Here is a 57,671-nt window from a genome sequence, read left to right as displayed (position 1 = left end):
TTAGTGTTGCTTCAAGTGCGGCAACCGGTAGAAGTTAAAAATGTTTGGCTTTTTTACTGGAATAATTAATGCTATTACCTATCCTTTTTTCTTGTTAGGATGATATCTTTTTGTTTATATTCCTCTGGCATTAATTGCATTTTTTAACTTAGTTTTTCAACAACTAGGTCTTGAAATTATTGTAAGAGTAATTTTTCAAAAAGGTAAATTTAGTTTCCAAGACTTGCCTGTTGGATTTTGAGTCTTTGTTTTTGTTGCTTTAGCAATGGGATTTGTCTTATTTGTTGCCAAATTTGTAAAATTTTTAGTTGCAAGAAAGGAAAATCCTGGCGAAGAAATCGTCTCCATGACTAGAGGAGTGTTTGTTTCTTTTGCTTTTGCCTTTTTATTTCCAATTTTACTTTTTGCAAGTTTAATTATTTTACAGATGTTACTCGATCTTGTAAATCAATATGTTAGAGGCAACTCTAGCTTAACATATTTAATTGTAAAATCATCTACCGACAAAATAAGCGAATCTGAAGTAGTAAGGATTTCTAAAGATTTTCGTCCTCCAGGTTACGACTCATACACCAGATTTCATAGTGGCGAGGCGATCCAGTTAGTTTTAACTTTAGGTATTGCTTCGCTAGTGATTAGCTTTATTTTAGGTATAAGTTTTATTTCTTGATTTGTAGCAGGTGCACAACTATTTATGAATTTTCTTACAATGCCGCTCTGAATTGCCAATAGTATTTGGGATAATGGCAAGCAAATTAAGCTATGAGTGAAGTCGTTTTTTGGGCAACTAGCCTCCTTAATTGTTTACCAAACAAGTTTTAATATTTTTCTAATTTGACTATCATCGACATTATTTATTGCTGATTCAATGAATTTTAGAGAAGCTGGCTCTAACGAATTTTTATACAAATTCTTTGTTAAACTAGCTTTTATAATAGGAGGTGGAATTGCTATTATAACCTTTACCAAGCAAATAGCATCACAATTTGGTCAAGGAAATCTTGTAGGTTATCAACAAAGATTGGCAAGCTCAGCCCTAAAAGTTGCAGGAGTTTCAGCGGGTGCCATAGGTGGTTTTATGTTGAAAATGAGAGGTAGAAGCGGAGATGGTAATAAAAAAGCAAATGGTATTTTTAGTGATAGCTCAAAAATACTACCTAGTGTAAATGGAATTTCAAGTAGTCAATCACAAGGTTTAAATTGACGCGGCTTGATGATGACAGGTTTAGCAGTGGGAAGCGGAATTGCTGCTGCTTCTCAAGGAACAAAAATGTGAAAAAGATCCAATAATGATGAGCAACTAAATATAAAACATAATAAAACAGCTAACCAAAACAAAGAACACTCTAAAACAAAACAAAATCCTAATTTTTTACTTATAGGAAATGTAGATGATACCATAAAATCGACATCTGTCAATGAAAAAAATGATAAATCAAAAACTGACTCACCTAAAGTCTCTGAACAAGCATGAAATCCTTCAAAAAACAAGCTAAAAACTGAAGAAAAACAAATAGAATCTACTCAAAATTATGATCCAATAATTAACGAGCAAGCTAAAACTTCAATTTCTAGTCCAAAAATAAAGAACAATTCACAAAAAGAGCAAGAAAAAACAAAAACTGAAAATGATGAAAATGATAAATCAAATTTGACAAAAAAAGAATAAAAATAAATTAGGAGTTATTGATGAAATTACAAAATAAACGTATAAAATCCGTGCAAATTCATATTTTTAGAAATATAACTTTGCTTGATTTACCAATAATTTTATTTTTATTTTTTGTTTCTGTTAGTATAGGTTTTACTGTTAATGACAATCTGTTTATTTTATGAAAAATTCTTATTTCATTTACTTTGTTTATGACAACATCTTTTCCTTTAGTAAAATACTATAAAAGTTGAGCACTTAAAGGTTATAAGATAGTCTGGTATTTTCTTCTCTACCAATCAAGACCTAAGCGTCACATTAGAAATTCAAAAACCAGTGCTAATACAGTAAATTTAGTCCCATATATTAAAGCTAAAAATAAAACTATTCAAATTAGTGGTGGTTTTTTTGCTGGGGTAGAAATCAAGGGTCAAGATATTTTTAGTATAGGTTCAGAAAAAATTGAACAAATTATGCATAAATTAACTATTGCACTAAATGCTATAAATAGTAAAATTACCATTGTAAAAATAGCACAAGAAAATGACTTAAGTAAAAATATGATTTTTTTTGAACAAAACAAACATCTTTGTCAACAAAAATTTGACCAAGATTTTTGTGCAAACTATCAAGAAGACATCAAAAATTTTGGCTCATATTTGCACCATAAATATTTTATTATTATTTATGAAAAATCAAACAATTCTCTTTTGCAACAACTAAATCTGTTACACTCCAACTTAATCAATTCTGGTTTTGCTAACAATATACTAAATTCTGAAGAGCTATTAAATGTTCATTTAAAAATCATTAATTTTAGTGATTTTTTAACTGATGAAGAAATAAATTATATCCATCAAGGTGATAATATAGCCAAATATGTTGCACAAAAAGAGATTAAATGAAAACCAGAATATTTTCAGATTAATGATCTATACTTTTCAATTCAAAGTATAAATGAATACCCATTTCAGTTGCCACTTGGTTGAGCCTCGCAATTATTTTCTTCAAATAGTAATGTGATTTGACACTTGACTAGATTAACCAGCCAACAAAAAGAAAGCAGTTTTAGCAAGGGAGCTAGAAATTTGGAATCAAATATGAATGAAAAATTTAATATTGTTCAAAAATCTAAATCAAAAATTGAAAGAATGGCTCTTGAACAAATTATAGATGTCGCTGGTAGTGCAAAAGAGGAAATTTTTTACTCAACTTTTCTCTTCTTAAGTGTCTCTAACACAATAAAAGGTTTGAAGGAACTCGAAATTGAAAATAAAAATAATTTAAAAAATATTGGGGCTACAATTAACCACCTAAAATATAGACAATTGCAAGCTTTTACGCAAATTTCTTTTAGATACAAAAATTTACTTGAAGAAGATATCGAAATGCCAGCGAGCAATATTTCTTTTGGCATTCCTTTTACTAACAGAAATTTTAATGATGAAAATTTTAATATCATAGGTACAACTAAAAATGAATATAGTCCTATATTTTTCGACATTTTTTTGCAAAACCAAGATAGAAAAAATTCTAATGCTTTTATTTTAGGAACTTCTGGAGCTGGAAAAACTACAATGACCAAAAAAATTATACTTTATAATCAAATGATAGATAATATCACAATCGTTTTAGATCCTCAAAACGAATATTGAAAACTTGCACAATTTAGTAAAGGACAAATTATCAACTTTGGTGGTGACAACACCACGCTGTTTAACCCCCTACAAATTCAAAAAGTATTTAATCCTAAGTTTAAAGAAATTAGCAAATATCATTTTAATAACTATGAAACTATAGCACTACACCTAAATACACTTGAGAGATTTTTTACAATCTTGTTTCCAAATTTAAGTCACAAAATGATTATTGCCATTGTCGATAGCGTGCAAAAAATCTATAAAAAAGAAGGTTTTTATTTAAAGGAAGTTGATATCACCAAGCTAAATAGTCATGACTACCCCACCATTAGTGATCTGATTAGGGAGGTAAAAGAAAGTGATTTTGATTATTTATTACCGCAAGAAAAAGCAACAATTTTAGCTTCTCTTAATTACGAATTTGGCGATCTTGGAAAATTAAACCATTTATTTAATGGTGTTGCTAGTGAAATAAATCTTCAAAATTTGCTAACTATTTTTAATGTATCTACTTTAATGCATTTAGAAAAACGGATTTATCAAGCTGGATTTTTCCTTATTTTATCATTTATTGAGGGTCAAATCGCTGCCAATATTCAAAATGATAAAAAAATTATTTTAGTTGTTGATGAAGCTCATAAATTTATTGATGAGTCCAATATGATTGCACTTGACTTTTTATTCAAAATTACAAAGACAATAAGAAAATACAATGGATCAATAGTAATTACAACACAAAATCCTGGTGATTTTGCCATTAGTGGTGAGTTTGCTAGAAAAAGTGAATCGATCATTGAAAATTGTCAATATGCCTTCTTTTTTAACTTAAAAAACAATGACATTGAAAAAGTCGACAAGTTGTTTTCGGCTTCTGGTGGACTAACAAATGAAGAAAAATATTTTATTTCTTATGCTCAGGTAGGTGATTTTATCTTTTTTGTAAACGCTAATGAAAGATATTTATGTTCAAGCTATTACAATAGTGGGGAAAAACATTTATTTTTTGACCAAGGTAATAGATTTCTAAAGATAACTAACGATTATGAAGTTCAAAATTATAGCAATTAATTTATCTATTATCACTCCACTTCTCATGTTTTCTCAAGCAAATAATATATCTATTGATCAAAAGCCAGAACATAAAAATCAAAAAGAACAAATTAAAATAAGTTATGCTTTTCCTGGAGTCAAATTTGATGCCAAAAGCTTTTATTTTGATTGAAAAAATAATGATAAAAATATTAAAATTAGTTTACAAGAATATCTCAATAATAGTGACAATATTAAGGGGAATTATGAGTTAGGAAAAAGAACAAAAAGTGTTCAAAAAAGAACACAAATATGTACTTATGGTCAACAATGTCCTAATTGATTTTATAGCACATTAGATACCCCTCATGCCAATCTAGAAAACCCTTTTAAAATTGAGGGCACAACTAATTTAGCTAAGCTAAAAGAAAATAAATTACTAGCCCAAGATGCAAAAGGAAATAAAATTGATATGAGTCAATATTTGCAATCAGATATTGATGAAAAATTTGCAAAATATAAGCTAAATAAAGATTTAATAGAAATATCTGATGTTGAATTCAAAGTTGGATTTGAAATTGATAATCAAGTTGTTAACCCTATTTTTCAGGTCGTTTTTAATTTTTATCCCTTGTTGATAAAACAAGAAAATCAAGAATTAGATCAATTATTTTCCAAACTACAAAGAGATTTTAACAACTCTGTATTAGATAATGGTAAATTTCGTCTTTGATGACCAAAAAGCCACAATGACTATTCCATTTCTGACCAATGAGAAGATCAGGAAAATTTTTTAAAGCAGATAAAAACTAAAATTGATAATTTTAGTAATAATTATGATTTAAAAAAGTTTGACTCTTATATTTATTATAAATTTCTAGATGATAGAAAGTTAGCTTTTTCACTTAAAGTTTTTGACAAACAAAGCAATAGTTATAGTGAATTACCAATAAATTCAAATGTTTTAATCCACTGAGATTATGACTCTCAATTATTAAAAGAAGCAACAAAAAACAGACTAAAAATATATCCTAGCAAAATATACAAAGATGGTACAGGCTTAGAAAATGATAAGGTAGTAGTTTGAAAAAATTCATCCACTCAACAAACAGAAAACCAAGCAAATAAAACATATGGCGGCAAATTAGAGTTCCATAATGATGTAGTAATAAAATTTATAACTAAACCAGATGAAAATGAAGTTTTGCTAGTAAATGGCAAGGTAGCAAGTGTTGTAGACAAGGTGTTTACTGCTAAACTTGCTGATGAGAGAATATTTGGAAATGGTAATGAATTTAAAGTTCAAATTATAGAATATTCACAGACAAAAGATAAAAGTCAAAATCAAAAAGAAATAAAATCTATTTATGAAATAGACATCATAATCAATCATATTCCACCAATTTTAAGCATCACATCTTTTGGTTGAAATATTGATGATAATTTAAAGGATAAACAGCTTATTAGTCCATTTTTATTAGATAATCAAGGACAAAATATCCTTGATAATCAAGGAAATTTTATCGAAAATAAAGATTTTAATCCTAAAATAAACCTTCAAACTGGAGTAGAAAAGGAAATAATTTGAGTTCCTAAGCAAATATTACCTAAAACATTTGCAAATTCTAGTTATCAAGGATTATTTAATATTTTTTTAAATAAAAATAATGTTGATGATGGCTTTATAATTGAGTTAAACATTTTAAAGCAAGCAGCCAATTTAGATCTAAATAATTTTGGGAATACAAATAATATTGAAAGCAAAATATTTGAAATAGACTTTGACCAAAACAATAATGTACAAATTAGAAAACTAGAAAACACCTTTGCAGACCAAAATTATAGCCGATTCTTTTCTTCAACTGGTAATTGATTAATCCAAACTCAAAATGAAAGTGGAATTAATAGTTTTAAAATACTTTCAATTGGTCAAGATGAAAACAACAAATTAGCAAACAACTTGTATGAAAATAAAGATGTTTTACTTTTTTGAAATTCAAAACCCGGAGTTGAATTATTTAAATTTTTAAAAAATAAAAATTTGTCTAAAAAACAAATTTTCCAACTAAATTACGAACAAATATTACAATATTGAAGAACGTTAGTAAATGAAGATATTACAAAACAAACCTTGAATAATAATTATATTTTCAATAAATTACCTAACTTTTCATTAGAGTGAATACTTGATAAAATTAGACTGGAAGGAAAAAAACAATTTTATTTAAACCCAAAAAACAATAAAAAAATATTAGATACTTTAATAGGTCCTGATTTATCAAGTAAATTTCAAATAACCTTTAAAAATATACAAGAAACAACAGACAATAGGTTCAATTTTGACATTATTATCAGGCCCTTAAATCAAAATTATATTCGCCTTTATAATGATAGAATCACTGCTCAAAATGCAAACATTTACCAATCAAATAGTCTGTTAAATAAAGAAAAAATAAAGGTAAATATACCTAAATTTAAAAACGATATAAATACTTTTGTAAAAGAATTAGAAAAAAATAATTCTATTTTAAATATTTTAAATACAAAATTTGTTGAAGAAAATAATTCTATTTTTTTAGCACTAAAATTAAAACCAGAGTTTACCAAAAATTACCAATTAACTGAAAACAAACATTTAATTAATCATCAAGAAAATCAATATATTGACATTTTTAAAAATCTCAAATTAGAGCAAATTAATTTATCTGGTATTGATAATTTAGAACAAGCAAAACAGTTTATTCATCAACAAATTTATGATAATTGAGAATCAAAAAATTGAAAATTTGAACAAGATTGAAACATTGAAAATTTCTATTCAATATTAGAAAAAGCGATAAATGGCTTAGAAAGTAGTAACACTAATCTTGATAAAATATTTAATTTGCGTTTGACAACAAATCCTGATTCAAACAATATGATTTTTGGAAGCAAAAATATCCAATTAATAAATGTGGTAGCTAACAAAGAAAATTCAAGTATTAATAATTTATCCTCGATAAATTTAGAAAAAATAGAAATAAAACCTAAAAATTCAGATAATATTGGAAAATTAATAAAAAAAGAACTAAAAGATTATTTTTTAAATCAGAAGGTAGATTTTGATAGCTATTTTCAAATTAGCCAACTAGACAAAATAGTTGAAAATTTTAAAAATAATCCGACTCTTAAGTCACAAGATATTGTTATAAAACCTCTTTCTCTTCAGGTGACAGGAACAAAAAATATTAAAGTTATAAATCTGTCTAATTCTGAAGAAAATGATGAAAATATTAAGACAAATTCGCTAATTAAAAAAAGTGATTATTACTCATTAATTCCAATAGGAGTGATTATAACTTTAGGGATAGCTTTATTGATTTTTTGATTATACAATAAATTTGTAGCTAAATTTAAAAAGTAGCAAAATTAATTTTCAAACTTTTCAACAACTTTATAGTCAAAAGAAGTAATTGCTTTTTTACCAAAAACATTATCTAGTTCAACATCAATAACTTTTCTATCATCACTGATAGCAACAACTCTACCGATATCACCATTAAAAGGGCCATCGATGATTTTTACTAAATCATCGATTTTTATTTTTAATGTAATACCTTTATATTGTTTAAAATCATTGATAATTTGTTCTCAATTATCCTTCATTTTCTTAAAGTGTCTATCAGAAATTGGTGTAGGTTTTGCTCCACGACCATGAGAACCTACTAAACCTGTAATATATTGTGTGTTTCTGACAATATATCAGGCTTGATCATTCATATCCATTTTTATGAAAAAATAACCTTTATAAAGATTTTGATATTTAATTTTTTTCTCTTGAGTATTTTCTTTTTCTGCATAATATGGAACATCAAATTTGATAATTTCCTTGAAATGCGCCTTCATTTCAGGGCCTTCATGTTCAATTCGATTTTTTAACAAAGTAATTGCTGTATCTTCTTTATTAGAGATTGTTGATATCATGTATCACTTAAAAAATGCTTTCATAAATATTCCTTAAAAACCTACACCTGTTCTATTTCATAAAAGAGTTGCTACCACTACAATAATGAAAAAAATCACCATTAAAACTATGTTAAATAAAATAACTTTTCCATAGCTTTTAAAAGTAAATGAACCACTTGGTCATTTTACTCTTTTCATTTCCTTCCAAAATAATCTAAAATAATATTTTTTCTTATTATTTTTAGTTTTCTTGGTTAACTTCATTTTTTTATCCACTATTTTTCTTCCTTGTGCATTGTTGATAAGTTGCATTTTTTACAAAACTTTTTAATAACTAGTCTAGCTAAATTTGACTTGTTAAGTGAGTAATTTTTATTACCACAAGATTGACAACTCATCGAAATTTTTTTCTTCATAACAAAATTTGTCTCTTTTAGTTTTATTTTCTTAAACTATATATTATAATATATAGCTCTCGATTTTCTCTTGAAATTTTTGAATTATTTTATTAATTTTCTGTGAAGTTATACCTGTTATATGTGATATTTCTTTGGTAGTTTTGTCTTCTAAAAAGTGACAGTGAAAAATTTTTCTTTCAATTTCATCCATACCACTTGTAATTCTTTGAAAAATATCTTTAATTTCAAATTCATCGTCAAAATCATTGCTAGAAAAATGCGGATTGTCATAAAGCTCATCAATTGAGACTGCATGATTAAGAATTTGACTATTTTTAGTCATAAATGAGTTGCAATACCACATCATATGTAATTTTAAATTATGTATCAAATAGTTGGAAATGGGAATTCCTAATTCAGGATTAAATTTTTTGTATAACTCAACTGTATAAGGCAAAGAATGATTATATAAATCTTCTCATGATAGTGGAATGTTTGGAAATTTATATATAACTTGCTTAGAACATGCGGTAATTAAATTAGAATATTCGGCAATAACTTTATTATAAAATCTTCTTATACTCTTTTCGGTTTTGTCTTTAGGTTTAGCTTTCATAATTTATCTCACTTTTTTTAATAAATTAAATAAAATTATACCTGTTGCAACAGAAACATTGAGTGATTGAACACTACCGAACATAGGGATATAAAAAATCTCATCTGCTTGTTTTAAAATAGTTTTGCTAACTCCTTTTGATTCAGAGCCAACTATTATGGCCGCCGGAGTGTTTAAATTTACAGAATCGATTTCTAAACTTGACTTATCAAGTGCTGATGCATAAACTCAAAAACCTCATTTTTTCAGCTTTTCTATCGCGGTTGACAAGGAATTTACTTCTATAAATTTAATACCCACGAAACCTCCAGATGAGACTTTTAAACTTACCTCAGTGATTTTTGATGCTCTTTTATTTGGCAATATGATGTGTTTTACTCCCATAGCATTGGCACTTCGAATAATTGCACCTAAATTGTAAGGATCTTGAATATGATCGAGTATTAAGAGGTAGTTTGGTTGCTCTTTTTGTAAAACTTCAAGCGGATAAAACCTAATAGGCTCGATTTGACCAACATATCCTTGATGATTGCTGGTAGTCAACTGATTCAAAAAACTCATTGGCACAATTTGATAATTTTGCTTTGCTAATAAAGCTTCAGTTGGTTTTTTAGTCAAATAAATAAATTTAAAAGGGATATTATTTTCTATTGCTTCAAGTAAGGAATGTTTTCCACATATAAATTTAACCATAGTATTGCTCTTTTCCAAGAATGATAGAAAAAATTAATAAAAAATATATTTTTTTCACAATTTTTCACGTATTTCATCAGCTTCTGACCATAATTTTGCAACTCTTTTCTGATTTCATAAATTATACATTGCTATATCTTCATCACTAGCTTTTAGACTTGCAAATTGAAAACGTAATGTTTGAAAAATAAGTGCTAGTGTACTATTTTGATTCGTTTTTAGCAATTGTGAAATTATCAAATTAGCTTGTGAAAAATTCTGACTTAAAAATAAATTTAAAACTTCGTCAACCTTGTTTTTGTCCACAGTTTGTGGATTAAATAAGTGATTAAAATAACTTTTTTTGTATGACAGTATTAAATTGGAATGATTAGTTAAAAGCTCAGAAGTTATATTGATAGGAGAACTAAGCGAAGATGTTAATAAAATATTTCGAAACACATCAGGGTGGTATTTTTGATAAAAATCTTTAGCTAAAATAACATTACCTAGCGATTTTGACATTTTTTGCCCATTAATATTGATTACACCAACACGAAGTCAATCTTTTGTAATATCTTCTTTATTAAGGGCAAAATGTTGGGCATTTTCATTTTCATGATGTGGAAAAATTAAATCATTTCCGCCACCATGAATATCTATTTGTGTATTAAAATAATCAAAAATCATAGCTGAACATTCTGTATGTCAACCTGGCCTTCCTAGGCCAAAACTAGAGTTATAAACAACACCTTTTTTTGTTTTTTTTCACAAAACAAAATCATTATTATTTGCCTTATTGTCTTTATTTTTATAGAGTTTTGATAAAATTTGACCTGACACTTTTCCATAATTTTCAATTTTTTTAGTATTGAAAATTAAATCACCATCTTGGTTATAATATGTAAAGCCAGCTTGTTCTAAATTAGAAATATAGTTAATAATTTTGTCTAAATGATCTGTTACCTTAATAATCATATTCGGAGGAAAAACATTGTAGATTTTTAGCATTTCTAAATAATGTAGATAGTAAAAATTGGCTATTTCAGACTCGCTTTTATTTTCAGCAAGAGCTCTATTGATGATTTTATCATCAATATCAGTTATATTATGCAAAAAGTCAACTTTCTTATTAAAATATCTTAAAATTGATATCAAAAAATCGAAGCTAATTATTGGTCTTAAGTTGCCAATGTGTATAAAATCATAGACAGTTGGCCCGCAAACATAAATTTTAAAGCTATCTTTATTTATATTCATTTTTATTCAATTTACTTTCCATTTCTTTATAATTTAAACAAAAATTGGCAACTTTTTCCCAAAATAATTTGTTATGTTGGCTTACAAAATGATGTGAAAGCTCGTGTATAATTACATAATCTAAAACATCTTGATCAAAGGGTATAAGAGCAGTTGAATAGTGAATTTTACTTTTATTATAATTTGTAGCTCAAGAAGTTTTTTTCTTGTTTATTTTTACAAGATAGGATTGCTCAATTCCCATTTTTGTAATTCAAAAATTTGTTCTTTTAATCATATATTGGCAAAATTTTTCAATAATAGCTTTGGAAATAGCTTTTTCAAGATCTCAGGAATTTTTGATATCAACAACAAAATTATTTGCATATAAAAAGTGAGTTTTTTTCATTTTTATAATTTTAAATGAATATTTTTTACCTATAAAATATAGCAAATTATTTTCTATATCTAATCATTTTATTGTATCCAAAATTGACAAATTATCTTGAGAAAAAGGTCTTTTTTGAACAAAATCTTTCGCTAAATTAATGATTATACTCTCAGGAATAGCATCAAAAATAGTAATTAAGATTTGATTTTGAGATAATCATTTAATTACATATTTTTTAACTTTAGTATAATTGACAAAAACTTCAATTTCCGATGTTTCAACTCAAATTTTAATTATCTTGTTCCACTTCAATTTTGGCAATTTTAACCTCCATTACTTTGTTAGATTTATTAAAAATCTTAAATTCAAGTTTATAGTTGTTAAAATTGCTTAAAACTGTGCTACCCTTGACAATTTTTGTTTTTGAATTAGCATTTAGTCAATCTTGAAGAGTACTAAAAGATGTTGATAATTCGATGTTTAAGGCTTTATTGATAGCAGAAATTGAGGTAGTACTATAAGCAATAATTTGGTTGGATGATAACTCATAAATTTCTAGATTATCACGGTAGTCATATTCATCATAGATAGGTCCAAAAAGACATTCGAGAATATCTTCAAATGTTAAAATTCCGATAATTTTTTTATTAGCTAATGAACTAGTGACAAAACCCATTTGTGATTTTGAACGCTTTAAAATTTCATAATTAGTTTTAATTAAACTAGTAGATGGCAGGAGAGGTACCTCAATAATATAGTCATCTATTGAAAATTCATTTAGATGTAAAATGTCTTTTGCTAGCAAAATACCTACAAAAGTGTCTTTTTTTCAAACAGGAATTCGTGAAAAATTACTATCAATTATCTTGTCACAAATATGTTCGAAACTATCTTCATAATCAACGTAGACCACATCACTTAATTTAGTAAAATATTTTTCAGTTTTAAATGAATCAAAATCAAGCGCACGAATAACTAGGTCGGATTCTTCTTTTTCTAAGACACCTTCACGTTGACCTTGTAAAATAATTTTTTTCAACTCATTTTCAGTATGTGTGATTTTACTAGTTTTAATAAATTTAGTAATCAAAATAGCAATTGGATAACTTAAATAGTAAAAAAATGTTAAAACTACTCAAAATATTTTTAAAAATAAAATTGGTTTATGCTTTCCTAAAATTTTAGGATACAGTTCACTAAAAAGGATTAAAGGAGGCGTTGTTGCTAAAATTGAAATCAGAATTTGCAAGGATTCATTAATTTGTAAGGTAGCAAAAAGGACAGAAATAATAATCGAAATTCCGATATTAAAAATATTATTTCATATTAAAATCACAGTAAGTGTGCGTTCATAATTATCATAATATTTTAAAATAAATTTCTTACCAATAAACAAATCTGGAAGATTGGTTTCAATTTTTGCCCGACTAGTAGCTGTAAAGACTGTCTCAGAAGCTGAAAAAAATGCCGATAATATAAATAAAATTAATAATATTATTATAAAAACTACTTACGACATTAACAACCATCCTTATTCATCGCTATCACCATTTCATTCTTGTTCGACAAAAAGTCCTTGACGAGGGATAAAAATAAAGTCAAGAATACCTGTTGGACCACTTCGATTTTTAGCAATTCGCAATTGTGTTGGCGAGTCATCGCTTATTTCTTCGCTACCTTTTTGTTTGTTGTAGTAATCAGCTCGATATAAAAAGGCGACAATATCGGCATCTTGTTCGATAGCTCCCGATTCACGTAAATCAGAGAGCATTGGCAATTTATCCTCACGTTTTTCAACACTTCTTGACAATTGTGAAAGTGCAATGATGGGCACGTTGACATCACGAGCTAGTTGTTTGAGCTTTCTAGAAATGATTGAAACTTCCACTTGTCTAGAATCGCTTCTTTGTTTTTGGCTTGAATTGATTAATTGTAGGTAGTCTAAAATAATTAAATCAAATTTTTCATTATTTTTAAAACGTTTTCAAACTTGTCAATAAATATCGTCGATATTTATTGAACCTGAATCATTGATGAGCATTTGATAATTAGCAATTTGGTGATTAATAGCACTTGTAATAATTTCAAATTGCTCCTCTTTTAAATATTTTGGTGTTTTAAATAAGGCAGAGTCGATGTTGGTCTCAAGCGATAAAATTCTTGTAACTAAATCTTTATCAGACATTTCCAATGAGAAAAATAAAACTGATTTTTTATTAGCACAAACATTTCTTGCAATGTTGAGGGCAAAAGCGGTTTTACCCACTGAAGGACGGGCAGCCAAAATTATTAATTCACCAGGCTGGAGCCCAGAAGTGGTATTGTCAATATTTGTATATCCGGTGGATAAACCTTTGAAAGAATCACGATTGCGATTTTGAACTAAATAATCTAGAATTTCGCTGGAAACACTTGAGACACTGGTGAAATTATCAGTCGTGTTGGCATAATTAATTTGGTTAATTTGTGACTGCAAATGGGAGCTCAAATCAGAACTCGAAAGTGTTGAATTATCTATATTTTTCAAGCTTTCTTCAAGTAATTTTTTCAAATTACGCAAAGCTGTCTTCTCAGTTACAATTTTGATATATTGCTCAATTGTATTATCAAAGACTAAAAAAGATTCTGATAAATTAGCAATTGTGGGAAGGCCGCCAATTAATTCTAATTTTCCATAGCTTCTAAGATGCTCAATTAAAAGTTCGACACTAAAAGAACCATTATTATTCATCAATTCCTTGATTGCAAGAAAGATAATTGATAATTGCTTATCACTAAAATCTTCTTCACTTAGCAAATTAATATAGCGGTGAACCTTATCTGGTCGACGCAAAAAATATGTAAGGATGACTCTTTCAATATCTGGAGCGGTATATCGGTGGTTACTCATCTTTAGTTATATTAATTTTTAATTTAGCAAAAACTTTTGCTGAAATTTTTATTTTAATATTTGTAGTTCCAAAATTGTGAAGATTGATATGTTCAAAGCTATGTTTTTCAAGGTGAATTCCTTGTTCTTCAAGTGCTTGGTGAATTCTTTTGGCTGAAATTGCACCATGTGCTACATCGTTTGTTCCTTTTAATTTAAACCAAAGAACTGTTTTTTCAATTTGTTCTTTTAACTTCAAATCTTGTTGGTATTTTTCTTCTTCATGAATAGCCACTTCTTGTAAATGAAGTTTTAGTTGTGCTTCGTTTTCCTTTGTGAAAGGAATTGCAAGTTTATTTTTGAACAAAAAGTTACTTGCATAACCTGGGGAGACATCCACTACAGTGTTTGCTTTACCGTCTTTGCTATCTTTAATTAGTATAACTTTCATAATCTCTCCTTTTAATTGCTAATTCAATGTTTTCAACAAACTCCTCAAAAGTTTCAGTTGTTGAAATTGCAGCTGATGAAGAAAAGTTTCCACCGCCGCCTAGCTGTTCTGCAATGTATTGCACATTAACATCAGATAAACTGCGAGCTGACATTTTATAGTATTTTTTGTTTGGAACTTTGGCAACAACAAAGGCTGCTTTGCGTCCTTTAACAGATAAAATTTGCTCACAAGCTATCGAAACTAAATCAACATCAATTTCTTGGTTGTCTACAGCTAAGAAAAATCCAGGTTTTACTTCAACAACTTTTGCTAATATATTATTAATTATATTAGATTCCGCTTCATTTAGCTTTAAAAATTCGGTAGTTTGAGCAATTTTAGCCCCTCATCGAACTAAAGCAGAGACGGCATTAAAAGTGGAAATTGAGGTAGTTTTTTTAAACTGAGCCGAATCAACATAAATACCGTTGAGTAAAATTTGAGCCACTTGCTGATCAATTTTAATTTGATAATTATATGTTAATAAAATTAAATTAGTAATAATTTCGCAAGTCGAAGAAGCGCTAGTGTCTATATAATCATTGATATATTCGAGCGTTTGTTGAGCATCAGCATTTACTAAGTGATGGTCAAAAATAAAAATATTTTGTGGACTGATGTTATTAAAGGCTTTTTTATTTTCAATTCTAGCAATCGAAGACACATCAACTAAAATTGCTATAACACTTTCATTTTTGGCACCTTTGGCACTTATTTTGGAAGCAAATTGTGGAGAAATAAAATAATCTTTGGTCACAAAATCACTTTGTGCCAAAAATCTCGAAGCAGTTGAGTCAAATGTTTTATTTTGAATATAAAAATTAATATTTTTTTTATATACCTCACTTGCATACTGTTTTAAAAAAGTACCCAGCCCAAAAGCTGCACCAAGGGCATCTAGATCAGAATTTAGATGTCCATAAACGATAATATTTTCAGCATTTTCTAGCTTGTCCAAAAGCAATCTTGAAATATTTTTTAGTGCAACTAACGAACTATCAATAACATTTTCACTATAAGATCCATAGGAAAAAAGTTTTTTACCATACTCGTAAATGGAGACTTGATTACCACCACGAATTTTTGAAAAAGATATAGCATCTTGTGCAAGACTTCTCAATTCAATGAGATTATCACTACCCAAACCAAAACCTACAGAAAGTCAAACCGTGCTATTATCATCAATTCGAGTTTTATCTTCACCAAAGACTCCAAAATGTGATTTTTGTCACAAGAGAAATGTTTCATATCTAAGAACTAAAAAAAACTTGCCATTTTCGTATTCTTTGTATAAAAAATGATGTTTTTTTGATAAATTTTCTAAAAATGTGTTAACAAATATTTTAATATTTGAAATATCTTGATTACTATTTTTGAATGTTGAAGAATTTAAGTTATCGATTTCTATTTCTGCTACTACTAATGAGTTATTTTTATAACCTGTGAGCAAAGATTCAAAAAGTGTAATATCGCGAATTGATATTCAATAATTGAAGCGATCAAAAACAATTAAATAAGATTTGTGACCTTTTTTAATTTTAAATTCATTAGGAATAGACTCAATTTTTTTGTATTGTGGAAATAGTTGAAAAATCGTCTTACCAATTAATTTTTCTTTATAAATATCACTGATATATTCAGAATATGAAGTGATCTGGTAGGTCGAAGATAGTGTGATAATTCCTGTATTATTTGCTTGCATTATTGAGTTAAAGTTTTGAAAATAAAAATGATTTTTTTTCAAAACTTTTGATCTTAAAATTATTAAGGATCAAACAAAAAAGATAGAAAAAAGAACAAACAATGATGTTTCGATTGCAATAAAAATTCTATGATCTCAATTAATTGCAACAGTTATTTTAATGATAAAAAATAAAAATATCAATAAAAATAAAATGGCTGGCAAAACAAGAATATAAAGGGGTTTTTTCATTTTTTAATTAATTTATTTTTTTTCTTTTGTAATAAAGTTTAACATCTTTTTAGCAACGTAAATTGTCTTAATAATTTCAGCATTTTCCAAATATTTAGATAAAGCAGGGTTATTTTTTGCAATTTTAATAATTTCTTCTTCAGTAGTTTTATTTTTTAAATTAATAACAGTGCGAGTTTTACCATTGATTGAAATTGGTAAGTTATAGTCTAAATCAATGGTTTTTTTCTTATCAAACTCTGGTCATTTTTGGTTAAAAAGATCATTTTCATCAAGCTTTTCTAACAATTCTTCAGCTAAATGAGGCGCAAATGTTGAAAAAATAATAATAAATGATGTTAAATATTTTTTATCTGGAAGCACACTTTGTTTACTTAAAAAATTGATATAAACCATTAATTTTGAAATTGCTACATTAAACTTTAAATCTTCAATACTTTGAGTAGTCTCAGCAATAAACTTATGATAAGTTTGTTCAAATGTGATATTTTTTAGCAATTTTGCATCATACTGATATGAGGTAGTTATAACTCGATAAACTCTTTCAAGTCACTGATACATGGACTTAATTCCACTATTTTTTCAATTTTTAACATCTGTCAAAGGTGACATAAACATCAAAAATAAACGAAGAGCATCTGCACCATAGAGCTCTAAAATTTCATCAGGATTGATAACATTACCTTTAGATTTCGACATTTTAGAACCGTCACTACCCAACAACATACCTTGATTGACAATTTTGAAAAAAGGTTCATGTGTGTTTACAATTCCGGCTTCGTAAAGAACTTTATGTCAAAATCTTGAATATATTAAGTGCCCAACAGCATGCTCTTGCCCACCTATGTATAAGTCAACAGGTAGTCATTTTTTAAATCTTTCCAAGGCTTGTGGTGAATCTAAATTGAGGTAGGAGCCATCACTGTTTTTTAAAATATAAGCTAAGTAATATCAAGAGCTTCCAGCTCATTGGGGCATTGTGTTGGTTTCACGACGGTATTTTTGGCCATCTTTACTAAAGGTGAGCCATTTTTTGTTGCTAGCTAAAGGTGATTGACCATCACCATTTGGTTTAATTTTGTCCATATATGGCAACTCGACAATTTTTTCCTCAAGAAAAATATTGTCATTTTCATCAAAATAAACTGGAAATGGCTCACCTCAATATCTTTGTCTTGAGAAAACTCAATCTTTAATTTTATAGCTAGTTTTCTGATTTATTAAGTTTTGAGTACTTAAATCTAAAAATATTTTTTCTCTAGCTTGCAAAATTGTCAAGCCATTATATTTATCAGAATTTATTAGTAGATTTTGATCATCAATTACTTTAACAACTTTTAAATCCATAACTTGTGCAAAATCTAAATCACGACTATCATGTGCAGGAACACCCATAATTGCCCCTGTTCCATAATTGTTAAGAACGTAGTTGCTAATAAATACTGGAATTTTAGTCTTTAAAATTGGATGAGTTAAATAAAGGTTAGTAAAAATTCCTGTTTTTTTATTAGTTTGCAGCTTGTTACTTGTGCTAAAGTTTTGATCAATAAATTTTTGAATCTCTGGATTTTGACTAGCTAATTTACTACTCAATTGATGATTAGTAGAAATTGCTACAAAAGAAACACCAAAAATTGTTTCTATCCTTGTTGTATAAACTTCGATGTAATCCTCTTGGTCTTCAAGGAAAAATTTTACCTCTCAACCCTTAGATTTTCCAATTCATTTTTCTTGCAATAGTTTTAATGAGTCTGGAAAATCAACATCTTTTAGTCCTTCAAGAAGCTTGTCGGCATAGTTAGTGATTTTCAAAACTCACTGTTTCATTTTCTTATTAGTAACAGGAAAGCCTCCCCTTTCACTAACTAGATTACCATTTTCATCTTGAACAATTTCTTCATTTGCTAAAACGGTTCCCAAATCCTGACATCAATTTACATCTGTTTCACGAATTTCAGCAAGATTTTGTTTATAAAGCAATTTAAAAATTCATTGTGTATGATAATAAAATGCAGGATCAGTTGTATCAATTTCTTTTTCTCAATCATAAGAAAAGCCAAAAGCTTTAATTTGACGACGGAAATTTTCAATGTTTTTAGCTGTAAAATCAGCTGGATGGTTACCAGTTTTTATGGCATATTGTTCTGCGGGCAAACCAAAAGCATCCCATCCCATTGGATGTAAAACATCATAACCTTGAAGCCTTTTTAGTCTAGATATTATATCTGTAGCTGTATAGCCTAACGGATGGCCTAGGTGTAGACCAGCCGCTGAAGGATAAGGAAACATATCCAATGCATAAAATTTTTTTAAACTTTTATCTTGAGTCTTAAAAACTTTGTTAAATTCTCAATGCTTTTGTCATTTTTTGTCAATTTCTTGATGCTTAAACATAATTTTATATATTATATTACATAAGAATCATATTTAAAAATATTTTGCAGGATTAGCAAAGATTTTTTATTATGATTATTATTAATTATTTCTTGTTTTATGTATAAATTTATACAAACATTTTATTAAGAAGTGTTGTTTTAATCATTTCAATTTTTTGCAATTTTAATTCATATAAATTTAGCAAATTGTCTATATTTTTAAACACTTTTGCTATTTTTTCTTGCTCTTTGATAGAAGGCACAAAATATTCAAATTGACCATAATTTTTGAAATAAATATGTTTGATCGTTGTCCCACTAATTATTGACTCTATTGGAAAATAAGAGGATAACAAACTATAAATAAAGTAAATATCAAAATTATTTTTACTGGTCAAAGCTGACATTGTCGAACAAAATGCTGTGTTTGTAGGTAAAAATCTCAAGCGACCAGCATCTCCATCTTTTATGATGGAAATGTAATTTTCCTTGATAACAAATTTATCAGTTTTGCCTATAATTTCTTTGGCATCATACAAAAAATATTTACCTTGTTTTTTAGCATCACTAAACGTTAAATTAGAAGTGTGATGCTCAACAATATCTTTTAATTGTGTTCATTTTCAAAGGTTTTTATAACTTGCAAAGCGAATTAGAGGTGTTGGTTGGTTGGTTGGTTGGTTGGTTGGTTGGTTGGTTGGTTGGTTGGTTGGTTGGTTGGTTGGTTGGTTGGTTGGTTGGTTGGTTGGTTGGTTGGTTGGTTGGTTGGTTGGACAAACATTTTGTTTAACAAAATATTTTTGATTGATTCAAGCTTAGTAATTTTTGCTTGAATAGAAAATATTATTTTATTTATGTAAAAAAACAGATTTTTTATTAAATTAGATTCTTCTAACATTGGAACACAAACTTTGTTATGTTGAACTAATGATATGTAATGACGCATATGACCTTGTTGTTTTTTAGGTTCTTTATTTAAAAGCAGATAACAAAAGAAAGGATCATATCTTTTTTTAGATGTTAATATTTTTAATGCTGTTGAATTAACTTTGAAAGCCACATCAACAAATTGAGATTCTAAAGTAAAATCATCAAACAAAAGACAAGCGCCCTTTTGATAGTATTTTTCTTCTTTTGTATAACCTAAAAGAAAGGATTTGTTAGCTGTTAAAACAGGAATTCCATAAGCTACATAATCGCTACTAATTGTGTATTTATCAGATCTTTCATAATCAAAAATATCACCAAAAGTTACTAACTCTCATTCATTTTTATGTCCTTGGAATCTAATATTAGGAACAAATTTTTTAAGCATATTCTAATTTCTTTATTCTTTTGTTAAATTATTTTAATAAAATGTTAAACAAATGGTAATTATCAGCTTTATAAATTACTATTAATTTTTTCTTGTAATAACTCATTTATAAGCTTAGGGTCAGCTGCACCTTTAACTTCTTTCATTAATTTGCCAATAAGATATTTAAAAATACGTTCTTTATTGTTGATATTTTTTTGTATTTGTTCATTTTCTTGAATAAAAATATTATCAATAATTTTAGACAATTCTTCTACATTTAGTTGTGGAACAACAACTTTTTTGATAACAGTGTGATAATCTAAATTTTCTTCCTTTTGCTTTAAATTTATAGCCTTTTTAGCATCAATAACTGTAATTTTTTTAAGATATAAATCTTTAACTAATAAATTAAAAAAACTAGTTTGAATATTTAAATTTTGTCAACCTAATTTATTTACGATCGGTAAAACTTCGGCAAAGAAAATTTTAACCCCCAAATCTCAATTAACTAATCTTGAATTATTTAAAAATGTTCATATTTCAATACTATTTAAAATTTGCAAAATATAAAAATCACTAACTTTGTTGTCAACTAAAAATTTTTGAATTAAATCAGGAGTTGGCTTAATTTGAATACTATTAACAAAATCTAAAGGTAATTCGATGATGGGTAAATTTGGTTCTGGAAAATATTTATAATCAATAGCACTAGTTTTTTCACGTAAGATTGTATTTTTTACTAGCTTGTCATCAAATTTTTTAGTTACTTGTTTTACAATTTGACCTTCTTCATAAGCTTGAATTTGCTCTTCTATTTCTAATTCAGTAGCTTTTTTAATATTAGAAATTGAATTAATATTTTTAATTTCAACCTTATTATTAAAATCTAATTGTCCTACTTTTCGAACAGAAATATTAACATCAGCACGTAGTGATCCATTTTCTAATTTAGCATCAGAGATGCCCAAAAATAAAGCGTATTTTCTTATATTATCAACATAGTTGGCAGCTTCTTGAGCTGATTTAATCACAGGTTTTGTCACAATTTCAATCAAAGGAGCTCCACAGCGATTATAGTCAAGATAAGTAAATTCGCCTTGATGAATTTGTTTTGCTGTATCTTCTTCAAGATGTATTCTTTCAATTTCAACTTCTCTTGTAAAACCTTCTGATTCAACACTAATTTTACCTTCTTTTCCTATTGGGTGAAATTGTTGAGTAATTTGAAATCCTTTTGGTAAATCTGGATAAAAATAGTTTTTTCGATCGAAAGCTAAAAAGGGAGCTATCTTCATTTTTAAAGCTTTTGCAAGCATGATAGATTTTTCTACTGCTTGTTTATTAATTTGTGGCAAGGTTCCCAAATATCCTAAATCATAAAGGTTAAAATTGGTGTTTGGTTCACCAATTTTGTTGCATGCATTAGAGAAAATTTTGCTTTTTGTATTTAATTCAAGGTGAATTTCAACACCTATAATTACTTCATATTTATTCATTTATTTCACCTATTTTTTCTTCAATATAAAGAGCAAAACTGAGTAATTTTTCATCTTCTTTTAAATTAGCATCAATTGTAATGTTAAAAGGTAAACCTTGATATTTACCAAGAGGGATTGAAAGTGAGGGATTACCTGTGAGATTGCTAATTGTTAAAATGTTGGAGGTAATTTTTGATTCATCATCTTCGTTTTTTCCTTGAATATCAGGTGCAATTGAATAATACGATGGAAAAATCACAATATCATAATTTTCTAAAAATTTCTTGTAATAATTTGCAATTATTCGACGTACTTTTTTTGCCTTTAATAAATATTTTTTTTGATTTTCTTCTTTTAAAAAGTAAGAACCTCAAATTAATCTTTTTTGTAAAACTAAACCAAAACCGCTACTGCGAGTATCAAACATAATCTGCTCTCATGACTGATTTTTTGGAGCATGCGCAAAACTAATCCCATTGATTGCTGAAAGATTTGAAGTAACTTCAGCATAAGAAACAATTTTATAAACTATGCTAATTGCTGAAAGAATTTTAGTATCTGGTTTAATTATTTCAACTTCAATTTCTTCATTTCTAAGTTTATCTATAAGTTTAAAAAGTTGTTCATTTACAAAGCTTTTTACTTCATTTTCAAAATTAAAAACCGCAATTTTTTTAGGTTTTTGTTTTGAAGCATTTGCAACACTAATTGCAATCGAAGTTAAATCTTTTTCATCTCTACCAAAGGCAACTTTAGCTACTTCAATGCTATCAGCAACATTGTGTGATAATCAACCAACGGTATCAAGTGAAGTAGCATAAGAAAAAAGACCATAACGAGAAACGGCACCATAAGTGGGTTTAAAACCAACTTTTCCTATAAAACTTGCAGGTCTTCTAATAGAATCGCCGGTGTCACTAGCTATTGCAAAGCTGACATAATTTAAAGTTGCAGCACTCCCTGAAGATGAACCACCAACTAATTTGCTTGCATCCAAAGGATTATAAATTTCTCCAAAAGCAGAAAATAGACCTTTTCCACCAAGACCTAATTCATCATTATGTGTTTTAAAAAGAGGTTTTGCACCGGCATTTACTAATTTTTCAAAAATTGTTGCATTATATGAAGGCTGAAAATTAATTAAGGACTTGGAAGAACCATGGCTTACTCCTTGTGAAGTGGCAAAATTTTCTTTAATCGAAAAGGTGGAATTTGTTAGACTTCCTGATTTTTCTTCAAAATCAGTAAATCAATAGCCAACACTATTGCTATTCTTAGCTAATTCTTGTTTTGCCTTTTGAGCATCATATTTGTACTTAATCATTAATTACCCTTTTAATTTTAATATTCTCATTTTCACTATGTACTGAGTTTTTAAATAAAACATCACGATAGTCTTCTACTTTAGCAACATCTTCTCTTAAAAGCGAGAGGCTAAAAGTATGCTCATGGACTTTATCCATTGGAAGCACATTACTAGTATCAAATTGATACAAATTGTAAATACTTTTTTTGATTAATTTATTTTCACTAAGAACGACATCAATGACATCTTGATTAGGGACAAACTTTAATTTTTTAGCTAAATCAATAACTGTTTCTTTTTTCATAATTACTCCCACCATCTTGGTTTATCTATAAATTGCTTGTTGTTTAAATATTGCAAATTACCTTCCAAATTATTTAACTGAAGAAAAAAACAGTGTAAAAACATAGGCATTAACTTGAAACTACTATATTTTTGATCACCATAAATTGGATAACCTAAATGTGATAATGTAAGCCGAATTTGATGTTTTTTACCCGTTTGTAATTGTGCGATTTTATTGTTCCCTATTAAAAATAAAGAAGTAATTGCTAACTGCGAGTTTTGAGTTTTTTCTTGACTGACTTCCATTTTTTTTAAATCATCATTTTTCTTTATTCAAAGCTTAACATCTACTTTTTCTTTTAAGTCAATATCCGATTTAAAAACATAGCGTTTGACAAAAAAGTGTTGTTTTTTGTTCATTTCCAAAGCGGTTTGATAATTTTTAGCATAAATTACAATCCCAGTGGTATCTTTGTCTAGTCTACCAATGTGTGCTGGTTTGAAAATGTCGGCCATCTTGATATTTAAATATTTGTGCACTTGATTATCTAAGCTAAATTTATGGCTATGCATTGCTGTTTGCCTTGGTTTGATAACAACTAGAATATTACTATCTTCGTATAAAATATCAAATTTTACTTTTATGTATGCCAAATTAATATCTGGTTTTACAATTTTTGCTTCTTTTGTATAAATTATAATCAAATCGTTTTTATAGACAATTTGATTTTTTTTCGCTTTTTTATTATTAATTTTAACCTTTTGTAGACGAAACAATTTTTCAATTTGATTATAACTATAATTTGGAAGTAATTTACTTACTAATTTCAGGATACTTCTTTGGTTTTGATTTTCAGGAACAGTGTATGAAATCATAGGTTTTATGCTTTATTTGCTGAACCAAATTCTTCAATTTTTTGTTCAACAATTTCTTGCATAGCTTTGTTACCTGGTGCTAAAAGTTTTCTTGGATCAAAGTTTTTTCCTTTTTTAGATTCACCACTTTCAATAAATTTTTCAATAGCTTGCGCATTTGCTTGTTGCAATTCAGTGTTAATGTTGATTTTAGCCACTCCAAGACTAATTGCTTTTTGAACTTGCTCAAGCGGAATACCGCTTCCGCCATGAAGCACTAATGGTAGCTGTGTTGTTTGAGCAATATCTTCTACAACTTGAAAATTAAGTGATTTTCAAGTTGAAGGATATGGGCCATGAATATTACCAATACCTGCAGCTAACATTGTAATGCCAGCTTCTTTCATTGCAAGCGCTTCCTTAACATCAGCGATTTCACCGTCACCTACTATTCCATCTTCTTCACCACCAATGGAGCCAACTTCAGCTTCAACGCTAATATCTTTAATTTTTGCTAATTTAACAATTTCTTTGGTATTTGCTAGATTAACTTCAAATTCTTCGTGTGAACCGTCATACATAACTGAGGTATAACCAACATCTATTGCATCTTTGCAAGTTTGAAAACTACCATGATCTAGGTGAAGTGCAACTGGTATACTAATTTCTAAATAATCCATCAAGTTAACAACTAGTGAATAAACAGTTTTGAGACCTCCCATATACTTGAGTGCACCTTCAGATGTTGCAAGGATTATCGGTGATTGTTTTGCTTGCGCTGCTAAAAGAGCAGACTTAGTTCATTCTAAATTGTTAATATTAATATGTGGAATAGCATATCCGTTTTTAAAGGCTTTTTCTAGCATTTCTTTAGCATTAACTAATTTCATATTTTTCTCCTTTTTAAACTAAATCACTTCGTAATGTTCAGACATTGTCGCCTAGGGGAATAAAGTTACCATCAATTGTAAGTAATTTATATAATTCTCCACGTTTGTAAATTAAAATTTGTTCTGCATTTTTATATTTGCCTTTTAATTCTTTTTCTCACTTAGACATTAGTCTAATTTGTACTTGTTTAAAAATTTCTTCAAAAGTTGCCTCAGATCTATTTGATAAAAATTCTTTAGCAACACTAATAATTGTGTCCATATTAAACTTTTTCCTTTCCTTGAATACCTAATAATTTTAACCCATTTCGAATGACAATATTAACAGCTTTTACAATTGCCATTAAACTATCTTTTCTTGGAGAATCCAAAATTTTGACATTTGAATAAAAAGAGTTAAAACTATTTGCCAAATCAAGAAGATATTTATTGAGTAAATTGATTTTGTAATTATGACTAATCTTAGCAATAATTACCTCAAACTCTTTTAATTCGTTAATTAATTTTATTTCAAAAGGGGTATTAAAACTAGAAATATTATTAAAATTATATTGGATTTTTTCTAACAATTGATAACTTCTTGCATAGGCATACTGAATGATAAATAGAGGGTTTTGTTCATTAATTTGATTTACTTTTTCAATATCAAATTCAATAATGCTATTTTCGCTACGTTCAACCATAAAATAACGAATAGAATCTTTGTCTGCTAATTTTAAAATATCTTTGATTGTAAAGGTTGATCCTTTACGTTTGGACATTTTAAACTCTTGACCATTTTTTAATAATTTTACTAATTGATATAGAAGAATATACAACTTATCTTGCTCGCCAACAAGGCTAAGTGCTGATTTAATACGATCTACATATCCAATGTGATCAGCACCTCAAATATTTATTAGTAAATCTGGGTGAAAACTTGAGTTAATTTTTTCTAAATGGTAGCAAATATCAGCTCCAAAATATGTATATTTGCCATCTTGTTTAATCAAAACTCGATCTTTATCATCACCATATTGACTTGTTTTTAGTCATAGAGCACCATCTTGTTCATAAGTTCCAGGTAATTTTTTGATATTTGTTTTAATTATAGAGTTCTTATGTAATTCAGCCTCTGATGAATATTTATCAAAAAAAATGTCTAAGTTAGTTAAATCTTTTTTAATTTCATCTAGATAAATTTGTAAACCTTTATTTCAAAAAAATTCTCTTTTGTCTTCATTTTTATAGTCTTTTTGAAACTTATCACCAATTTCTAAATAAATTTTATTAGCACCTCAAACAATATCTTCACCAACATAGGAGTCCTGTGGCATAACTACATTTTTATCAAATATTTGATCATATCTTGCAATTAGTGAACTAGTCAACCTATCAACTTGAACACCAAAATCATTAATATAATATTCTCTTAAAACTTGATTACCACTAAATTCTAAAACTCTTGCTAAAACATCACCTATAATTGCACTTCGAAGATGACCCAAATGCAAAAAACCTGTTGGATTAGCAGAGACAAATTCAATATTAATTTTTTTATTTTGTTTTTGAGAACCATAGCAATCATCCTCTTTGATAATTTTTTGAATAATTTCTACAAATCCTTGATTAGAAATAAAAAAATTAATAAATCCTGGTTTTGCAACCTCGACTTTAGCAATGTTGTTATTTGTCTTTATTTTCTGAGATATTTGCTCTGCTAATTCCATTGGTGATAACTTATTAATAGCAGCTAATATCAAAGCTATATTACTTGTAAAATCAGCGTGTTTACTAGATTGGGAAATGATAATTTTTGATTCATCAAAAATTAAATTCAATTCTTTAAGTACAGTTATTAACTCTTGTTTGATTATATTATTCATCTTCTTTACCTACAATTACAAGCGCAGGTTTTATAACACGATCATGTAGTCTATAACCAATAGATTTTACCTCTAAAATATGGTCTTTAGAACCTTTTTCCAAGTGATAAATTTCTTGTTCTTCAGGGTTAAAAATACTATTAATTTGTGGCTCAATTTTTGTTAAGCCAAAACTTTCAAAAACATTTTCTAATTGAGCCATCAACATCTCAAAACCTTTAACATAAGCACTGACAGCCAAATCATTGGAATTAGAACCAAAGTGAATGGCTTGCTTTAAGTTTAAAAAAGGTACTAAAAAATCTTCAAAAAATGGTTGAATACTGTATTTTTTTAAAGTTTGTTTTTCTAACTCTAATTTTTGATGCAAATCTGATTTGAGTGTTTTAACTTTTTCATTTGCTTTATCTTCAAAAGTTTTTATTTGCTCTTTAAAATCATTTTCTAATAATTTAATTTTATCTTTTAATTTTAAATTTTCCACTTCTAAGGTGATATTTCTATTTGATAAATCTTGATTTTTTTTCTCTAATTCAAGATTGATCTTTTTCAAATTTAGATTATCTTTTTTATTAAATTTGCTTGAATTTTCCTTTTGAGATTTTGGTGGTTGAGCTTCAAAATTAGTTTGCTCGTTTTTGTTTGTTTTGCTTTCTGATTTATTGTTTTCTGTTGGATTATTAGCTTGATTTTTTTTGAATTTCATCTTTTGCCTTTCCTTCCTTATCATTTTCTTTTTCTTTTTTAGATAAAAAATTTTCTAACAACTTTATACCTGTTCAAGCTGCCGAATAGTTTATTTTCTGAGTAGAGCCAACAAAACTTATTTCCTTGATGTTTGAAGACTTTGGAAACTGCTTAGAAATAAAGGAAGCTTCCTTGGATTCAATGCTAATTTTTAAAGTTTCATCTTCACTTTGGGAATTCTCATCTAGTATTTCTCAAATTGATTTTTTTTCAATAATTTCTAAAAGTTGTACTAGTTTTTGTCTTGATATATCACGGTCTAAAATTAGTGAATTTTTATTATATATCTTTGAATCAGGCTTGATATGAAAATTAAAAACATTTTCTGCAAAGTGTTTTAAAATATCTTCGCTATGTTTAATTTGCTTTTCTAAAATGGGATTTAAAATTTGAATAGCTGTTGCTATTTCGATAATTGGTAGTGAAATTAAACGCTCTTGAAATAAACGGATGGCAATTTTTACATCTTCTTTTTTAATAAAATTATTAAAATTAATTAATTTATTTTCTACTCGTCCACTTGATGTAATTAAAACAACAACACCAGTTGATTCACTGATAATAGTTAAACTAATTGACATAAGTTTTTCAAAACTATCATTAGTTGTAGCAATTAATGTAGCGCCTGCAACTTCACTTATGATTTTGACTGCCTCATTAATAGTTTGTTCAATGCTCACACGTCTGCGTGCGAAAACATCTTTTAATTTTTGGCTCAAATCCCGACTTTCGTCATGACTCAAATATTCAGCATAATATTTAAATCCTAAAAGAGTTGGAATACGACCACTAGAACTATGAGATTTTTCTAAATAACCTTCTTGCTCCAATTCATTCATCATACTTCTTAAATGTGAGGTAGACTTATTAATGGCATAAATTTGTTTCAAATTAGCAGAGCCAACAGGCTCACCATTTTTAATATAATTTTCAACAATTTTTTTTAGATAATCTGCCTTTTTTGGATTTAACAACTTTATTTTCATAAATATTTAATTATACATTAATTATTTTAAAAAAATAGCAATTAAGTGCCAAATGTGCCATCTTAATGCTATTTTTATCTTGTATATTTATAAAATAATTATAAATTAATTTATTTTAAATTTAACTATAATTATTTTTTTGATTCAAAGTCAATATCGAAATATACAGCGGTATGATCAGAAATGGAGCGAACTCATTTTGATTTACCCTCGTTATTTTTATATGATACAGAACCAACTTTTTTTCTATCCTTGCGAGCTAATTCTTGATAGGTTTTAAGATCAACTATGTTAGTGTCAAAAACGGTTCATAAATCAAATTTGTTAGCATTCAAAGTTGGAAGATTACCTTTGAAAAAAATTTTATCATATGCTGAAGCATATCCTCCAAATGTTTGGGAGAGAGAAGTTTTTTCATTAGTTTCTAACAATGATTTATAACCAGCTTCAAAAGTAGATTTAAATGCATAATTAGTTGCATTTTCTCTAATATTAGTATCTGCCATGAAAATTTGAGCATCAGTTGGGGTATCAGCATTTAATTCTTTTAGTACATTTGCCAAATGTTTTGCTTCATTAATTTCTTGATCGCCCTGAGATTTAAATTCACGATTTTGTTTTTCTTTTCGAGTTTTAGAAGCCCCAGGACTATCGAAATGACCGGTTGCAAGTGAAATGGTTTTCCCACTAGTTTTGTGCTTAAAAAAAGCTGCAGCTACTGGACGAGCATATTTTATTGTTTTATATTCACTGATCAAATAAGGGTTATTAGCTTTACTATTTTTAGGTGTGATTAAATCAAAAATTGACGATTTATAAAGTCAGGTGTATCTTTCTTGCTGATTTTTTTTACCAACAACTTCAGTAGTTAATTCTTTTCATTTAGCATCTTGTTGAAGTTTATTTAACTCTTCAATAATTGATGTTCCGTTAGCATTGGGATTTTCTTTAATTTCTGCAAGGGCAATAAGATCAATATTACTTGTAGCAATTATTTGACTAAAAGCATAGTTACGTGCTTTTTCATCCTTATTGTCATAATTTAAAACATTTCAAAAACCTAATCTAGCAACACTATCTGATGTTTTAATTAAGGATTTAGCTTTTTGAGTTTGAGACTTTTTTTGTGTTGAAGTTGTATCAGTTCCTCTTAAGTCAACACTTTTGTTTTCTTGTTCATTGTTATTATTAGCGACAACAGTTTTATAAATATAGTAGGCTCCAATACCTGCACCTGCAAAAAATATTAAGGAAGCTAAAGCTGCTACCCAAGTAAATCTGTTTTTATTTTTAAACCTATTTTTCACCATTTTTCCTTTACATTTATTGACTTTTTTAGATAAGAATCTTTGTTTATAAAAATTTATATATGATATTCTACAATATTTTTATAAAAAAAACAACATATTTAAAATTATGTTGTTTTTTGACTTGATTTAATGATTAAACTAATTCAATAATCGCCATTTTTGAGCTATCACCTTGACGTGCTGGCAATTTGATAATTCTTGTATATCCACCATTGCGGTCTTTATATTTAGGAGCAATATTATTAAATAAGTGAGACATGATGTAAATGCCTTCTTTAGTTTTTTCATGACGAATAAATTTTATAACATTACGCCGCGCTGCTAAAGTATCTTTTTTACCTTTAGTAATTAATTTTTCAACATGTTTTCTTAATTCTTTTGCTCTTGCAAGTGTGGTGGTAATACTTCCGTGCATTAAAAGTGCGGTTGCTTGTGAACGAAGAACATGTTTTCTTCATGTTGCATCACGGCGATAAATTTGATGTGGATTTGCCATTTTTAATCTCCTGACTTAAGTTCAATTCCTTGTTCTTTTAGTTTGTCCAAAATCTCCTGAACAGATTTTTTACCAAGATTTTTAATGTTTTCTAATTCTTCTTGAGTTAAATCTTGAATATCAGAAACTTTGTAATATTGTGCACGACGAAGTGCATTTAAAGATCTAACAGAAAGATCAAGTGCTGATAAATCAATTAAGTTCTTTTTTGGTTGTTCTTCGTGGTAACGTGATTCTTCAAAGAAATTATCTGCAATTTGATCAAGATTTTCAGTGTTGCTAACTAATTGTAAGTGTGCAATTAAAATTTTTGCAGCTTCTGCTAAAGCATCTTTGGCAAAAATTGTACCATCAGTTTTGAGATTGAGAACCAATCTTTCTTCGACAATTGGGTTTGATGAGTTAAGCTCATTGGCTTCATAGTGAACCTTAACTACTGGTGAAAAATCACTATCAACTGCAATAATAGTTCCCAAAAGATCACTTTGCAGCTTGCCTGCAAGATCACTAACTCTTTTTTTATTGGTCTCAAAATCTGTAAATCCTTTACCTCCAATAATAAACATTTCAAATTTTAAAGCACCAACTTTACCAACAGAGGCAATATATTGATCTTGGTTGACAATTTCTAATCCGCCAGTATTGTCAATATCTTTTGCATAAATATTGCCGGCTTTGTCACCAGAGAAGGAAACTTTTTGAATTTGATCATTATCAAAAAGTTCTTCGTGATAACGAAAACGAATTTTTTTTAAGTTGTTTAAAATACTTACAACATCTTCAACAACATTATCAAGAACACTAAATTCGTGATCAATGTTGGCAATTTTAATTGCAAAAACTGAAGCTGATGAAACTGAAGATAAAATTGTTCTTCTGAGGGCGTTACCAATAGTATTACCAAGACCACGCTCAAGAGGTTTTAACTCAAAAGTAGTTTCAAAATCGCTAACTTGTTGAATACTATTTTCATTATAGTAAACTTTTGCATATTTTTTCACGATTTAACTCCTTTTATCTTTTTTCTAATCTTTTAAAGTATTTTCTTGGAGGACGAGTTCCATTGTGTGGAATTGGAGTTACATCTTTAACTTGGATAATATTAATACCAGCTGTTAAAATTTGTTTTTTAGCTGCTTCTTTTCCTTGTCCTGTTCCTTTGAGTTCAACAATAACTTCTTTAATTCCATGTTCTTTAGCTCGCTCTGCTGCTGCATTGGCTGCTAAACTAGCTGCATAAGCAGTTTTTTTCTTGGTCCCTTTAAAACCAATATGTCCAGCTGATGATCAAGAAATCACATTTCCTAATTTATCGGTAAAACTAACAATTGTATTTTGGTGTGAAGAGTGAATGTGTACAATTCCAGTTGTAATGTTTTTACTTTTAACTTTTTTAACTTTTTCTTTTTTTGCCATGTCTAAATCCTATTTAGTTTTTACCTTTTTACCCATAATAGTTTTACGAGGTCCTTTACGTGTACGCGCATTTTTTTGTGTAACTTGACCACGAACAGGAAGACCTTTACGGTGACGGATTCCGCGATAACATTTAATTTCAATTAGACGTTTAATATCAGTTTGCACTGAACGGCGCAAATCACCTTCTGTTTTATACTCTTTGGCAATGTCTCTGATGATGTGTAAAATATCTTCATTTAAATCTTTTACTTTGGTATCTTCAGTGATTAATGGGTATTGATTTGCAAATTTTTCTTTTTGTACTAGTTGAGTTTTGGCAACAATTTCACTTGCTAGAGAACGACCAATCCCATAAATGCTAGTAAGCGCGATTACAATACGTTTGTTATTTGGAATTTCAATATTTAATATTCTTGCCATTTTTATCCTTGTCTTTGTTTATGTTTTGCTAATATGCAAATAATACGATTAGTATTTTTACGTTTAATAATTTTGCAGTCTTTACACATTTTTTTAATACTTGCTCTTACTTTCATAACAATCCTTTTTTATTTAAAGCGATAGACAATTCTTCCCTTTGTTAAATCATAAGGTGACATTTCCACTTTAACTTGATCACCTACGATAATTTTAATGTGGTGTAGTTTCATTTTTCCGGCAATATGGCAATTAATTTTTACACCATTTTCAAGGGTTACTTCGTACTCTTGAGCATTAAAAACATGAGTTACTAAACCCGGGAAGACAATTTTATTTTCTTTTGACATCTATTTTTTAATTTCTCCTGTTAGAATGTGACCTACTCCGTCTTTGATGAGGATAGTTTGTTCAAAATGGGCACTATTTTTACCACTAAGCCCAACTACAGATCAGCCATCTTTTAAAATTTTTACCTTCGGTGAATTTTGTAACAACATTGGTTCAATACAAATCACCATGTTATCTTTTAATTTTAAACCTTTAGCTTTTTGACCTTCATTGAAAATATTGGGATCCTCATGCAGTGCGCTGCCAATTCCATGTCCACAAAAATCTTTTGGTGTATAAAATCCACACTTTTTGACCACTTCTTGGATAGCAAAACCAATATCTCCAGTATAAGCTCCCGGTTTGATTGCCTCAAAACCTGCTTGGAAGGCTTGCTCGGTACATTCTATAATTTTTTTGTCATAATAGGTTATTTGACCAACACCTTTTGTAAAAGCACTATCAGAATAATAACCTTGATAAATTAGTCCCATATCAATAGAGACTACATCACCATCTTTAATAATATAATCATCTGGAATTCCATGAATTAATTTTTCATTAACAGAAGCGCAGATAGTAGCCGGAAAACCATGATAATTTAAAAATGCTGGCTCGGCATTACGTTTTTTAATCTCACTAAAAGCGATGGTGTCAAGTTCTTTAAGTGAGATTCCTGGTCTTACAAGGTCATAAATTATTTGTTTAACCTCTGCCAAGAGAGCTCCGCTTTTTTTTAGTTTTTCAACTTCTTGATTAGTTTTTATAATTGCCATTTTTCAATAATTTCTTTAGCTAAATCTTCAGCAGGACGTGAGGAATCAACTGTAAACAAAAGATTTTTTTGACGATAATACTCAATTAAAGGCGCAGTTTCTTGCTTATAAATTTCAAAACGCTTTTTAATAACTTCAGGTTGGTCATCTTTGCGAATCACGACTTCGCTATTGTCATCTTGACAAAATTTGCCATCAACAGGAGGTCGAAATTCCAAGTGATAAACACGTTTACATGTTGGGCAAAAACGACGAAGACTAATACGATTAATGATAATTTCTTCGGCAACATCAAGATGAATTACGCCATCAAATTGAAAATTATTTTCTTCTAAAAAATTAGCTTGTGCTAATGTTCTTGGATAACCATCGAGAATAAAACCTTGTTTGGCATCTAAGGATGAAATAGCTTCTAAAACTAAAGGATTGGTAATATCATCTGGCACATATAAACCTTGTGAGACAATAGTGTTGATTTTTTCTGCAAAGACTTGATCTTGTTTAATTTTACTTCGAAAAATATCACCAGTTGAAATATGCTTAATTTTTGTTAAGTTTGCCAAAGCGGTAGCTAATGTGCCTTTTCCAGAGCCGGGTGCACCTAAGAAAATAAAGTGTTTTTGATTAAATTTATTCATATAATTTTACCACAATAAGTCTTTCTCATTGAGTTTGGAAGTGTTAGATTTTGCAATATTTTTATTGATTTTTTTTCTTTTAACAATAATTTTTTCTGCATCCCGACGAGCTTTGATTTGTGATAAAGTCTCAAGTGCTGTAGTTGCTAAAATAATAACTGAAGTACCACTAAACGTAATTGCATCTGGTAGTCCCAACATTATTTGTACAGGTTGTAAAACACCTAAAAGGGTTAAATAAATAGCACTAAAAACTGAAAGCCGTAAAACTACCCCAATTAGATAATCTTCAGTCTGCTCACCTGGGCGAATTCCAGGAATAAAAGTCGAATTTTTTGCAAAATCTTCTGAAATTTTATCAATTCTTGACTGTTGTAATGACATAACAACAGTAAAAACAATATTAAAAAAGATAAATAAACCAAGTCCAAGAGGATCTTGAACACGTAAATTGTTTGCAATTCAATTTCTTACAGCTGAAGTATTAATATCTAAAAAACCTGTAAATAAAGTAGGTAATGAAATCACAATGAGTGAGAAAATAATAGGCATAATTCCTGCAGGATTTAGCTTAAGCGGCAAGGTCGAAATTTCTTTAACATTTTTTGTCATTCCCGATCCAGTTTGTTGGATGGGAATTTTTCTTTCTGCTAAATAAACAAAGACAACAATGAGCATAAGTAGTAAAAATCCTACCAAATAGGAAAGAAATCCTAAAATCTCATTAATACTTGAAGCACTTCCTTGAGTATTTACTATATAATCAAAAGCAAATTGGAACCTTCTTGGAAGACCAACTGCAATTCCTGAAAAAATAATCAGCGATGTTCCATTTCCGACACCTTTGTCAGTAATTTGTTCACCTAAAAAGAGAGCAAAAAGTGAACCTGCGATTAAAATAAGCGGAATTGCGAGATAGCGATAGCCAAAAGAATTATCTTCTAATATAACAAAATTAAGTTGATCATTATCAATAACAGTTCTCACGAGAACAACTGCTTGGACAAGAGAAATTACCAGAGTTAAAATTCTGGTAATAATATTAATTTTTCGTCTTCCATGTGGACCAGATTGTGAAAGTCGATGAATTGGCGGAAACAACTTGGTTTGCGCAATTAGCATTATCAACGAAGCTGTAATAAAAGGACTTATCCCCAAAGCTACTATTGAAAAATTTAATAAACCACCACCGCCAACAGTATTGATAACTCCTAAAAAGGAATTGCTATCAATTTGAAAGTTACTTAAGCGCACACCAGGGATAGTTATTGTACCACAAATTACAAAAATAGTAAGTAAAAAAAAGGTAAAAAAGATTTTACGCAATAAGACTTTGTCATTATATACTATAGTTAATTTGTGTTTGATATTTACATAACCATTTGCCAATTTATCAAATAATCTAGTGACTAATTTAAGCATTATTGTATCTCGACTGATCCCCCAAGAGACTCAACTTTTTCAATTGCTTTTTCACTAGCGGCATTTACTTTAATAGTTAATTTTTTAGTTAGCTCACCATTTGCTAATAATTTTGCAGGTAAGTTTTTACGTCTTAAAATACGGTTAATATAGAGAGATTCAAGACTAACAATGTCATTATCTTGATATTTTAAATCAAGATCAGAAAGACTAAAAGTTTCGTATTTTATAGAGTTTACGTTGTTAAAACCAACTTTTGGCACTCTACGGTATCAAGGGTTTTGTCCCCCTTCAAAACCTAAACGTACTTTACCACGTTTTTTTTGTCCTGACTGACCTTTACCAGCTTGTTTTCCTTTTCCAGCTGCATGACCACGCCCTTTTCTGTGTTTATCTGGGCGAGAAAAAGGTGTTGGAGATAAATTATTTAATTTAATTGCCATAATTATATCCTTTATTTTTGTAAGAGAGTTTTGACATCAATGTCACGAAGTTCAGCGATTTCTTTGACAGTTTTTAATTTTTGTAATGCTTTTAGTGCCGCACGAACAACGTTGATTTTTGTACGTGATCCATAAGTTTTACTATAAATATCAGTATATCCTGCTAATTCAACGACTGCCCGAACTGTATTGGAGGCAACAATTCCTTTTCCTTTTGGAGCTGGCTTGAGCAAAATTTTTGAAGCTAAATATTTTTCATTTTTCACTTCATGCGGAATAGTTCCATTAACAATTGGAACACTAATTAAATTATTTTGTGCATCTTTAACTGCTTTTTTAATTGCATCTTGAACTTCATTTGCTTTTCCGTGACCAAAACCAACTTTACCTTTTTTGTTACCAACAACAGCATGTGCTGAAAAGGAAAAACGACGTCCACCTTTAACAACAGTAGTTACCCGTGCTACATCAATAACTCTTTCTTCAAATTCAACAACTTTGTTAAAACGTTCTTTGTTTTGAGTAGCTCTTTTTGGATTTGAAAAACGTTTTGGTTTTTCTGATTTTTCATTTTTTTTATCAGGAGCAATTACCTGAGTTGGTTGCATTTTTACTTCTTGTTTTGCTTCCATATTAGAATTTTACTCCTTGATTTCTTAATTCTTCTGCAAATGCTTTGACACGTCCGTGATAAATATAACCGCTACGATCAAAAATAAAGTTTTGATCTTCTAATTTTAATTCACTGATTTTTTTTGCCAATTGTGGTGCTAAACTTTTCGCTGCTGCAATATTACCACCGTAGCTATTTTTTTCGTTAGTTAAGGTAGTAACTGAGGTGATGACTTGTTTGGTCTCTGGATTAAAAATATAAGCATAGAAGTGTTTTAAAGACTTGTATACACCAATGCGATATTTAGTAGCTGCTGACAAAGAAGATGTTGATTTTTTAATAGATCTTGCATGCTTATTTTTTCTTGCTTGATTTCTTGATAGTGCCATAATTATTTAGAAGCTTTTTTCCCTTCTTTTAGTCTTAATACTTCATTTGCATAGGTAATTCCTTTTCCTGAATAGGAATTTGGTTTACGAATTGCGCGAATTTCTGCAGCTAATTGCCCAACTCTTTGCTTGTCAATTCCTTTAACAATAACAGTTGTTGGGTTTGGTAATTCAAGACTTAAATCAGTAGGTATTGCAACATTGACAGGGTGTGAATAACCAACTAAGAGTTCTAAATTATTATCTTTTAAACTAGCACGGTAACCAACCCCTTTAATTTTGAGTTCTTTACTAAATCCACTTGAGACTCCAGTTAACATTCCTTGCAATAAAGCATTAGTGGTTCCATGTAATTGTTTGATATGTTTTTCTTCAGAACTACGAGCTGTACTTAATTTACCATCTTCTTTAATAATGTTAATAAAGCTAGAAAAACTACGTTGGAGTTTTCCTAATTTACCAACAACGCTGACAAAAGATTGCTCAATTGTCACTTCAACTCCTGCTGGAATTGTTAGTATACGTTTCCCGACACGTGACATATTTTATCAAATGTAGGCAACAATTTCACCACCTACATTTTCCTTTCTCGCTTGTTTATCTGTAAGTAATCCTTTGGAAGTTGAAACAATTACAGTTCCATAACCGGAGAGAATTTTTGGTATTTTGCTAGCTGGAGCATAAACCCGAAGTGAAGGTTTTGATACCCTTTTTAGACCACTAATTGCACTCACGGAATTTTTATATTTTAACTCAATTGTAATTTCTTTTTTAATATCACCACTGACTACAAATTCACGAATGTAACCTTCGTTTTTAAAGATCTCAAGAATTTTTACTTTTTTATTAGAATGTGCTACTACTAATGATTTGTGTTTTCGGATAGTAGCATTTCTAATTCTAGTTAGCATATCTGCTATTGGGTCACTAATAAATGCCATTATCAACTCACTTTCTTAATTCCTGGAATTCTTCCTTGGTGTGCTAATTCCCTAAAACAAATTCTACAAATTTTAAATTTACGCAAAACTGCGCGAGGACGTCCACAAAGTTGGCATCTAGTATATGCCCGTACTTTGAATTTTGGATGTTTCTCAGCTTTAACTTTTAATGATTTTTTTGCCATTGATATTCCTTAATTAACTTTTTTTGCAAAGGGAATTCCCATTAACTCAAGTAGTGATTTAGCCTCAGCATCAGTTTTGGCACTAGTTACAATAATGACATCAAGTCCTCTTAATTTACGAATTTTATCAAAACTGATTTCTGGGAAAATAAGAATTTCTTTTACTCCAAGTGCAAAGTTACCACGTCCATCAAAGGCTTTAGGGTTAACACCACGAAAATCACGAATTCTTGGTATGGAAACATTAATTAATTTATAGAGAAATTCTCACATATTTTCACGACGGAGAGTAACTTTTCCACCAACTGGCATGCCTTCACGAAGTTTTCAAGAAGCTAATGATTTTTTTGCTTTGGTTTGAAAAGGTTTTTGACCAGCAATTAGTGATAATTCATTTAAAACTTCTTCAATAGCTTTAGAATTAGTAATTTCATTACCAGCTGTCATGTTTAAAATAATTTTTGTTACTTTAGGAATTTCCATCACTGATGAATAATTATATTTGGTTTTAAGTGCTGGTGCAACTGTTTCTAAATAGTGTTTTTGCAATTGATTCATTAGATTACCTTCTTTGTTTTTTTAGCAAAACGAACTTTTTTGCCATTTTCAACACGAAAACCAATTTTGCTATATTCGGCTGGTTTATCTTTGCTTGCTTTTTTAACTAAAATTGCTACTTTCGAAACATGAATTGGTGCTTCTTTGACAACAATTTCACCTTGTGTGTTCTCTTGTGAAGGTTTTTTGTGTTTGGTAACTTTGTTAACATCTTTGACAATAACAGTTTGCGCTTTAGAATTAACTTCTAAAACTTTGCCAACTTTGCCTTTATCATCACCTGCAATGACTACTACTTCATCATTTTTTCTAATTTTCATAATCTACCTCTTATAAAACCTCAGGTGCTAGTGAGACAATTTTTAAGTAACCTTTATCTCTAATTTCACGTGCAATTGGACCAAAAACACGTGTTCCACGAGGTGTTCCATCTTCTTTGATTAAAACAACAGCGTTGTCATCAAACTTAATATGTGAGCCATTTGCTCTTTTAATTCCGTAGACACTACGAACAATAATACCTTTGACTACTTGACCTTCTTTGACAATTCCATTTGGAATTGCTTTTTTAACTGAACAAACAACGATGTCACCAATGTTAGAATTTTTTTTGACTGAACCACCTAAGTTACGAATAACACCAACAATTTTAGCACCTGAATTATCAGCTACTACTAATCTTGATTGTTCTTGAACCATTATTTATTATCTCCTTGTTTGTGCAAAATTTCGACAAGTCGAAATGATTTAGTTTTGCTTAGTGGTCTAGTTTCAACAATTTTTACCCGATCACCAACTTGGGCAATAGAGTTTTCATCATGAGTAGCAAATTTTTTAATTTTTTTAAATCTTTTACCATAAAGTCGATGTTTTACGTGTGTTTCGACAGCTACTGTAATTGTTTTTTCTCTTTTAGTAGCAATAACTTGACCAACAAGAGTTTTGCGAGCATTTCGTTTAATTGATTGATTAGTATTCATTAGTTGCTACCTTCTTTGCTTAATTCTAGTTGTTTTAGTGCAGTAAGAATTCTTGCAATATCTTTTTTAATATCAGCGATTTTGTGACTTTGATCTAATTGTTGAGTTTTATTTTTAAAACGAAGTGTAAATAATTCAGAACGATATTCAATTAACATTTGTTTTAATTCGGTAGCTGATTTTGCTCTTAATTCTTTAAATTCCATTTTGTTCCTCACTTACAGCTGATAATATTTTTCATTTAACTGGTAATTTATGACCACCTAAACGAAGTGCATCGCGGGCAATTTCTTCTTTGACACCTTTTACTTCAAACATTACTGTGTTAGTTTTAACTACTGCTACCCATTTATCTGTTGAACCTTTTCCTGATCCCATCCGCACACCAATTGGTTTGGAAGTAAGCGCTTGGTGTGGGAAAATTCGAATAATAACTTGACCTTCACGACCCATACGACGAGTAATAGCGATCCGCGCTGACTCAATTTGTGCGGCAGTAATTCAATTAGAAGTTACAGCTTGTAGTCCAAATTCACCAAAAGCAACTGTTTTTCCACGGAAAGCCGCTCTTTTATCATGTTTAATTCTAAAAGTTTTACGGTGTTTTGTTTTTTTCGGTTGTAACATCTTATTTTCCCTTTCTTTTTGGACTAGATTTTACATCACTTTTATTATTAAATTCACCAAGAGAAATTCAAACTTTGATTCCTAAGGCACCATAAGTTGTTCTCGCTGTTGCAGTTGCATAGTCAACATTTTGTCTTAAAGTGTGTAATTTCATTTCACCTTCTGAATAACCTTCAGAACGTGCCATATCAACACCATTGAGACGTCCGCTAACTTTAGTTTTAACTCCTTTTGCCCCAGCTTTCATTGCGGTTCGAATAGCAAATTTTTGTGCAATTCTAAATGATCCCCGGTTTTCTAATTTAATAGCAATTGATTCTGCAATTAATTTGGCATTTAGCTCCGGAGTTTTTACTTCAACAACATCGATGTTGATGTTTGCTTTTTTATTACGGAGGTGTTTTTTGAGTTCTTCAATAATTTGTTTGAGATTTTGTCCACCTTGTCCTAAAAATTGTCCAAGTTTGGCTGTGTGAACAACAATTGTAATATTATTTTGACGATCACGACGAATGGCGGTGTTGGCAATTTGATATTCACGAGTTTTTTTCTCAAAAAAACGGTGAATTTTAACATCTTCTAATAATTTAGAAGCAAATGTAGCTTTTTCAGCAAATCAAAAGGCATTGTGTTCTTTGGTAATTCCATAACGAAAACCATTTGGATTGACTTTTTGTCCCATTATTTATCTCCTAATTCTACTTGTGCAACAGTAATTGATAAATGAGAAGTTCTTTTTAAAATTTGTGATGCAACACCTTTTGATCTTGGTTGAAATCTTTTTAAGGTTGGTCCTTCATTTACTAAGACTTGTTCAACAATTAATTTATCACCATCTAATCCATGATTATTAACAGCATTGGCAATTGCTGAGTTGAGTAATTTAATAAAAAGAAGCGCTGCTTTTTTGTTGGTATTATGTAAAATTGCTAAGGCATTGGTAGTTGGTTGTTTTTTAATAAGCGCAGCTACAAGACGAGCTTTTTGTGCAGAAATTCTTTGCATTTTTACATGCGCTTGTGCTTTAAGAAAATTTTTTTCCATGATAGTTTACCTATTTTTTCTTACCTTTATCTTTACCATGCCCTGTATAAGTACGAGTTGGTGAAAACTCACCTAATTTATGTCCAACCATATCATCTGTTACATAAACTTCATTAAAAATTTTACCATTGTGAACTAAAAAAGTAAGACCAACAAAATCTGGGAAAATAGTAGAACGTCTTGATCAAGTTTTAATTGGTTTTTTGTTTTTTGCTTCTTGCATTGCTTCAACTTTTTTAAGCAAATGATCATCAGCAAAAGGACCTTTTTTTAATGAACGCGCCATTATTTGCTATCCTTTCTTCTTCTTATAATCAATTTAGTAGAAGGTTTTTTGTTATTTCTTGTTTTTACACCAAGTGCTTTTTTACCTCAAGGTGTTAGCGGAGTTTTACGTCCAATTGGTTGTTTACCTTCACCACCACCATGTGGGTGATCATTTGGGTTCATAACAGAACCTCTAACTGTTGGTCTAATTCCTAAATGACGAGATCTACCAGCTTTTCCGATGTTGACAAGGCTGTGTTCTTCATTACCTACAACTCCAATTGTTGCCCGGCAACGAGCTAAAATCTTACGGTATTCACCAGATTTTAATTTGATGGTTACGTATTTTCCATCATCATCTTTACCTTGAAGTTGCGCACTTGTTCCTGCAGATCTAATTAATTGTGCACCTCCACCTGGATATAATTCAATGTTGTGAATAAATGTTCCATCAGGGATGTTTTCAAGTGGTAGTGTGTTTCCTACTAAAATATCAGCATTTGGTCCTGAAGTTAAAACTTGACCAACTTGGAGTCCTTTTGGTGCAATTATATAGGTTTTTTCTCCATCTTTGTAGGCTAATAAAGCAATGTTTGCTGATCTGTTTGGATCATACTCAATACTTTTAACAATAGCTGGAATACCGTCTTTATTTCTTTTAAAATCAATGATTCTGTATTTTCTTTTTTGACGTCCACCTTGATGTCTAACAGTAATTTTACCTTCGTGATTACGTCCAGATTTTTTCTTTAAAATAGTAAGTAAAGACTTTTCTGGCTTATCAGAAGTTAGATTAGAGCGATAATCTAATGTTGACATATTCCGGCGACCATTGGTAACTGGTTTGTAAAACTTAATTGCCATTATTTGCCTCCTGTTTTAGCTAATTTTTGGGCTACTTTAGCTTCAATTTGGGCTGCTTTTTCTTTATTTTGTGCTTCTTTTTCTTTGCTTTTAGCTTCTAGTTCAACATTTTTTGTCTCTTCAACTTGTGGCGCATCATCTTCATAAAGATTAATTGCAAAACCTTCTCTTAAAGTTACAAACGCTTTTTTATAAGAGGAAGTAAACCCATTAAAACGTCCAAGTCTTTTTGCCTTTTTTGGCACATTAAAAATATTTACTTTTTCAACTTCAACATTGAAGATGTAAGCAACTGCTTTTTTAACTTCAGCACGATTAGTACGACGGTCAACTTTAAAAACATAGACTCTTTTACTCATTAATTCATATGTTTTTTCAGTTAAGATTGGTGCCTTAATGATTTCGTTAATATTCATTATTTAAATCTTCCTTCAATCTCATTAATTTCTTTTTGTGAAATAATTAATACATCAGCACCAATTAATTGCTCAACTAGTAAAGAACTTGGTTTAGTAACCACTACATTTTGTAAATTACGAGCTGAAATAAAAAGGTTTTCATCACTAGAAGCTATTAAAACAAATCTTGCTTTTGCTAATTGATAGCTAGCTAATTTTTTAACTAATTCTTTGGTAGAAATTTTATCCATTGCAAAATCATCTACTAAAATTTGTTTTTCATGTGCTAATTGTGAAAGTGCTGAAACAAATGCTAATCTACGTACTTTTTTATTAACTTTAATTGCATAATTTTTATTGTTTGTTGGACCAAATGCACGACCACCACCAACAAAAATTGGAGAACGACGTGAACCAGCTCTAGCTTTTCCGGTTCCTTTTTGTTTTCAAGGTTTTTTACCAGTTCCGCTAACTTCAGCACGAGATTTTACTTTATGAGTTGCTCTACGTCTTGATGCTCTTTCATATAAAATAGTATCAAAAATAGCTTGTGAGTGAGGTACTTCTAACCCAAAAATTTCTTGATTTAAAGGTGTAGAAAGCTCAAATTTGGTGTGGTTGCTTATTGGGCAATATTCAATTTTTACCATTTCATTATCAACTTTATTTGTTTGAGTCATTATTTACCTCCTTCTACCATTTCAAGCTTAACAGCTTCTTTTTTATCACTTCTTTTAGAAGCACTTTTAATAATTACAAATGATTTTTTAGGTCCTGGTATTGAACCTTTAACTACTAAAATAGAGTTTTCAACATCCACTTTAATAATTTCTAGATTTTGCAAGGTAACTCTTTCATGCCCTAAATGCCCAGGCATTGTCATACCTTTGACAACTTTATTACCAGAAATATCACCAATTGATCCAGTTTGACGAATTGGTTTGGATCCTCCACCACCACCGTGTGATCTTGGACCAATTGCTTGGTTATATCTTTTAATAGTACCAGCAAAACCTTTACCTTTTGATGTACCAACTACATCAACAAATTCACCAGCTTCAAAAATAGAAAGATCTACTACATCACCTGATTTGTAACCATCAAAGTTACGAAATTCTTTTACGAATTTTTTAGGAGTTGTATTTGCTTTTTGAAAATGCCCTAACTCAGGTTTGTTAAATCTGCTAGCTTTTTTGTCAAAAACTGATAATTGGATTGCATCATATGAATTTTTTTCTTGAGTAAGTACATTGGTTACAATGTTTGGTTGAACTTCAATTACTGTCACAGGAATTGCTATTCCATGGTCAGTAAATAATTGAGTCATGCCAACTTTTTTACCTAAAATTCCCTTCATAACTATGATACCTCTATTTCTAATCCAACACCAGCTGGTAATTGAGTTCTGTTAATTTTATCTATAACAGCTTTTTGATTGCTTGGATTTATTTCTAAAATCACTAATCTTTTATGAGTACGACTTCCGAATTGTTCACGGGATTTTTTATTAATGTGAACTGAACGTAGAATTGTAAACACTTCATGCTTTGTAGGCAATGGCACAGGTCCACGTGTTTGAACATCTAGTTCTCTAGCAAGTAAAATAAGTTTTTTACTTGCTGCATCGACTTGTCGATGATCATAAGATTTTAACCTAATTTTAATTAAATTTTTATTCATGAAAAAATCTAAGTTGCTCCTTTGTTCATATTTTGAACGAACTCCGCATAAAAACCGATAAACAATAACAACTTATTCTTGTGTATCGCAACCTTATGTTTCAAAGTTCTATTAAATTCAAAAATATTATAACACAAAAGAAAAAATTTTAGAACTTTTTAATAAAATATTTTTCGCACAAATTTGCACAAAATATATAAATAATTATTCAATTAAATTTTATATATAATTTTTAACATCTTGTCTTATAAAAGTTAACAAAAACATTATTTTAAATTATTAAGACTCCTAAAAATTTTTCTACCAACTACTGCGCTAATTTAACTGGAACTGTGTTTCTGACTTGTTTGTATTGTTGATGCAACTACTTTGAAAAATTTACTCATCTAGAAAACTTTGAATTCTAGCATTTTATCTTACTGTGAATGGTCGAATTTCAAGAGTGTGGCGCCGCTAAGTTTGTTTCATTTGTAGCGAGGTTAAAATAGTCAAGCTAGGCTCGGCTAGACTAAGTCTTCTTAAAATTCCTCGTTTACCTTCGGGGCTATATCAGGCTTTCTTCATGTAATCTTTGACCAAATTTTTATCTAAATCAACTCAACAACCGCCTGCAAGTATTTGTGCAAAAAGTTGTTGTTTTTTAATAGAATATTGTGTTCCCATGCTTTTTGGCACATTTTCTAAAACATCCTTTAAAGCCTTGAATGTTTTGTGTTTTTTGGGAAACTAAAATCAATAGAATCAACTAAATCATTTCAAATTCCAACAATTATTAATCGTTCTCGTTTTTGGGCATAGCATAATCAAAAGCATTTAAAATTTTATTTTCTAGTTGGTGAGTTTGTTGTTTTAAAAAGCTATAAATTTGTTTAAAAGTGCTGACTTTATTATGTCTTAAGAGATACTTGACATTTTCAAATAAAAACATTTTGGGACACAATTGTTATAAAACTTTACATAATGAAAAATCATCTGTCCACGAGCATATTCTAAACCTTTTTTAGTTCCTGCATAACTAAAACTTTGGCAAGGTGACCCAGCTTCTAGCACCTACAAAAAGTTTAATAGTTGTGAATTTCTTTATGTTATCTTGCATGATTATATATGATTTCTTTTATTATCTAACAATATTTCACTTATTAAAAATAAAAATTTAAAACATAGAATAAAAGTAGTTAAAAATTATTAAAAAGTGTTTAAAAATAAACAGCTTTTATAGTAAAATCTAAAAAATATTTCTCAATAAATAAGCTATAATTTTATTAACAATAAGGTGATAATTTGAAAGGAAAAATATGAAAATTTTAGGTATTGAATCATCTCATGATGATGCCTCTATTGCAATTTTAGAAGATAATCAAGTAAAGATAATGCTAACTTTAAGTCAAATTGATATTCATAAAAAATTTGGAGGCACAGTTCCAGAAATCGCCTCACGAGAGCACTCACAAAATCTTGCATATATTGTGGATATATTAATTAATAAATATCAAGTTGATTTTTCCACACTAGATATTATTGCCTATACAAAAGAACCTGGACTGCTTGGATCTCTACAGATGGGTTTTTTACTAGCTAGTGCAATTGCGATGCTATACAATAAACCACTAATTCCTGTTAATCATTTAAAAGGTCATTTTTGATCAGCTGCTATTAATAATAATATTGAATTTCCTTGTTTATCACTTTTAATTTCAGGGGGTCATAGTCAATTAATTTATGCTAAAAATGAGTATGATTTAGAAGTTTTAGGTAGTACAAAAGATGATGCTTTAGGGGAAATTTATGACAAAATTGCGCGCAAATTAAACCTTGGTTTCCCAGGTGGACCAATCATTGATAACATCAATAAAAGTGTTGATTTTAAACAACTTATTGACTTTAGTATACCAAAAATTTTTGAAAATCCTTATGATTTTTCTTTTAGTGGTATCAAAACTCAAGTTATCAATTACATCAATAAAACTAAAGCTTTTGAAGATGACAAATTACAAAAATTAATAGCAGTTTCTTTTCAAAAAACTATTATTAAATATTTAAAAAGACAAATTGACTTAGTACTTAGAAATTTTGATGTCAAATCAATTACTTTAGTAGGTGGAGTCGCCGCTAATAGTGAAATACGCAGCTTAATTGAATCATATAGTAATCAATATCAAATTGTTATTCCAGAAAAAAAATATTGCACCGATAATGGCGCAATGATTGCAATAGCAGCTCAATATACTAAAAATACTAGTGAAGTAAAATAAATAAGGAAAACACTATTACAATAACACTTCAAAATAGAATTGCGTATTTATAAAATTTTGTTGAAGACTTAGTAATTTGACTTTTTAAACTAGAATTTAATTCTAAAGTTTTTCGAATTTCTTTATATTTATCAATTCTTTTTTCACCAATTCAAACAGTAATGATGCCAAAAGCTGAAATTATATAAGGTAAAAATCAAGTATAAAATCTGTTAGCAAAGTTAAAAATAGTTAAATTTAGGTTATCATCTTGCCTAAAATATGATTTAAATACTAATTGCGTAATAATATCAACAGAGCCAACACCTCCGGGGGCTGGACTTAAATTATTAGACATTGCTAAAATAGTATTTCCTGATAAAAATTTTATATAATCAATAATTGATAAATCATTGATGTTGTAGTTTGCTTTTTGAAGAGTTAAAACTAGTGTTGCAAAAGACGAGCTTACTAAAAATAATGGTAATTTGTAAACTAGTAAGACTTCAAATAATAGTGATTTATTAGCTAAAACTTCAATAAATTGATTTTTGAAATTATCTATAAAAAATTGAATATTGTATTCTACACGTTTACTATCTTCAATTTTTTTTCAGATATTTAAGTGTAATAATCAAACAAAATTTCTAATTAATCAATATTGTAATTTCTTTCAAATCCCAATTACTATAATAATTAAAAGTACAAAAATATTTAAAAATATATTAGCAATTAATCAAATAAAAAAGATAATTTTTTCTGTACTATCTAGGTTAAAAAGATCTCTATAAAAATAAAAACCTAATGAAATAAATAAAATTGAAATCAATAAATTAAATATTTGGTGTACTAGTGCGTTATATGTAAGAGTTGCACTAATATTTTTTAAAGGATAACCTTTTCTTTGCAAATATCAATAGTATGAAATTTCACCACCAAAAGCAAAAGGAGTAGACATTTGCATAAATCCTGAAATAAAGGTTGCTACAAAAAGATGTTTAAAATGCGGATTAATTCCTTGATAATGCAAAACTCGTTTAATTTGAACTGACATCAAAATCATTCAAATTATAAACAAAATTAAATTGATAATAAAATAAAATCTATAAATTTTAGGTGTAAAAAAATAGTCATAAAATTTTATAAAAATACCAGTGGGTGAACCATTTTGAAAACTAGAATTATAAAATTTATAGATTAAGAGGAAGACAATTAAAATAATAACTGTTAAGAAAATTGCTAATTTAGCTACATTCTTTTTAGTATTTTTTTTTGAAATAGTTGTATCTTTTTTAACAATTTTAACCTTATTAATAATTTTATTTTCTAAAAAGATAGCCTCTTTTTCACTATGATTTGCACTTTTTAAAAAAGTAGTTATTGATAATTTTTCCTCTTCTTTAGAATAAAGAAGTTTAAAATAATCACCTTTTTCTAGAAAAAATTTAGCAATAATATAATTATTATTAAGGTTTTGTTTATCTAATTCAAAATTAAAACTTTTAATGTCATCGCTATTAATTAACTCGTTTAATAAGTTGAAAAATGAGTTTCGACTAATAAACATTTTTGTTTTATAACGATAAACAAAATCTGATTCTTGTTTTACTTTGTCAATAACGTCAAATATATCCTGTTTATTTTTGCTATAGTAATCTAAAATTTGAACAAATCAAAATAATAAAAAAGATGTATTCAAACCAAAATAGATTTTTTCACTATTAGATTTTGGAGAAAAGAAAATACCATCTTGATTAATAATAATTAAGTTATCATTATTTTTTTGCTTAATATTGTAAATAGAATTTTCAGCAACTTGGTTATATTCAGAATAATAGTGGATTTTGCCATTAAAATACTTTTGTACAAAATTGTTAAAAAAAGGTTTAGATTCATAACTAATTAAAAATTGAGTAGATTTGCTAAAATTGTTTCTAATATAATCTAAAACTAAAAATTTAATATCATCATCCTTAATAATATTAAAAATTAAATTTTTTCTGTGTGCAATTTTAATTTTATTATTTTTTATTCAAAAAACATATTTAGTTTTAAATTGAGTACTATTAATAATTTTTCTTCAAATAAGTGAATTTTCTTTTGCTTGTTTGATGATTGTAAGTTGTTTAAAGTGTTTTCTAATTGGTGATAATTTTTCAATATTAATTTGTTCTTCTTTGAAAAAATTATTAAGTTGACTAACATAATTGGCATCAAAAAATTGATAATTATTTTCAATTTTTTGCCAATCTAGATCTTTGTTTGCAAACCAAAATAATAAATCATCATTGTTAGTAGAAATAGATTTTGAATCTAAAATATCTTCTTTTTTATAGACAATTTCATTAATTGCAGTATTGTTAATAAAATTTTCTTCTTCTTTAGTTAGCATTTTTAGTTGTGAATTTAAAAGATAAATTTTAACAATATTTTTGTTTTTGTTAACATTTAATACTTCAATATAAATAAAAAAATCATACTTTTTTTCATTAAGAAAAAATTGTTTAGCTATTGTTTTTGAGGATCCAATTTCATTATTTAGTATCCCTGAATAAATTTTTTTCTTGTTTAAAACCGTGTTGATAATTGAACTAAAAGCAAAAGAAAAATCATTCCCATTGTGAGCAATAAGGACATTATTAATTTGGGTTTGTTTAAAAAATTCAGCAATTACTGTTGATTTGGTAAAAATAAAATTCTCATTAATATTGTTAGCTTCTTGACCAATTGTTCCAACTATAACTGAATTTAAAACATTGAGATTATGTTCAAAACTAATAGCAACTTGCGTTTGTTTTTTAGTTTGAGTTGTAATTATTAAACTCATAAATTATTCTTCTTCAAACTCCCTTTGTGAACCAAAAAGGTCAAAACCTTGTTCTTCAGTCTGTTCAATTTCTGATTCGCTTTTGTGAAATTCAAATTCTTTAAATTTAGGTAAATCTTTAATAGATCTTAATTTAAAATAATCAAAAAATCTGTTTGTAACACCATATAAAGTTGGATTTCCTGGAGTAGATGCTGTTCCTACTTCTTCAATAACGCCTTTAGCTAACAAAGAACCTACAATATAATCAGAATTAATTCCGCCACGAATTTGATTAATCATAGATCTAGTCACTGGTTGTTTATAAGCTACAATAGCGGCTACTTCTATTGCTGAATTAGTTAATTTATACTTTCTTTCATTGCTTACAAATTCAATTAAAAAAGGTTTTAAATCTTTACTAGTAACAAACTTAAAAACATCATTAAATTCAATTACTGTTAAGCCTCTGTGTTCTTTATTAAAGCGGATTGCAAAGTCTTTTAGCATTTTTCTAGCTTCATTAATTTTGTCTAATTTAAGTGTATTTTGTAACTGTTCTGATGAAAGACCTTTTTCACCTTGAACATACATAATAGCTTCAATGATTCTATTCTTCATCTTGTGTTCCTCGATAAATTTTAATATCAGCAAATTGTCTTGCTTGTTCTAAATATAAAATTCTTTTTTTTGCCATTTCCAAGACAGCAATTAATGTAATTGAAAAATGCTTAAGCGAAGGCAGGGCAAAAACTTGGTCAAATTCTAGCTGCTCATTATTTTTTAGCAACTCCATTACATAGAGATTTTGTTGATCAGGGCTAACAAAAACTTCATCAGTTTTAATCATAATTTTTTTCTGTGCCCGTGTTCGGTCAAACATTAGTTTAATAATTTCTAAAAGTTTAACAAGCGAAGAGTGACCATCTAATTTATCTTGAACTAAAGGACGTTTAAATTCTTGGTAGTCACTAACATTTTTTTCAAAATAATTATTACGATGTTCTAATTGTTCCTTGAGCATAAGAGCAATATTTTTAATTTGTTGATATTCAGAAAGTAGTGCTAAAATTTGTGCTTTATCTTCTTCTAATTCTACATCAACTTCTTTATTGTCGACTTGTAACAACATCTTTGCTTTAATGTGAATTAGTGTGGCCGCCATAACTAAATATTCACTAGCGATGTGAATATTTTTGTTCTTAACGTGTTCAATTATGGCAACATATTGATTAGCAAGATCAACTAAATCAACATCCATAATGTCTACATTTTTACTACGAACAAGATCTAAAAGTAATTCTAATGGACCACTAAAATTTTGAAATTTAAACTCTATATCTTTTTCTAACATTATTATTTATCACCAAAATTTTTATAGTATTTTGCAATTATTGACTGCGTTTGTTTAGCCAAAGCTTGAATATTTTGTGAGCTGACTTGTAGTGATTTAATTGGTTTGTGAATGATGATTTCTACATCAATTTTTTTAGTTCTTTTGGTATTAAAAACATCTTGTGAATTATTAATAGTAATGGGAATAATAGGTAGTGAAAATTGTTTAGCTACTTGAAAAGCACCTGCTTTAAATTCGCCAATATGAGATTCTTGAACTCTTGTTCCTTCAGGAAAAATAACACCGGTAGTGCGATTTTCGCGTACAAATCTTCCAAACTCATCCATGGTTTTAAGAGCCTGGCGAATTTTTTGGCGATCAATAAAAAAGGTGTCAATAGAGCCCAAAATTCACTTATTAATTCGAGATTTGCTTAGCTCTTTTTTAGCAACAAAAGTCAAAATAGGGTTGACCTCATCTTGAGTTTTTTCTTTATTTTCTAAAGCATAAAAAAGCAAAAAAGGATCAGCAACAGATTTGTGATTGGCGACAATTAAGCTTGGATTTTTCAATAAATTTTCTTTACCAACCACTTTAATATTAGTATTAAAAGTTTTCAAAAGTCGCTTGGCATAAAACAAAATTAAATCATTACGATATTGTGGTGTAATATCTTTTTTACCTGTTTTTACTTTTTTCCAAAGACTTCTTACCTTGCGAATTCTTCAAAGTCAAATCGGACTCAAAAGTGCTAGTTTTATTTTTATTAACATTAGTTAGACTCCTTGGACAATAGCTATTAAAAAATCAGATTCACTAGAAGTAGAGATATCAAAATGCAAGTTTGGCTCACCTTGTTCATCAATGAGTATATATTTTAAACCTTTTTTTTGAATATTTACTAGATTAAAATGTGAAAATTGATTGTCTACTTTATATAATGCTTCTTTGATTGCTCACCTTGTTGCTAAAAATTTTGCTCTTAAATCGTCATCTTGTAATTGTGCAAATTTTTCTTGTTCATTTTTGTGTAAAATTTTATCTGCAAAGACATTATAGTTTTTTTTAAATCTTGCAATTGAAGTAATATCTATTCCTATCATTTAATAATATTATAATAAAATTTTTAATATTTAAGGTAACCAAAACAAGAAAAATCTACTTTTTTTGCTATTTTTGTCTTCATTTTTATACATTTTTTAAACAAAGTCTAATTATATATATGAACCACAAAAATAGAGGAATGATTCTTGAGACAATTATTAACAATACAATTGATTTTTACAACAGAAATGGTGTGGCTATTTTTCACAAAAAAAATCTTGATATCAGTTTTAAAAAAATAGGAAAAGATTTATCAGTTAAAAAAGGAATGGTTTTAAAAAAATCTACTGTTGATTACTATGGAATTTATAATGGAATTTTTGTTGCTTTTGAAGCTAAAAGTACCAATGAAAATTTACTCAATATTAAACAAATTCCTGATCATCAAATTCAGTATTTAGAACAAATTAGAAAACATAAAGGTTGTGCTTTTTTTATCATTTTTTTCAAGCAATATGAACAATTTTTTATTTTAGATATTAGCAAATTTGATAAAACAGAAAAATCTATTTCCGTTGATTTTTTAAAGAAAAATGGTATAGAGGTTATCCTAACATATCCTGGAATTATCGATTTTGTTGAACACATTGGCTCGATGGTTTAATTTTTATGCACAAATATATTGTTTTTTTACAATTTTTTAGTAAAATTTTTATACAAATTTGTAGCGTAAAAAATAATTATTAAAAATTTTTAAAATGGATTCAGTTGGGTGTGCTTTTAAAGTGCTAGCTGTTCGAAATTTTAAAAGAAATTTAACAAACTAAAGGAAATTAAAAAATATGAATTTATCACTTACAACAGAAAATACAACAACTATTGATGAAAAAGACAAATTAGATGCTAAAAAGGAAGTTGCAACCGAAACACCAATTGTTTCCAAGCAAAAATTACTAGAAGCTGGTGCTTATTTTGGTCACAAATCATCACAATGACATCCAAAAATGGCACCTTACATTCTTAAACGTAAAAGAAATGAAACACACATTATTGATGTGCTAAAAACCCAAAAAATACTTGAAATTGCATATAAATTAGTTAATAAATTTGCTCAAAAAGGAGCAACCTTCCTATTTGTTGGGACAAAAAAACAAGCTAAAAAAGTTATTGAAGAACAAGCAATTAGAACTAATTCAATATATGTTTCAGATCGTTGACTTGGTGGTACTATCACAAATAGTAGAACTATTTTATCAAGACTAAAAACTATGGAAGAATTAGAAAAACAAGCTGAGAGAAACTTTGAAGGATATACTAAAAAAGAAGGTCTTTTAAAACACAAAACTCTTGCTAAATTGCAAAAAAACCTAAATGGTATTCGTAATTTAAAAGAAAATAGTATTAATTCACTTGTTATGCTTGTGGCTGATCCTAATAAAGATATAATAGCTGTTAAAGAGGCAAGAAAAAAAGGAATTAAAATTATTGGTATCATTGATACTAACACAGATCCTGCTTTAGTTGATTTTGGAATTCCAGCAAACGATGATTCCACTAAATCACTTACATTAATTTTTACCATTTTAGCAGATGCTATCGCAGTTGCAAAGGGTGGAAAACAAATTTTTGCTTATCAAAGTGATGACAAGGTGATCCTACCTGAAGATCCAGAACGTGAACAAAAACAACTTAGATTCAAAAAAACAAGTTTTGAAAAAAGCACAAAAGTTAATATTCAAAAAAATAGTAGTTTAAAAACTGAAAAAACAACAGAAAACGAAGAGTAATAAGGAGAAATAATGGTAAAAAAAGAAGAAATTTTATTAAAGATTAAAAAATTAAGAGAAATTTCAGATGCTCCTTTTGTAGATTGCAAACAAGCTTTAGAAAATACTGATTATGATTTAGACAAAGCAGTAGTTTGATTACAAGAAAATGGAAAAGCTAAAGCTCTTAAAAAAGCAAATAGAATTGCTGCTGAAGGACTTGTTTCTGCAATTAAAAATGAAGAAAATATCGTAATTTTTGAATTAAATTCTGAAACAGATTTTGTAGCTAAAAACCAAAATTTTATTGATTTAAAAAACACTATTGCAACAACACTATTAGAGCAACCATTTGATAGTTTTGAACAAGCGCTACAAGTAAAGACAAAATCAGGTAAAACTATTAGTGAACTAGTAACTGACGCTACAGCAACAATTGGTGAAAAAATTAATTTAAGAAGAGCAATCAAAACAAATATTAGCGCTGGAGAAAATGCAGGTTTATACGTTCACTCTAATGGCCAAATTGCAACAATCACAATTATCAAAGGTGGTAGTGAAGAGGTTGCTAAAAATATTTCTATGCACACCGCTGCATTAAATCCAGATTACATTTTTGAATCTGATGTTCCAGCTGAAAAAATGAGTAAAATTCAACAAGAATTTGCAAGCTCTAAAGTATTAGAAGGAAAACCTGAAAACATTAAAGCTAATATTTTAAAAGGTATGATTAGCAAAGAATTATCAAAATTTGTACTTGAATATCAAGATTTTGCTATGGATAGTGCTATTTCAGTTTCAAAATATTTACAAAATAATGGTGCTAAATTAATAAAAGTTGTGCGCTTTGAAGTAGGTGAAGGTATTGAAAAAGAAACAGTTGACTTTTCACAAGAAGTTCAAGCACAAATTGCAAAAGCAAAACAAAATTAATTTTTAAAATTTATAAAAGGATAAAACTTTCCCTCTTGAGGGAAATTTTCTATTAATATGCTAGATTTTTTAAGTGGTAGATTACAAAAATCATTAACAAAAATGCAAAAATCAACAGTGATTAGTGAAGATGATTTAACTTCTATTATTCGTGATATTAAGTTTGCACTTTTAGAAGCCGATGTTAACTTATTAGTTGTAAAAGCATTTATTTCTGATGTAAAAAAACAAGTTATTGAGCAGGGATTAACAGGAAAATTAAATCCACAACAGCAATTTATCAAAATTTTGCATCAAAATTTAGTAAAAATTTTAGGTAACAATAGTCAACAGGTAATTTTCAAAAAACCCTTAAGCAAAATAATATTAGTTGGTCTCCAAGGTTCAGGAAAAACTACTACCGCGGCTAAATTATCCTTATTTGCTAAAAACAAAAAACACTCTCAAAAACCGTTGTTGGTAGCCTGTGATATCTATCGCCCAGCCGCAATTGAACAGTTAAAGCAATTAGGAAAACAAATTGGTATTGAGGTATTTAGTCAAGATGCAACTCCACAAGAAATTGCAAAAAATGCTATCCAATATGCACAGGACAATGATTTTGACCTTATAATTTTTGATACAGCTGGAAGACTTGCTATTGACGAGCCTCTTATGGATGAACTAGTAGATCTAAAAAAAATTATCCATCCTGATCAAATTCTATTTGTAACAGATGCTCTTTCAGGACAAGATGTCATTAATGTAGCACAAGTTTTTAACGACAGAATTAAATTAAACGGGGCTATTATTACCAAATTAGATTCTGATGCTCGTGGAGGTTCAGCACTTTCAATAACTCACTTGCTCAAAATTCCAATTAATTTTATTGGTAGTGGAGAAAAAATTAGTTCCCTTGAAATTTTTCACCCAAATAGAATTGCTGATCGAATTTTGGGAATGGGAGATGTTCTCTCTTTTATAGAACAAGCCGAGCAAAATATTGATCACAAACAGGCTGAAAAATTAGGAAAAAGAATGCTATCTGGAAATTTTAATCTAGATGATTTATTAAATAGTTTGTACCAAATTAGAAAAATGGGCAAATTCAGCAAAATCATCAAAATGATTCCAGGAATGGCTGGTAAAATCAATGATCAACAAATTAGCAATGCCGAATCTAAAATTAAACTATATGAAATTTTAATTTCCTCAATGACACTTGAAGAGCGCAAAAAACCTAAACTTTTAAAGCAATCTAGTAGAAAAAATCGTATTATTAAAGGTTCAGGACGCTCAAGTTCTGAATTTAACAGAATGCTTAATGAATTTGAGGCAATGTCAAAAAAAATTAAGGATTTTTCCGGAAAAAATAACACTTTTGAAGGTTTTTTTGAAAAATAACATAATATTAGGTGATTATGCAAAAAAAAGATTATCAATTTTTCGTTAACCATTTAAAACAATTTGGTTTTGTTTTTCAAGGATCAGAAATCTATGGTGGTTTAGCAAATACATGAGACTATGGACATTTAGGTGTTTTGCTAGCTAATAATATCAAAAATTTTTGACAAGATTTTTTTATAAATAGTCAACCACATGCTTATTTAATAGATACAAAAATTTTACTAAATCCAAAAGTGTGATTCGCTTCTGGTCACTTGGATAACTTCAATGACTTACTTGTTGAAAACAAAATTAATAAAAAAAGATATAGAGTAGATCATCTCTTAGAAGAAATTTTTCCTGATTTAGAAGTAGATAAATTAAGTGTCGAAGAACAAAATGCAAAGCTTTTAGAAATCAAATTTTATGACAATTGCCAAACTGATTGATCACCAATTCGACAATTTAATTTGCTTTTTGAAACTCAACAAGGTGTTGTTGAAAATCAAAAACAAAGTATTTATTTACGTCCAGAAACTGCGCAAGGAATTTTTATTAATTTTCAAAATATCCTACGCTCTACAAGAACAAAATTACCTTTTGCTGTTGGACAAATAGGAAAAGCTTTTCGTAATGAAATTACACCTGGAAACTTTATTTTCCGTACTCGAGAATTTGAACAAATGGAACTTGAAGTTTTTTGCCACCCACAAGATAGCAACAAAATTTATCAACTATATTTAGAAAAAGTGGGCAATTTTTTACAACAAGTGGGTCTAAAATCAGACAATGTTCGTCTAAGACATCACCAAGAATCAGAATTGGCACACTATTCTAATGCAACTGCTGATTATGAATTTAATTTTGGTTTTGGTTGAGGAGAATTATATGGTATTGCCCACCGCGGTGATTTTGATTTGCAAACACATCAAAAATACAGTGGACAAAAAATGGATTACCTTGATTTAACTACCAATCAAAAAATTGTTCCCCATGTAATTGAGCCCTCAGTCGGACTTGATCGTCTAATGTTAAGTATTTTAGAAAACTCCTTTGAATATGAAGAAGAAAATGATCGCTACCTACTAAAATTTAACTACAAAATGGCTCCTTACAAAGTGGCAGTTTTACCTTTAGTTAAAAAATTATCTCCACAAGCTTATCAAATTTTTGAAAATTTACTAACCAATAAAATTAGTGCAATTTTTGAAGAAGCTAACTCTATTGGTAAGCGCTACCGCCAGCAAGATGCTATTGGAACACCATTTTGCATCACATTTGACTATGATAGTTTAAATGACAATAGTGTCACAATTAGATACCGTGATAGTATGCAGCAAGAGAGAATTGCCTTAGATAAAATTGTTGATTTTCTAAACAAATTTGCAAAGGAATAAATGAATATCCAAGAATTACGAGCTTATATTCAAAAC

Annotated in this window: 69 protein-coding genes and 2 pseudogenes (2 of these 71 running past the window's edge); 11 read left to right on the top strand and 60 right to left on the bottom strand. The window is 28.7% G+C overall.

The annotated features are described in order from the left end of the window. The 4 genes in view from MCJ_RS00870 to MCJ_RS00855 are tightly spaced (at most 20 nt apart) and all read left to right on the top strand, a layout consistent with a single transcriptional unit that may run on beyond the window. Positions 1-38, top strand: the final stretch of a protein-coding gene (locus MCJ_RS00870) for an Mbov_0395 family pilin-like conjugal transfer protein (protein ID WP_012751392.1). Its footprint begins 286 nt before the window's first position; the window shows 38 of its 324 coding nt (coding positions 287-324); the start codon falls outside the window, past its left edge; it ends in the stop codon at positions 36-38. A 2-nt stretch (positions 39-40) separates the two neighbouring features. Beyond that, complete coding sequence (locus tag MCJ_RS00865) at positions 41-1,669, top strand: Mbov_0396 family ICE element transmembrane protein (protein WP_012751391.1); 1,629 nt, start codon at positions 41-43, stop codon at positions 1,667-1,669. 20 nt (positions 1,670-1,689) lie between these two features. Beyond that, on the top strand, positions 1,690-4,359 hold the full coding sequence (locus MCJ_RS00860) for an Mbov_0397 family ICE element conjugal transfer ATPase (RefSeq protein WP_041594490.1): 2,670 nt from the start codon (positions 1,690-1,692) through the stop codon (positions 4,357-4,359). Continuing rightward, on the top strand, positions 4,334-7,723 hold the full coding sequence (locus MCJ_RS00855) for an Mbov_0399 family ICE element protein (RefSeq protein ID WP_041594489.1): 3,390 nt from the start codon (positions 4,334-4,336) through the stop codon (positions 7,721-7,723). The genes MCJ_RS00860 and MCJ_RS00855 overlap by 26 nt, the downstream gene beginning before the upstream one ends. Before the next feature lie 5 nt (positions 7,724-7,728). Here MCJ_RS00855 and nusG read toward each other — a convergent pair whose 3' ends face one another. The 55 genes and pseudogenes from nusG to MCJ_RS03830 form a co-directional block, all read right to left on the bottom strand. Next, positions 7,729-8,307: a transcription termination/antitermination protein NusG gene (gene nusG, locus MCJ_RS00850; protein WP_041594488.1), complete on the bottom strand. Its 579-nt coding sequence runs from the start codon at positions 8,305-8,307 to the stop codon at positions 7,729-7,731. 9 nt (positions 8,308-8,316) lie between these two features. Next, positions 8,317-8,529: a preprotein translocase subunit SecE gene (gene secE, locus MCJ_RS00845; protein WP_041594580.1), complete on the bottom strand. Its 213-nt coding sequence runs from the start codon at positions 8,527-8,529 to the stop codon at positions 8,317-8,319. A gap of 11 nt (positions 8,530-8,540) precedes the next feature. Beyond that, positions 8,541-8,681 (bottom strand): 50S ribosomal protein L33, encoded by a 141-nt coding sequence (gene rpmG, locus MCJ_RS03570; RefSeq protein WP_083771816.1) that lies wholly within the window; start codon positions 8,679-8,681, stop codon positions 8,541-8,543. Between the two features lie 43 nt (positions 8,682-8,724). Further along, positions 8,725-9,279 (bottom strand): sigma-70 family RNA polymerase sigma factor, encoded by a 555-nt coding sequence (locus tag MCJ_RS00840; protein WP_041594487.1) that lies wholly within the window; start codon positions 9,277-9,279, stop codon positions 8,725-8,727. Between the two features lie 3 nt (positions 9,280-9,282). Further along, positions 9,283-9,972 carry a 23S rRNA (guanosine(2251)-2'-O)-methyltransferase RlmB gene (gene rlmB, locus MCJ_RS00835; protein WP_012751385.1) on the bottom strand — a complete coding sequence of 230 codons (690 nt, stop codon included), beginning with the start codon at positions 9,970-9,972 and terminating at the stop codon, positions 9,283-9,285. A 33-nt stretch (positions 9,973-10,005) separates the two neighbouring features. Beyond that, complete coding sequence (cysS, locus tag MCJ_RS00830) at positions 10,006-11,211, bottom strand: cysteine--tRNA ligase (RefSeq protein WP_012751384.1); 1,206 nt, start codon at positions 11,209-11,211, stop codon at positions 10,006-10,008. Then, positions 11,198-11,893 carry a YgjP-like metallopeptidase domain-containing protein gene (locus MCJ_RS00825; protein WP_012751383.1) on the bottom strand — a complete coding sequence of 232 codons (696 nt, stop codon included), beginning with the start codon at positions 11,891-11,893 and terminating at the stop codon, positions 11,198-11,200. The genes cysS and MCJ_RS00825 overlap by 14 nt, the downstream gene beginning before the upstream one ends. Next, positions 11,871-13,067: a CNNM domain-containing protein gene (locus tag MCJ_RS00820; protein ID WP_276211266.1), complete on the bottom strand. Its 1,197-nt coding sequence runs from the start codon at positions 13,065-13,067 to the stop codon at positions 11,871-11,873. Before MCJ_RS00820 ends, MCJ_RS00825 begins: the two co-directional genes overlap by 23 nt. 45 nt (positions 13,068-13,112) lie before the next feature. Beyond that, positions 13,113-14,471 (bottom strand): replicative DNA helicase, encoded by a 1,359-nt coding sequence (gene dnaB, locus MCJ_RS00815; RefSeq protein ID WP_012751381.1) that lies wholly within the window; start codon positions 14,469-14,471, stop codon positions 13,113-13,115. Continuing rightward, a complete protein-coding gene (gene rplI, locus MCJ_RS00810; RefSeq protein ID WP_012751380.1) occupies positions 14,464-14,901 on the bottom strand; it encodes a 50S ribosomal protein L9 in 438 nt (145 codons plus the stop codon). Before rplI ends, dnaB begins: the two co-directional genes overlap by 8 nt. Continuing rightward, the gene (locus MCJ_RS00805; protein WP_012751379.1) at positions 14,882-16,876 is read right to left on the bottom strand and encodes a DHH family phosphoesterase; all 1,995 of its coding nucleotides are present in this window, start codon (positions 16,874-16,876) and stop codon (positions 14,882-14,884) included. Before MCJ_RS00805 ends, rplI begins: the two co-directional genes overlap by 20 nt. A gap of 12 nt (positions 16,877-16,888) precedes the next feature. Next, the gene (leuS, locus tag MCJ_RS00800) at positions 16,889-19,270 is read right to left on the bottom strand and encodes a leucine--tRNA ligase (RefSeq protein WP_012751378.1); all 2,382 of its coding nucleotides are present in this window, start codon (positions 19,268-19,270) and stop codon (positions 16,889-16,891) included. Between the two features lie 109 nt (positions 19,271-19,379). Then, positions 19,380-19,853, bottom strand: a complete 474-nt coding sequence (locus tag MCJ_RS03565) for a restriction endonuclease subunit S (protein WP_129622017.1) — start codon at positions 19,851-19,853, stop codon at positions 19,380-19,382. 50 nt (positions 19,854-19,903) lie between these two features. Next, on the bottom strand, positions 19,904-20,566 hold the full coding sequence (locus tag MCJ_RS03755) for a PT domain-containing protein (RefSeq protein WP_012751376.1): 663 nt from the start codon (positions 20,564-20,566) through the stop codon (positions 19,904-19,906). Between the two features lie 68 nt (positions 20,567-20,634). Then, positions 20,635-22,044, bottom strand: a complete 1,410-nt coding sequence (gene gatB / locus MCJ_RS00785) for an Asp-tRNA(Asn)/Glu-tRNA(Gln) amidotransferase subunit GatB (protein WP_012751375.1) — start codon at positions 22,042-22,044, stop codon at positions 20,635-20,637. Further along, on the bottom strand, positions 22,037-23,350 hold the full coding sequence (locus tag MCJ_RS00780; RefSeq protein ID WP_012751374.1) for an amidase family protein: 1,314 nt from the start codon (positions 23,348-23,350) through the stop codon (positions 22,037-22,039). The genes gatB and MCJ_RS00780 overlap by 8 nt, the downstream gene beginning before the upstream one ends. Then, on the bottom strand, positions 23,343-23,636 hold the full coding sequence (locus tag MCJ_RS00775; RefSeq protein WP_012751373.1) for an Asp-tRNA(Asn)/Glu-tRNA(Gln) amidotransferase subunit GatC: 294 nt from the start codon (positions 23,634-23,636) through the stop codon (positions 23,343-23,345). The genes MCJ_RS00780 and MCJ_RS00775 overlap by 8 nt, the downstream gene beginning before the upstream one ends. 2 nt (positions 23,637-23,638) lie before the next feature. Then, on the bottom strand, positions 23,639-24,493 hold the full coding sequence (locus MCJ_RS00770) for a pseudouridine synthase family protein (protein WP_012751372.1): 855 nt from the start codon (positions 24,491-24,493) through the stop codon (positions 23,639-23,641). Between the two features lie 5 nt (positions 24,494-24,498). Beyond that, on the bottom strand, positions 24,499-25,362 hold the full coding sequence (gene fba, locus MCJ_RS00765; protein WP_012751371.1) for a class II fructose-1,6-bisphosphate aldolase: 864 nt from the start codon (positions 25,360-25,362) through the stop codon (positions 24,499-24,501). Between the two features lie 13 nt (positions 25,363-25,375). Beyond that, on the bottom strand, positions 25,376-25,624 hold the full coding sequence (gene rpoE, locus MCJ_RS00760; protein WP_012751370.1) for a DNA-directed RNA polymerase subunit delta: 249 nt from the start codon (positions 25,622-25,624) through the stop codon (positions 25,376-25,378). Between the two features lies 1 nt (position 25,625). After that, a complete protein-coding gene (gene argS / locus MCJ_RS00755; RefSeq protein ID WP_041594484.1) occupies positions 25,626-27,227 on the bottom strand; it encodes an arginine--tRNA ligase in 1,602 nt (533 codons plus the stop codon). Beyond that, positions 27,220-27,933, bottom strand: coding sequence for a nucleotide exchange factor GrpE (locus tag MCJ_RS00750; protein ID WP_012751368.1), 714 nt, complete (start codon positions 27,931-27,933; stop codon positions 27,220-27,222). The genes argS and MCJ_RS00750 overlap by 8 nt, the downstream gene beginning before the upstream one ends. Next, positions 27,908-28,954: a heat-inducible transcriptional repressor HrcA gene (locus MCJ_RS00745; RefSeq protein WP_129622016.1), complete on the bottom strand. Its 1,047-nt coding sequence runs from the start codon at positions 28,952-28,954 to the stop codon at positions 27,908-27,910. The genes MCJ_RS00750 and MCJ_RS00745 overlap by 26 nt, the downstream gene beginning before the upstream one ends. Positions 28,955-29,091: 137 nt before the next feature. Beyond that, positions 29,092-30,270 (bottom strand): endonuclease/exonuclease/phosphatase family protein, encoded by a 1,179-nt coding sequence (locus MCJ_RS00740; RefSeq protein WP_050731546.1) that lies wholly within the window; start codon positions 30,268-30,270, stop codon positions 29,092-29,094. Positions 30,271-30,403: 133 nt separating this feature from the next. After that, positions 30,404-30,766, bottom strand: a complete 363-nt coding sequence (gene rplQ, locus MCJ_RS00735) for a 50S ribosomal protein L17 (RefSeq protein ID WP_012751365.1) — start codon at positions 30,764-30,766, stop codon at positions 30,404-30,406. 2 nt (positions 30,767-30,768) lie between these two features. Then, positions 30,769-31,767 carry a DNA-directed RNA polymerase subunit alpha gene (locus tag MCJ_RS00730; RefSeq protein WP_012751364.1) on the bottom strand — a complete coding sequence of 333 codons (999 nt, stop codon included), beginning with the start codon at positions 31,765-31,767 and terminating at the stop codon, positions 30,769-30,771. Positions 31,768-31,780: 13 nt separating this feature from the next. Then, complete coding sequence (gene rpsK, locus MCJ_RS00725; protein ID WP_012751363.1) at positions 31,781-32,182, bottom strand: 30S ribosomal protein S11; 402 nt, start codon at positions 32,180-32,182, stop codon at positions 31,781-31,783. 9 nt (positions 32,183-32,191) lie between these two features. Then, positions 32,192-32,605, bottom strand: coding sequence for a 30S ribosomal protein S13 (gene rpsM / locus MCJ_RS00720; RefSeq protein ID WP_012751362.1), 414 nt, complete (start codon positions 32,603-32,605; stop codon positions 32,192-32,194). A gap of 2 nt (positions 32,606-32,607) precedes the next feature. Beyond that, complete coding sequence (gene rpmJ, locus MCJ_RS00715; RefSeq protein ID WP_041594482.1) at positions 32,608-32,721, bottom strand: 50S ribosomal protein L36; 114 nt, start codon at positions 32,719-32,721, stop codon at positions 32,608-32,610. A gap of 12 nt (positions 32,722-32,733) precedes the next feature. Next, positions 32,734-32,952 (bottom strand): translation initiation factor IF-1, encoded by a 219-nt coding sequence (infA, locus tag MCJ_RS00710; RefSeq protein ID WP_012751361.1) that lies wholly within the window; start codon positions 32,950-32,952, stop codon positions 32,734-32,736. After that, the gene (gene map, locus MCJ_RS00705; protein WP_012751360.1) at positions 32,953-33,708 is read right to left on the bottom strand and encodes a type I methionyl aminopeptidase; all 756 of its coding nucleotides are present in this window, start codon (positions 33,706-33,708) and stop codon (positions 32,953-32,955) included. Then, the gene (locus MCJ_RS00700) at positions 33,696-34,346 is read right to left on the bottom strand and encodes an adenylate kinase family protein (protein ID WP_012751359.1); all 651 of its coding nucleotides are present in this window, start codon (positions 34,344-34,346) and stop codon (positions 33,696-33,698) included. Before MCJ_RS00700 ends, map begins: the two co-directional genes overlap by 13 nt. Before the next feature lie 6 nt (positions 34,347-34,352). Then, entirely contained in the window at positions 34,353-35,768 is a 1,416-nt protein-coding gene (gene secY, locus MCJ_RS00695) for a preprotein translocase subunit SecY (RefSeq protein ID WP_012751358.1), read from the bottom strand. Beyond that, complete coding sequence (gene rplO, locus MCJ_RS00690) at positions 35,768-36,211, bottom strand: 50S ribosomal protein L15 (RefSeq protein ID WP_012751357.1); 444 nt, start codon at positions 36,209-36,211, stop codon at positions 35,768-35,770. Before rplO ends, secY begins: the two co-directional genes overlap by 1 nt. Before the next feature lie 11 nt (positions 36,212-36,222). Further along, positions 36,223-36,843, bottom strand: a complete 621-nt coding sequence (gene rpsE, locus MCJ_RS00685; protein ID WP_012751356.1) for a 30S ribosomal protein S5 — start codon at positions 36,841-36,843, stop codon at positions 36,223-36,225. A gap of 1 nt (position 36,844) precedes the next feature. After that, a complete protein-coding gene (gene rplR / locus MCJ_RS00680; protein ID WP_012751355.1) occupies positions 36,845-37,213 on the bottom strand; it encodes a 50S ribosomal protein L18 in 369 nt (122 codons plus the stop codon). 2 nt (positions 37,214-37,215) lie between these two features. Further along, complete coding sequence (rplF, locus tag MCJ_RS00675; protein WP_012751354.1) at positions 37,216-37,755, bottom strand: 50S ribosomal protein L6; 540 nt, start codon at positions 37,753-37,755, stop codon at positions 37,216-37,218. Between the two features lie 3 nt (positions 37,756-37,758). Next, positions 37,759-38,154, bottom strand: coding sequence for a 30S ribosomal protein S8 (rpsH, locus tag MCJ_RS00670; protein ID WP_012751353.1), 396 nt, complete (start codon positions 38,152-38,154; stop codon positions 37,759-37,761). Continuing rightward, positions 38,154-38,339 (bottom strand): type Z 30S ribosomal protein S14, encoded by a 186-nt coding sequence (locus MCJ_RS00665; protein ID WP_012751908.1) that lies wholly within the window; start codon positions 38,337-38,339, stop codon positions 38,154-38,156. Before MCJ_RS00665 ends, rpsH begins: the two co-directional genes overlap by 1 nt. 9 nt (positions 38,340-38,348) lie before the next feature. Next, complete coding sequence (rplE, locus tag MCJ_RS00660) at positions 38,349-38,897, bottom strand: 50S ribosomal protein L5 (RefSeq protein ID WP_012751352.1); 549 nt, start codon at positions 38,895-38,897, stop codon at positions 38,349-38,351. After that, positions 38,897-39,217, bottom strand: coding sequence for a 50S ribosomal protein L24 (gene rplX / locus MCJ_RS00655; protein WP_012751351.1), 321 nt, complete (start codon positions 39,215-39,217; stop codon positions 38,897-38,899). Before rplX ends, rplE begins: the two co-directional genes overlap by 1 nt. A 10-nt stretch (positions 39,218-39,227) precedes the next feature. Continuing rightward, on the bottom strand, positions 39,228-39,596 hold the full coding sequence (gene rplN, locus MCJ_RS00650) for a 50S ribosomal protein L14 (protein WP_012751350.1): 369 nt from the start codon (positions 39,594-39,596) through the stop codon (positions 39,228-39,230). Further along, complete coding sequence (rpsQ, locus tag MCJ_RS00645) at positions 39,596-39,877, bottom strand: 30S ribosomal protein S17 (RefSeq protein ID WP_012751349.1); 282 nt, start codon at positions 39,875-39,877, stop codon at positions 39,596-39,598. The genes rplN and rpsQ overlap by 1 nt, the downstream gene beginning before the upstream one ends. Then, a complete protein-coding gene (gene rpmC / locus MCJ_RS00640; protein WP_012751348.1) occupies positions 39,877-40,083 on the bottom strand; it encodes a 50S ribosomal protein L29 in 207 nt (68 codons plus the stop codon). The genes rpsQ and rpmC overlap by 1 nt, the downstream gene beginning before the upstream one ends. Then, the gene (gene rplP, locus MCJ_RS00635; protein WP_012751347.1) at positions 40,073-40,504 is read right to left on the bottom strand and encodes a 50S ribosomal protein L16; all 432 of its coding nucleotides are present in this window, start codon (positions 40,502-40,504) and stop codon (positions 40,073-40,075) included. The genes rpmC and rplP overlap by 11 nt, the downstream gene beginning before the upstream one ends. Position 40,505: 1 nt before the next feature. Then, a complete protein-coding gene (rpsC, locus tag MCJ_RS00630) occupies positions 40,506-41,186 on the bottom strand; it encodes a 30S ribosomal protein S3 (protein WP_012751346.1) in 681 nt (226 codons plus the stop codon). Beyond that, positions 41,186-41,548 (bottom strand): 50S ribosomal protein L22, encoded by a 363-nt coding sequence (rplV, locus tag MCJ_RS00625; protein ID WP_012751345.1) that lies wholly within the window; start codon positions 41,546-41,548, stop codon positions 41,186-41,188. The genes rpsC and rplV overlap by 1 nt, the downstream gene beginning before the upstream one ends. Positions 41,549-41,558: 10 nt before the next feature. Next, on the bottom strand, positions 41,559-41,834 hold the full coding sequence (rpsS, locus tag MCJ_RS00620) for a 30S ribosomal protein S19 (RefSeq protein ID WP_012751344.1): 276 nt from the start codon (positions 41,832-41,834) through the stop codon (positions 41,559-41,561). After that, positions 41,834-42,679: a 50S ribosomal protein L2 gene (gene rplB / locus MCJ_RS00615; RefSeq protein ID WP_012751343.1), complete on the bottom strand. Its 846-nt coding sequence runs from the start codon at positions 42,677-42,679 to the stop codon at positions 41,834-41,836. Before rplB ends, rpsS begins: the two co-directional genes overlap by 1 nt. Positions 42,680-42,693: 14 nt before the next feature. Continuing rightward, positions 42,694-43,095, bottom strand: a pseudogene (gene rplW, locus MCJ_RS00610) (50S ribosomal protein L23); the annotation flags it as partial. Then, positions 43,095-43,757: a 50S ribosomal protein L4 gene (gene rplD / locus MCJ_RS00605; protein WP_012751341.1), complete on the bottom strand. Its 663-nt coding sequence runs from the start codon at positions 43,755-43,757 to the stop codon at positions 43,095-43,097. The pseudogene rplW and the gene rplD, both read right to left, overlap by 1 nt. Next, entirely contained in the window at positions 43,757-44,434 is a 678-nt protein-coding gene (gene rplC, locus MCJ_RS00600; protein ID WP_012751340.1) for a 50S ribosomal protein L3, read from the bottom strand. The genes rplD and rplC overlap by 1 nt, the downstream gene beginning before the upstream one ends. 2 nt (positions 44,435-44,436) lie before the next feature. Further along, positions 44,437-44,757 carry a 30S ribosomal protein S10 gene (rpsJ, locus tag MCJ_RS00595; RefSeq protein ID WP_012751339.1) on the bottom strand — a complete coding sequence of 107 codons (321 nt, stop codon included), beginning with the start codon at positions 44,755-44,757 and terminating at the stop codon, positions 44,437-44,439. 453 nt (positions 44,758-45,210) lie between these two features. Then, the gene (locus MCJ_RS03520; RefSeq protein WP_012751338.1) at positions 45,211-45,420 is read right to left on the bottom strand and encodes a hypothetical protein; all 210 of its coding nucleotides are present in this window, start codon (positions 45,418-45,420) and stop codon (positions 45,211-45,213) included. 109 nt (positions 45,421-45,529) lie between these two features. Further along, positions 45,530-45,807: pseudogene (locus tag MCJ_RS03830) on the bottom strand (DNA cytosine methyltransferase). 245 nt (positions 45,808-46,052) lie between these two features. On the opposite strand from MCJ_RS03830, the gene tsaD reads away from it, so the two are divergent. After that, a complete protein-coding gene (gene tsaD / locus MCJ_RS00585) occupies positions 46,053-47,009 on the top strand; it encodes a tRNA (adenosine(37)-N6)-threonylcarbamoyltransferase complex transferase subunit TsaD (protein WP_012751336.1) in 957 nt (318 codons plus the stop codon). Here tsaD and MCJ_RS00580 read toward each other — a convergent pair. The 5 genes from MCJ_RS00580 to MCJ_RS00560 are packed head-to-tail and all read right to left on the bottom strand — an operon-like array spanning position 46,993 to position 52,233. Further along, positions 46,993-49,815, bottom strand: coding sequence for a lysylphosphatidylglycerol synthase transmembrane domain-containing protein (locus MCJ_RS00580; RefSeq protein ID WP_012751335.1), 2,823 nt, complete (start codon positions 49,813-49,815; stop codon positions 46,993-46,995). The two genes, tsaD and MCJ_RS00580, sit on opposite strands and share 17 nt — an antisense overlap. A gap of 3 nt (positions 49,816-49,818) precedes the next feature. Further along, the gene (gene scpB / locus MCJ_RS00575; protein WP_041594481.1) at positions 49,819-50,415 is read right to left on the bottom strand and encodes an SMC-Scp complex subunit ScpB; all 597 of its coding nucleotides are present in this window, start codon (positions 50,413-50,415) and stop codon (positions 49,819-49,821) included. Beyond that, a complete protein-coding gene (locus MCJ_RS00570; RefSeq protein WP_012751333.1) occupies positions 50,405-51,148 on the bottom strand; it encodes a segregation/condensation protein A in 744 nt (247 codons plus the stop codon). Before MCJ_RS00570 ends, scpB begins: the two co-directional genes overlap by 11 nt. Before the next feature lie 2 nt (positions 51,149-51,150). Beyond that, the gene (locus tag MCJ_RS00565; RefSeq protein ID WP_012751332.1) at positions 51,151-51,903 is read right to left on the bottom strand and encodes a lysophospholipid acyltransferase family protein; all 753 of its coding nucleotides are present in this window, start codon (positions 51,901-51,903) and stop codon (positions 51,151-51,153) included. A gap of 3 nt (positions 51,904-51,906) precedes the next feature. Next, on the bottom strand, positions 51,907-52,233 hold the full coding sequence (locus tag MCJ_RS00560; protein WP_012751331.1) for a 4'-phosphopantetheinyl transferase superfamily protein: 327 nt from the start codon (positions 52,231-52,233) through the stop codon (positions 51,907-51,909). 119 nt (positions 52,234-52,352) lie between these two features. On the opposite strand from MCJ_RS00560, the gene recU reads away from it, so the two are divergent. From recU to dnaG, 6 genes are all read left to right on the top strand, one after another. Then, positions 52,353-52,838: a Holliday junction resolvase RecU gene (gene recU / locus MCJ_RS00555; RefSeq protein ID WP_041594479.1), complete on the top strand. Its 486-nt coding sequence runs from the start codon at positions 52,353-52,355 to the stop codon at positions 52,836-52,838. Between the two features lie 169 nt (positions 52,839-53,007). Then, on the top strand, positions 53,008-53,961 hold the full coding sequence (rpsB, locus tag MCJ_RS00550; protein ID WP_408631361.1) for a 30S ribosomal protein S2: 954 nt from the start codon (positions 53,008-53,010) through the stop codon (positions 53,959-53,961). Positions 53,962-53,973: 12 nt separating this feature from the next. Then, entirely contained in the window at positions 53,974-54,873 is a 900-nt protein-coding gene (tsf, locus tag MCJ_RS00545) for a translation elongation factor Ts (protein ID WP_012751328.1), read from the top strand. A 57-nt stretch (positions 54,874-54,930) separates the two neighbouring features. Further along, positions 54,931-56,256: a signal recognition particle protein gene (ffh, locus tag MCJ_RS00540; RefSeq protein WP_012751327.1), complete on the top strand. Its 1,326-nt coding sequence runs from the start codon at positions 54,931-54,933 to the stop codon at positions 56,254-56,256. Positions 56,257-56,273: 17 nt separating this feature from the next. Continuing rightward, a complete protein-coding gene (locus tag MCJ_RS00535; protein ID WP_012751326.1) occupies positions 56,274-57,635 on the top strand; it encodes a glycine--tRNA ligase in 1,362 nt (453 codons plus the stop codon). Then, positions 57,636-57,671 carry the beginning of a DNA primase gene (gene dnaG, locus MCJ_RS00530; protein ID WP_012751325.1) on the top strand. Its footprint extends 1,737 nt past the window's final position, so only the first 36 of its 1,773 coding nucleotides appear in the window; its start codon is at positions 57,636-57,638; its stop codon lies beyond the right edge, outside the window.

This window comes from Mesomycoplasma conjunctivae (genome assembly GCF_000026765.1).
Taxonomy (GTDB): Bacteria; Bacillota_I; Bacilli_A; order Mycoplasmatales; family Metamycoplasmataceae; genus Mesomycoplasma; species Mesomycoplasma conjunctivae.
The sequence above is the reverse complement of the archived record's forward strand: the minus strand, read 5'-3'. Positions and strand labels throughout refer to the sequence as shown.